Genomic DNA, 57,671 nt, shown 5'->3' on the forward strand with positions numbered 1-57,671 from the left:
GACCGACTTTTTGAACAAGCCTTAATTCAAAAAAATGGAGATGCCTATATATTCTTGACCAATGCAGAGCAGGATATCAACAGTGAAATCAAGAACATTGATGTTGATTACTCAGAGGTAATCAAGAATCTTTCGGCGCATATTTTTGATGATATCTTGAAGGCTAGAAATAGATTTACCTATACGTCTGATCACATTTTTACGTACAATCACAAATTTGATGGGGATTATTACTCCTCACCTCGAGGAGAGCTTACTTTGCAGGTCGTTAGCCCCGCTTTCAATAGTGGTGATGACCAAGATAGCCTACTGAAAATGCTGACGACGCAAGATAGTAGTGTCATCCTAAGGTTACCCGATAAAATGGGTTATTTTAGTGAGATGGAAGAAGCCATTCAAATTAAGACATATCTCCGAAGAAACGAGGCTTCATCTAAAATTCCAGAAGTCGATCGCATCAAGGCTACAAAGGGAGAAGAGATTCAAGCTCGTAAGGAACGCGTGGTGGATCTCCTTGTTACAGCTCTTTCTCGTGCAGACGTATTTGTTTATGGTCAACGCGTGGAGATCAAGGCGAAGGATCCAAATCAGCGTGTTGACGAGGCCCTAGGGTTATTGGTGGATAACAAATACACGAAGATAAAACTCCTAACACCGTTTATTCCTAGCAGTGGGACAAAAGGCAAGCTTCTAGAGATTTTTCGTGAGAATCCCCAAGACAAGATATCGGGGACAAATAGTAATCAGAAAGCTTACGACGAGATTTTATCTCATATTGAAAACATGGATAAAATGCATGTACCATTGACCGTCAAGAGTATAACGAATAAATATGGAAAGGAGCCTTATCATTGGAGAAGTGAAGACTTAAAAGGGCTATTGCTTCGCATGTTCCATATTCAGGCGATCAGCTTAATTTTTGCCAGCGAAGCTTTGGATCCTCATAGTCCTGATAAGATTGTCGATCTAATTTCTAAAGAAAGTACACTTGAAAGTATTAAGATTAAAAGAAAAATCAAGCCTTCGAAGGACTTGATTAAGGATGTTAAAAGAATTATGGAGGATGCTTTTCATCATAGTCTCATGACAAGTGATGAAAGTCAGTTGAAGGTGGATGTAGAAAAGATCTTAAAAGACGAGTTGCGACAAGGCGTCTACGATGGCCAAGACCGAAATATCCAACACTACTTAAAGCAGTATAAAGAAGGAGCTCGATATCCCTACCCTGGACGAGTCATTCTAGAAGAAGGTAAAGAAATCCTAGAGTCGATCTTGAAAATCAAAGAAGAGATTCAGTTCTTTCAAGCGACTCAAGAGGCAGAAGAAGATCTCCTCGAGTACGCCAAAGAAGTGGACGATGTGAAAGAATTCTTTATCTATAAGAGAGCGATCTTTGATCAGGCAGTAGAGCAGATTTGTTTTTATGAAGCCAGCGAAACATACGTAACTGATCAAAAGACAATCAAAACGATCCAAGAGATGAAGAATATTGTAAGTATGCCCAGTCCCTATCGTGAGATTTATCGCCTGCCGGAGCTCAGAGATCGCTTTGTCAAAGCATTTGGTGAACTGCTCGATGAAGAAATCGCTGCAGCGACAGACATCGTGAGAGACAATGAAGAATCTACTTTGAAATATCTTGATTCATCGATGATACCTGAGGAAGAAAAGTATTCGTTGAGAGCAGAGATTGATCGCAAGTTTGATAAAATGATTGTTCGGTTGAATGATGCGACAGTTATCAATGATGCGATCGTGAAGAAGGAAGAGTCCTTTAGATTGAGAAAACGCTTCATCGAGAAAATAGATAACATTGTTGAAGAACTTAGTCCGCTAACACCACCGACACAACCGCCATCGGTAAGCGATCCTGTGACACCTTTAAAGGTGAAGAGTATTGATTTGAAAAGTGTATCGCGACATTTCAAAGACATTAAGACAAATGCGGATATTGAGGAAGCGGTCTATACTTTTAAACAAATGCTACTCAATGAGAAAGAGAATTATGATGTTATCAAGTTTAACTAGGGGGACCTACTGTGAATAAAACGGCAATTAAGAATTTTTCAGTCCGAGCACGGAGAAAACTCATCGAGGAAATCTCACAAAAAGCCTACATGCTCGGTATCAAAGAGAATGGAAAGCACGAAGAGATCGAAGTCTTCGAAGGTGGTTTCAGTGTAAAAAACGTATTGTATAAGACCGTCTATCCTATATCAAAAAGAAGAGACCGTCAGCGACTTATCGATGAGATCAGCCAAAAGGGATTTGAACAAGTGATGGAGGAAGTGGCCTATACATGGTTCAATAGAATCATCGCCGTTCGGTTTATGGAGGTCAATGAGTATCTCCCTGTTAAAGTAAGAATACTTTCTTCAGGTGTAGAAGGTGACGCTATTCCTGAGATTGTTACACATATTTACGACTATGTAGAAGCTTTCAATCTTGATCCACAGAGGGTTTATGATCTGAAAGAATCTCATAAGTATGAAGAACTCTTTCGTGAGGTGTTCTTCAAGGTATGCAATCAGCTTGGGACTCTTATGCCTCAGGTATTTGAAGAAATTGCTGACTATACGGAACTTCTACTGCCCGATAGCCTCTTGGTCTCAGAGTCTGTGATTCGGGACCTTGTCGAAAGTATCGATGAAGATGACTTTAAAGAAGAAGTAGAGATTATCGGATGGATGTATCAATACTATATTTCGGAGAAAAAAGATGAAGTTTTTGCGGGGCTGAGAAAGAACAAGAAGATTACAAAAGAGAACATTCCTGCAGCCACACAACTTTTCACACCCAAATGGATTGTGCAGTATATGACTGAGAACTCCTTAGGCAGACTCTGGCAAGAATCACATCCTAATGAAGAACTGAAGAAAAAGTGGGAGTACTACATTGAACCAGCTGAACAAGAGCCAGAGGTGCAACAAAAACTCGAGGCTCTAAAGAATCCCAACCTCAATCCTGAGGAGATTACGGTTCTAGATCCAGCGATGGGCAGTGGGCATATCTTGGTTTATGCCTTTGATGTACTTTATGATATATACCTTTCTAGAGGATACATGGCGAGAGAGATTCCCTATCTCATATTAGCGAAGAATCTATTTGGTCTGGATATTGATGACCGTGCGGCACAGCTAGCTTCTTTTGCTCTCATTATGAAAGCAAGAAGTAAGAACAGGCGATTGTTTAATAAACCTGTAAATCTTAATCTATACTCAATCCAAGAGAGTAATAGTATCTCAAAAAAGGTTGTAGAAGTTCTCGTAGATGATGAAGATGATCAAGAGATGCAAAGGTTTATTCAAGAGAGTTTAGATTACATTCTAATTAAGTTCAGTGATGCCAAGGATTATGGGTCGATAATCAATCTAGAAAGCAAGGAATTTGGTTTTCTTATAAAGAGAGTGAACTATTCAATTGAAAGAAGAAAGCAGAATCCAGGCGAACTAAATGATGTTATTGAATCACTAGTCAGACTAGCAAAGTTAGTAAAACAAGCAATAATTATGAGTCAAAGTTATGAGATTGTGATTACTAATCCACCTTATAAAAAGATTTCTGATTTGAATGGTAAAATCCAATCGCTTGTTGATAATAATTATCATGATTCAAAACAAGACTTATATACTGTATTTATGAGAGTCGTAGAAAATTTTCTGAGTAATAGAGGCATTGCTGCAATGATTACGCAAATGAGTTTTGCTTTCAAGTATCAGTTTAAAAAGCATAGAAAAGAATTCTTAAATAACACATTTATCAATTTTTTAAAGTTGGGCTCAGGAACTTTCGAAGAAATCGAAGGAGAAGTTGTACAATCTGCTACTTTTGTGTTTAGACCGATATATCTTGATGAGTATTTTTATCCATTTATCGACGTGACAAAAGAAAAAACCTCAGCGGATAAGATGAACAACCTGTGGAATAATTACTCTATCAAGTCATTCAGCCGAGATGCACTGACAAAGGATTATCGTTTCATAAATGTAACTGAAATGCCATATAATACTAAATTACAACCAGTTAAAGTTAAGATTGGGGCTCAACCTGGATCAAACTTAATATTCCGATGGTGGGAAGTTGATTTTTCAAATTACAAAATTCTTTGGCACAAGTATAACAAGGGAGGAGTAAGTAGAAGATGGTATGGAAATCACTATTGGTTTATAAAGTATGGAAAGGATGGTGAGGTGGTAGTAAAGAATAATGGGAGCCTAAGCAATCATGAGTACTATTTTCGTGAACACATTAGTTTTACACGAGTCTCATCAAAGTTTTCTTTTAGATACTATTCTGACGAGTTTATTTTCGATAACACGTCCCCCGCTTTATTTGGGGATTTAGAATACTTACTCGCCTTCTATAACTCATCTGTTTCATATTATTTATGGTCGGAAATGTACGGCGGTAATAAAATTGAAGCTGGTCATATCTCAGCTATTTCACCAATATCTATGGACAATCTTAAGCCATTAAAGTCTTTGGTAAGTGATAATGTATCAATAATGAAGTATGATTGGGATCTTCAAGAATTTTCTTTTGAGTTCAATCCCAAGAGTCTGTTCTTCATAAATGAAAGAGATTCCAGAGTTCAGGATGAATTTATCAATTTTTCTAATAGACACAAATTATTAGAAGAGAGGATAAAAACAAACGAAAAAAGTATCAATAGAATGTTTTATCAACTGTATTCTATTAGTTCTGATGACCTGATTTATCATCATAGCAAATTGTTAAAAATTGATAATTATGAGTATGTTAGCAAATATATTTCGTACGCAGTAGCTTGCATTTTTGGGCGCTACTCTCTCGATGAAGAAGGGTTAATCTTCGCGGGTGGCCAGTTAGACATTTCTCGTTATTCTCAGTACATTCCTACCGTTGATAATATCTTGATTATCACAGAAGAAGATTACTTTGAAAACGACGTCCTTCATCACTTCGTGAAGTTCTTGGAAGTGACCTTTGGAAAAGAAACTTTAGAAGAAAATCTGAGATACATCGCCGATGTACTCTACCCAAAATCTAGGGATACAGCGCGAGATCGGATCCGGCGATACTTTGTCAAAGACTTCTACAAGCACCATTGTAAGATGTATAAAAATCGTCCCATCTACTGGATGATCGACAGCGGAAAGAAGAACGGCGTAAAGGCATTGTTCTATATGCATCGCTATGACAAAAATACCATAGGGTGCTTCCGTACCGATTACCTTCATGAAATCCAGCGTTACTACGAAAATGACATTGCCCTATCAGAAAGTACAGGAGATAAGAAAAGAGCTGATACACTCAAGAAAAAACTTCATGAAGTCACGGAATTTGATAAAGTGGTCGCTCACCTTGCCTATCAGCAAATTGAATTTGATCTCGATGACGGTGTGGAGCATAATTATGAACTCTTACAAAACATTGAAATTCCGCAGGCTGATGGACATAAACCGCTAAAGGGCAATCTCCTTGAAAAGAGGAAGTGATCCAATGAAGAATACCGAGCTAAATATCCAAGATATCTTGCAGGACATGTTGAGTAGAGACCCAGAGAATGGCGCTCAGCGTAATCTGATCTTTTGGTATGACGCTGAAGCGGACTTTCAACACGAGATTCAAAGTGTTTCCTTTAACAACACAAAGGTTGTCACGCTGTCCAAGAATAACGCCTTTCGTTTAAAGTATGATATTGAGATTGCACATCCAACTTCACATTTTTTACTCTATGCCCCATTTAGCAAACCACAGGATCGTGAGAACTGGCTGTTGGATATTCAAAAGTATGCAACAGAGTTCTCCTCAGATCGATCCGTCTATGAAATGAATAGGCTGGGGGTAGAAGATGAGAATCTCCGACCCTTGTTCAAGAAAAACATCCGTTTTTTCGATAATGGAAAGCGCGTGACAAAACTAAAGTCCTATGCGATAGACCATTACGACCCTATGACATTCCAAGTAGCAATTGTATCTGCTCTTGCAAAACTAAAGACGGTGGATTTTGATGAAGTCATTCGCATTCTCATTCATGAACACATTGCTGGAGAAGACACCCTTATCGAGGAGATTGAAAAATTTGGCGATCTCAAAGGATTCTATACACTATTGGGGAAACGATTTGGCTTGAATGAAGAGACCTTTGGCTTTAATCATTTCATTGCTACGCTGCTTTATACGGCCTTTAGTTATCAATACCAAGGGAAACTTCCCCAAAGACTTGAACACCTAAAGTCCAATAGAATCAGTGAGATTGTCGTCTTTGTCGATGAGTTTTATCACCATAGCCAATATCAAGACATAGCGCTTCGCCTTGCACGGATCTACGAAGAAAAGCTGGGTATCTCGAAAATTCTTAACGGTGTGGAAACGGAAGTGTTAATGAATTGCGACACATTCCCCTTGATTGACGAGATCATCATGGAGAGGATCGTGATTAGAATTCATCAAGAGGTTAAGGACTATGAGAAATCCATACGCCTTGTGAAGGAAAGACGTTCTACACATTGGTACCGCCATTATCAAAACGAGTATCAAGCATTAATCCATGGACTAGAACTCTTGAAGCACTACGATCAGCTCGCTCACCAACTTTCCTGCTCGGATCTAGAATCCTATTTTGAGCGATATTGCGAAACTTATCATAAAATGGACTTTTACTATCGTAAATTCTATTACTATTACGACCGTATCAAGGTCAATGATATGCTCTCGCATTTATCCGAACTTGTTGAGAATGTCTACGTCAATAGCTTTTTAGGAACCCTATCAATTAACTGGTCTGCGGCTATATCAGAACGTGGCGACCATTTACTCGACAAACGCAAGATCAAGCGTCAGTGGCGCTTTTATGATGAATATGTCGAGCCTTATGTGATATCTAAAGAGCGCATTTTTGTGATTATTAGTGACGCTTTACGTTATGAAGTGGCCAATGAATTGGTAACTGAATTGATGAAAGAGCGTCGGGCTGAGATTTCAATAACGGCTAGTCAGGGCGTAGTGCCAACAGAAACACAATTCGGTATGGCTGCTCTCTTACCCGGTGATACGATGACTTATGATCCAGATAGGGGAATTGAAATTGACGGCTTCAGTGCTTCAGGGAGGCAAAATCGAGAGAGAATTCTTCAAACAGCGACTCCAGAGGCAGTAGCCTATCGTTATGAATCGCTACGACATATGAAGAAATCAGACTATAAAGAGGCTTTTACAGGAAAGAAGCTCGTCTATATCTATCATGATACCTTGGACCGCTTGGGTCACCAGAGTAGTCCCTTTGATGCAGCTGAAGTGGCTATTGAAGAACTAAAAGATTTGATCCGCTCCCTTGTGAATCACGTGAGCGCTACCAAGATCTTGATTACGGCCGATCATGGATTTTTGTATCAGCGATCTCCACTTGAAGAGTACGATAAGATCTCGAAAGTAAAGAGTGAAGCCATACTTACATCGGACAGGCGATTCCTTTTGTCTCAAGAGCCCTTTGAGGATATGAATCTGCTTAATCTTCCTATGAACGAATCGATCAAGACCAAAGAAGAGCTTCATGTGATCGTACCGAAAGGGAGTCTCCGCTTCAAAACACAAGGAGGGGGAGGGAACTTCGTGCACGGTGGCGCCATGCTCCAGGAACTGGTGGTACCAGTGATTACTTACTTTGACAAACGAAGCGATGATTTTAAAGCGAAAAAAGTGGAAGTACAGCTCACAAGTATCACGCGAAAACTCACCAATCGGATCTCCTATCTGGAGTTTTTCCAAACAGAATCGGTTTCTAAGAAGAGGCTGCCTTTGAATCTGCGTTTATCCATTGTGGACGAAGAAGGAACACGTGTGAGCAATGAAGTGATCCTCATTGCTGATCGGGGATCCTCAGAACCACAGGATCGTCGATTTAAGGAGAAGTTTGTACTTAAAGACCTGCCCTATAAGAAAGAGGATACTTACTATCTTCTCTTTGAGGATGATGAAGAAACGCTGAATCCTGTCTTAAATAAGATTCCTTTCGTAATAGATCTGGCTATCGTGAATGACTTTGGATTTTAGTGGGTGATTTGTATGGGATTAAATGAAAAGCTCAATACACATTTCTCAGGACGTGTAGTCAGAAAAGATCTGACAAAAATGATCAAAGAGGGAGCCAATGTCCCTGTTTATGTTCTTGAATATCTGCTAGGACTTTACTGTGCTACGGACGATGAGGAGAGTATCCAAGAAGGTATCCGTCGGGTGAAGAATATCCTTTCTGATAATTACGTGCGCCCCGATGAAGCCGAAAAAGTCAAGAGTAAGATCAAGGAAGCGGGTCATTATACGGTCATTGACAAAATCACCGTAAAACTCAATGAAAAGAAAGATATCTATGAAGCCGAGTATTCAAATTTAGGCTTAAAAGCTGTCCCAATTTCAGGTGGGTATGTTAAACGGTTTGAAAAACTCTTAGCCGGTGGCATCTGGTGCATTCTCAAGATGTCCTACTACTATGATGAGTTTGAGAAGAATAGTCCCTTTACCATTGAGGATCTGACGCCCATACAGATTCCAAATCTAGATCTCAATGAGATTTTTGTAGGTAGGAAAGAGTTCACCAAGGAAGAATGGATCGATGTCCTGCTGAGAAGTATTGGCATGGAACCCACCCAGTTAGAGGATTCAGTTAAATGGCACATGCTATTGCGTATGGTTCCTTTGGTGGAGAATAACTTCAACATGTGTGAACTGGGGCCACGAGGGACGGGAAAATCTCATATCTACAAGGAGATTTCCCCTAACTCTATATTGGTTTCAGGAGGTCAGACAACTGTTGCCAACCTATTCTACAATATGGCTAGAAAGACCATAGGACTGGTTGGATTATGGGATACAGTGGCTTTTGATGAAGTCGCAGGGATCACCTTCAAAGATAAAGATGGCATACAGATTATGAAGGATTATATGGCTTCGGGATCTTTTGCAAGGGGGAAAGAAGAAAAACAAGCCAGTGCTTCCATGGTTTTCGTGGGGAATATTAACCAGAGCGTGGATGTGCTGTTAAAGACTTCTCACCTCTTTGAACCATTCCCTGATGCTATGGCTTATGATACGGCCTTTTTTGATCGGATGCATTTTTACTTGCCTGGCTGGGAAATTCCTAAGTTTAAGCCGGAGTTCTTTACCAATGAATATGGATTTATCACCGACTACATTGCTGAGTTCTTCCGCGAGATGCGCAAACGAACTTTTTCAGATGCTATTGACAAATACTATAGTTTTGGTAGCAATCTGAATCAACGTGATGTCATAGGTGTGAAGAAGACGGTTTCGGGATTGATTAAACTGATCTATCCGCACGGTGAGTATACCAAACAAGATGTGGAAGAAGTGCTGCGATATGCATTAGTGGGTCGACGCCGTGTAAAGGAACAGTTGAAGAAAATCGGTGGCATGGAGTTCTACGATGTGCATTTTAGCTACATTGACAAGGAAACCTTCGAAGAAGAGTTTGTCTCAGTTCCAGAGCAGGGCGGTGGTAAGCTGATTCCCGAAGGAGCAACCAAACCTGGTCATGTCTATACCGTTGGTCACGGAGATTCCTCTATGATCGGCGTCTATAAAATTGAAACAGAGGTTGTTGTGGGTAGAGGCAAAATCGAAAAGACGGGTCTTGGTAGTGGCAAAGAAGTTAAAGAAAGTATCCAGACAGCATTTAACTACTTCAAAGCCAACCGTAAGCAGATCAGTGGATCCATCAGTGTCGACAACCACGATTTTCTTATGCACGTACAGGATGTGCAGGGCGTAGGGATGACCAATCAACTGGCACTATCTGCATTTGTAGGTCTCTGCTCGGGCGCATTAAAGAAGCCTGTCCGAAGTCAGTTGGTTATTCTCGGCACCATGAGCATCGGCGGTAGCACACCGAAGGTCCCTGAACTCGCTAATATCCTTCAGGTTTGCTTTGATGCTGGCGCCAAGAGTATTTTGTTACCCATGGGATCAGCTGCTGATATCCCTACAGTGCCTATGGAACTTTTTTCTAAGTTCCAAGTTTCGTTTTATAGCAGCCCAGAAGATGCAGTGTATAAAGCTTTAGGTGTTAATTGAGTGATAACCTAGATTGATGAGTTCTCGTGCAGGATAACTGGAGATGAGGTGTTGTTGTGGCGATGAGGAAATTTGTAAAAATGAAGTGTTCAGAACTAAGAGAGATATATGAGAAGAGCAAAGATTCTTTAGAAGTGCTAAGAGATTTAGACAAAGAGTTGAAGCATCGTCATACAAAGATCTCAAGAGAACTATCTGTTGATGTGAAGAAAAGATTGCAAGAGTTGAAAAAGAACCGTAAGTCCGAAAGACATTACGAGATCATCGAGAGGATTGCGGTGATATCTGAGAATCAAGGATGGACAAAAGAGCTAAACCGTGTAAGTTGGTATGGACACGAACCTAAGCTTGACTTGAGAAACTGGTACCATAAGGATGGTCGGATGGGGAAGGGAATCACATTTACTAGTGAGGAATTAGTTTCATTGCGAAACATTCTAAATGATAATCAGATTGAATGAGCACTCGTTTGTTGCCAAAGTGTTGATACAAACTAGAGGGACGGGGACAGCCACCTTCGCAGAAGAAACTCTTAATAAGAATCTCTGAAATGCCGTGATTAGAATAGAATCGAACAATGTGATATCGAGTATCTTCCGAGAAAGAACCTGTCCCCACGGAGGAAGAAAGTGAAGAAACTCTGTGTATTTCAATTCTGTAAGGCCACCATTGCGGAAAGAAACGACTGCATTAGTGCTCATTCATGGATAGTGCTACTACCGTGTCACGGGGACAGGCACCTTCGCAGAAGAAACTCTCAATCGAAACCTCTAAAGTGCAGTCATTTGAACGGAATCGGAAGATACGATAGAGAGTTTTTTCCTTTGGAGAACCTGTCCCCACGGAGGAAGAAAGTGAAGAAACTCTGTGTATTTCGATTCTGCAAGGCCACCATTGCGGAAAGAAACGACTGGATTAGTGCTCATTCATAGTTAGTGGCACAACCGTAGAATTCCTCCTCGCGATTATTATTATGATCGGCATGTGAGGCAATCATACTGGTACTCTTACCGAGAATAGTGGTTCTGTTTCGCCGATACGGTGGTAGGCTCAGACCGAAGTATTCAACATTGATTGAGGCTATTAGATGATTGATTCTATCGGTCATGGAAGGAGATTGAACACATGTATATTGTCATGACCCTGCTGGTCATAACTGCTTGGAGCCTCCACCAAAGTTCATTGAAAGACGAGCGATCACTCAGCGCACAAATCAGGTACATGCGGTTGGTCTTCAGTCTCAGCATAGCGGTCTTCATACCGGCATTGATTCAGTATACATTCTGGGATGTGTCGGAGTATAATCTGTTCCTCTTCCATCCGGTGTTGATGCTCGGGGTAGGAACGATCTTCTCGCTAGGTTTGCAGCTTCTCGTTTACGGGAAGCTATCGACCAACACGGGAGTAGAGTAGAATAGGAAAATGAACTGCTCACATAATCGAATCGGTCTCTAGATCATCTGGAGAAACTGGGGTGGTAAAACGTGGTTGTTGTATTCTGAGGAATCTTATTTGACATTTTTCAGTGGGAAACGCATCTCGCAGAAAATGGATAGAAAAGAAATGGGTCGTAACAACCATCAACCCATACCGTAGTTACAGGCTGAAAGAGGAGGAGACGCATGTTCAAGATCAAGAATTTCGAAGACAATGACGATGTACAAGTGGTAGAAGAGCTAGGTGCATTTAAAGTGCTAGAATACAAGCGGGACCTGAGCGTCAATCGCGCCACAGCCCAGGAGGCTTACTATGCCTCCGAGATGAATGTTCGTAGGAGACAGGTCATGTGCGATGTGAGCGTTTCAAACATCACCCTTCAGGCCGGGGCCATGCAGTGGACCGTCGGCGATGTCAAAGCCACCACAGGCGTTAAAGGCATGAAAGACCTCATTGGAAAATCTATCAGGGGAAAGGTCACCAATGAATCGGCCATCAAGCCGGAGTACACAGGTAGCGGCCGACTCGTCCTAGAACCCACCTACAAACACATCCTGCTGATCGATGTGGACGACTGGAACGGATCCCTGGTCATCGAAGACGGTCTCTTCCTGGCTTGTGACTCTAATCTGAAACACAAGGCCATCTTAAGATCCAATCTCTCTTCCGCTGCCATGGGAGGGGAAGGCCTCTTCAACCTGGGGCTTCACGGGGGTGGCGTTGTGGCCCTTGAATCCTATGTGCCAAGGCAGGAACTGATTGAAATTGAGCTAGAGAATGATGAGCTCAAGATCGACGGGAACATGGCCATCGCTTGGTCCGGCAGTTTGACCTTCACCGTGGAAAGGTCTGGTAAGACCCTCCCTATGTGTTAGGATAGTTGTACCAGCTGCTTGAATAAAGTAAAGTGGTAATAACCAAGATCCCCCGAGGAGGAAATTCAATGGCTAGGTACGACAAAGAGTTCAAATACAAGGTTAAAAGAATGATGATGCCCCCGTCCAACAAGAGCGTTGCCAGCATTTCAAAAGAAACTGGAATCTCCGAGAACACCCTTTACAAGTGGAAGCGAGAAGCCAAGAAGGAAGGGTTCGTAGTCACCGATGGAGAAACCAACAGCGAGAAATGGAGTTCGGAAGATAAGTTTCAAATCGTCCTTGAAACAGCGTCGTTAAACGAATCGGAGCTCAGCGCCTACTGCCGAGAGAAAGGGCTCTATGTTGAGCAGATCGAGGCTTGGAAGAACGCCTGCATGACGGCTAACGGTGGACTAGCAGACGAGGCAGCGCGCCTGAGCAAAGAGCTGAGAGATCGGGATAAGGAATACAAGCAGGTAAAGAAAGAACTGGCTAGAAAGGAATCTGCACTGGCTGAAACAGCTGCACTACTGGTGCTCAGAAAAAAGATGCATGCGATCTGGGGGGAAAACGAGGAAGAATGATCAGCACCCCTGATCGCAGAAAAGCAATCTCGCTGATTGACGAAGCAGTTGAAGCAGGAGCTCGTTTAAAAATGGCCTGCCGCATGATGGGGGTTACGAAGAAAACCTATAAGCGATGGACTGATCAGCGGACACCTCTCGATGATCAAAGGCCGGAAGCGGATCGCCCTACACCCGCTAATAAGCTGACGGAAGAGGAAGAAGAAAAGATTATAGCAATCATGAATAGCGATGAGTTCAAGAGTTCTTCCCCTCACTACGCTATCCCGACCTTGTTAGACCGCGGTACTTACATCGCTTCGGAGTCCACATACTATAGAGTACTCAAAAAGCATAAGCAGCAGAATCACCGAGGCAGGTCCAAGAAACCCGAAAGTAAGCCGCTGGCAACGCATTCAGCCAATGGTCCCAATCAGGTATGGATGTGGGATATCAGCTGGCTCCCCGGGCCGGTGAAAGGACTGTTCTTCTACCTCTATCTGGTCACCGACTTATTCAGTCGAAAGATCGTCGCTTGGGAAGTCCACTTAGAAGAGTCTTCTGAGCATGCAGCCCGAATGATTCGTCGTGCATCGCTAAAGGAGAACTTGGCTCTAAATCGAAAGCCCCTGGTTCTTCACAGCGATAACGGAAGCCCGATGAAAGGTGCTGCTCTACTAGATACACTCCAGCGACTCGGAATCGTTCCGTCACGTAGCCGCCCTAGGGTCAGCAATGATAACGCTTATGCAGAAGCGGTTTTCAGAACGATCAAGTATCGGCCGAACTATCCGTTCAAAGGATTTGCAACACTCAGCGACGCACGCACATGGTGTAAAGATTTAGTGACCTGGTACAACCACACGCATAAGCACAGTGGCATCAAATATCTGACACCGCACCAACGCCATGAGGGCTTAGGAAAAGAGATCTTGGCAAAACGAGATGCCATTTACATAGCCGCTAAAGCTGCTCATCCCGAGAGATGGTCAGGCAGTACTAGGAACTGGTCTATTGAAGATACGGTTTATCTGAATCCGGTTAACCAGACTGAACTTGATGATAGCACGGAGAACTCGAGCGCAGGGTAGCATACTAGAACCGAATGTAAATATATTGAAAAGATGCAAGCGCACTCTTAGACTACTTGTAGTATCACAATCGATAATCTGGACAACTAACTTGACATCTACCGCCCTGATGGGTTCGGCTGTCTCGGGAGAAGGTCTCGTCAATGTCTACCGCGGAACGGGCAAAGTCCTCATGGCGCCGGTGTTAAGGTAAAAAAGGCTCGGATACAGGAATTGTATCCGAGTTGATTTTTTTTCCACACTTGTATAGAATGAAATGAGAATGTATCCAAAATTAAATGTCAAATAACCCCGAATGAAGGTGATCTGATGAAACCCGTTCTAAAAGATAAAATCGCAGAGATGCTCAGGAAAGAAATTTACCTCGGCAACATCGCCGACGGCGACTCCTTTACCCAAGAACTTATTTCCGAGAAACTCGGTGTCTCACGCATGCCCGTCCGTGAAGCCTTCCTGCAACTCGAGGCCGACGGCGTCCTGCAGCGCCTTAAGAACCGACATGTCAAAGTGATCGGGATGACCGACCACCGGATCCGCCAGTTCTTCAGCGCCTTACGGGCCCTAGAAGTCTCCTTTGCATGTGAACGACTCAGTATGGACGAAGTCACCCGTACCTTTGAAGCCTATAAAGCCGCCGTCCCACAGCAAGGCAAGACCACCTGCATGGAGCGACTGCTGGACTTCCATCTCAGTCTGAGCGACTCGCTGGACAACCCCTCGCTCTACCAGCTGCACCGACGTATGCTGATGGGTTACCCGCGCTTTCTTTACAACCACCTGGACTTCGACTGGAAAAAGCTACTGAAGCACCACGAGGCCATCTACAGGGCCGTAGACAACCGAGACAAGACCGCGATCGCTTCGACTTTCGAAGTTTACTATAACGAGCTCGCCGATAGAGCAGTGGAGGAATGTAGCCTTGGAGAACCTGAAACCGATTAAACTGCTGCCGGCCCGTGAACAAGTGGCCGCCGCCCTCAGGAAGGCCATCCTGGCCCACGAGATCTTAGAGGGCGAGGAACTGACCCTCGATAGCGTCTCCGAGATGATGGGCGTCTCCAGCACCCCCATCCGCGAGGCCTTTCAAATGCTCGCCCGAGACGGCTTCATCAAACTGCGTCCCAACAAGGGCGCCATCGTCCTGGGCGTCAACCAGAAGACCATCTGCGACCACTACGAAACCCGTGCGATTCTAGAGCGCGAGTGCGCCATGGCCGTCTGCCGCAACAAAGCCGACCTCTCCGGCATCCTGCAGGCCTACAAGCAGGGGAGGGAGGCTGTCGCGACCAACGACGCCCGTAGGTACTCCGATCTGAACCAAGCCTTCCACGTGGAAATATGGGCGGCAGGTGGCAACGACAAGATCAAATCCCTGCTGTCCACCCTTTGGAACGGACTGTCCCTGGGGCAGAACGTCACAGAAGAAGCCTACGCCAAGATCTCCATCGCAGAACACGAGGAAATCCTGGAGGCCCTTATCGCCCGTGACGAAAAGAGGGCAGGCGACCTCATGAACCGTCACATCCTCAGGAGCATGGAAAACATCCTGACCCACCTCGACCACATGGATGCCAACTACGAACTTTAAAAGTATCGAAAAGGATCCAATGACCGCTGATGATCGGAAACGATGATCGGCGGTTTTTCTTTCGGTCCACGAAATTGTCATTTATTTCTCAATCGGCAATTGACGTGAAAACGCTGTCATGGTATCATATATTTGATAATGGATACATTATCAAATATCAAACACCACGGCGCCGTGGTCTCGTCATCATCTCGTATCGTTTAGGAGGGAAATAATGAGCGCTGCAACCATCACCTTACTCTTCCTGGTCTTTGCCATCGTCATGTTCGCCTGGGAGAAAATCCCCTTGGCCCTAACCTCGACCATCGTCTGTATCGGACTCGTCCTCACGGGGGTCCTCGACAACGGGGAAGCCTTCGCAGGATTCATCAACAACAACGTCATTCTCTTCGTCGCCATGTTTGTCGTGGGCGGTGCCCTGTTTGAAACCGGCATGGCCAACAAGATCGGCGGACTCGTCACGCGCTTTGCCAAAACAGAGCGTCAGCTCATCGTAGCCATCATGGTCATCGTGGGCCTCATGTCCGGGATCCTATCGAACACCGGTACATCAGCCGTACTGATTCCCGTGGTCATCGGAATCTCCGGCAAATCCGGATTCGCACGTAGCCGGCTTCTCATGCCCCTCGTCTTTGCTGCGGCCCTGGGTGGTAACCTCTCGATCATCGGTGCCCCTGGTAACCTGATCGGTAAAGCCGCGCTTGAGGAAATCGGCCTCACCATGGGCTTTTTCGAATACGCCAAGGTCGGCCTACCCATGCTCATCGTCGGCATCATCTACTTTGCCTTCATCGGTTACAAATTTTTACCCGACGCCGCCCACATGAAGCATGAGACCATCTTTGATGAAGAGGTGGACTACAGCCACGTGCCCGCCTGGAAACAGCATCTCTCGCTGATCATTCTGGTCGGTACCATCCTAGCCATGATCTTTGAAAAGCAAATCGGCATCAAGCTCAACATCATCGGCTCCGTAGGCGCGATCTTGCTCGTCCTCACCGGTGTCATCAATGAGAAGCAGGCTTTCAAAGCCATCGATATGAAGACCATTTTCCTCTTCGGTGGTACCCTGTCCCTCGCCAAGGCACTGGATGTCACCGGAGCCGGTGCCATGGTGGCCGAGACGGTCATCAGCGCACTGGGACCGAACGCATCACCCTTCGTGCTGATGTTCACGATCTTCCTGATCGCCGCGGCGCTCACTAACTTCATGTCCAACACCGCTACCACGGCACTGATGGTTCCCATCGCCATGTCCATCGCCGCCACTATCGGCGCCGATCCACGGGCCGTCATCATGGCCACGGTCATCGGGGGCTCCTGCGCCTACGCCACGCCCATCGCCATGCCGGCCAACACCATGGTTCTTTCGGCCGGTGGCTATAAGTTCCGCGACTACGTGAAAGCAGGTCTACCGCTGATCGGGATCTCCATCCTGGTCAACATGATCATCCTGCCGATTCTATACCCCTTCTTCCCCTCATAGGAAGAGGCATCTGACAACCGACATCATCTGAAGGACAACCAAGGAGGAAATGATGAACAGGGAAGCATCCGTACAATACCTGACCGACACCATGGCCAAATTCGTCGGTCACGTCGGGATCAAACTACCCGATCTCGTCGAAGCCAAGCTGAGAGAACTCAGTGAACAAGAAACCAATCCCCTGGCCAAGACCATTTACGCCACCATGTTCAAAAACCAGGACCTCGCCTACGAACTCCACCGACCGAGCTGTCAGGACACGGGTGTCCTGCAGTTCTGGGTCAAGTGCGGATCGAACTTTCCGCTCATGGGGGAACTCGAGGCCCTGCTGAAAGAAGCCGTCATCCAGGCGACCATCGACACGCCGCTGCGTCACAACAGCGTGGAAACCTTTGACGAATACAATACCGGCAAGAACGTCGGCAACGGGACCCCCACGGTTTTCTGGGACATCCTGCCCGGGAAAGACCACGTGGAAATTGACGTGTACATGGCCGGAGGCGGCTGTTCGCTGCCAGGCAAGGCCATGGTCCTCATGCCCGGCGAAGGGTACGAGGGCATCACCCGCTTCGTCATGGACGTGATGACCAGTTACGGTCTCAATGCCTGCCCACCGCTACTCGTCGGTGTTGGTGTGGCCACCAGTGTCGAAACCGCTGCGCTCCTATCAAAGAAAGCGCTGCTCAGACCGCTGGGTTCCAAGAACGCCAACGAAAACGCCGCCAAGATGGAGACCCTCCTCGAAGAGGGGATCAACGCCATCGGCCTCGGCCCCCAGGGCATGGCCGGAGCCGCATCCGTCATGGGCGTGCACATTGAGAACACAGCCCGGCACCCCTCTACGATCGGCGTCGCCGTTAACGTGGGGTGTTGGTCCCACCGTTACGGTGAAATTATCTTTGATAAGGATCTCAACTACGAAATCACAACACACTCGGGGGTGACCTTATAATGGCAAAGAAAATCATCAAAACTCCCGTTCGAACAGAAGACCTCGTAGGGATCAAGACCGGCGATATCATCTATCTCGACGGCTACCTCGTCACCTGCCGTGACGTGGCCCACCGCCGCCTCATCGAAGCCGGACGGCCGCTTCCCGTCGATCTGAAGGGGCTTGCCATCTTTCACGCAGGGCCGATCGTCAAAGACCACGGCGACGATCGATTCGAAATGATCTCTGTCGGTCCCACCACCAGCATGCGCATGGAGAAGTTCGAAAAAGAATTCATCGAACAGACCGGCGTCAAGGTGATCATCGGCAAAGGCGGCATGGGTCCGAACACCGAGGCCGGTTGTCGCGAACAAAAGGCAATCCACTGTGTCTTCCCCGCCGGTTGCGCCGTTCTGGCCGCCACCCAGGTGGAAGAAATCGAACGTGCCGAGTGGCGCGACCTCGGTATGCCGGAAACCCTCTGGGTCTGCCGCGTCAAAGAGTTCGGTCCACTGATCGTATCGATCGATACCGAAGGCAACAACATGTTCGAAGCGAACAAGGTCCTATTCAATGAGAAGAAGGAAAAGGCCATCGCCGATGTGAGCAGCCAGGTTGGGTTTATCAAATAATTGAAGGAAGCGCCGGTTTTCACTAGATGAAAACCGGCGCTTCTTCCATTGGAGCAAGGACACAGGAGGATGTGCGGCCATTGACGAAGGTATGAATCAGACGTACAATTGTACTACAGAGAAAAAACACAACCCCCTCAAGGGGAGTTGTCTTCCTTCGATATGACACGAGATCTCTTCGCCAAGCAGGATGACCTGGATTTGTATGGCCAAGGGGAAGGCAAGGAGCCTATAGACAGGAAACCACATGGAGGTGACCAGATGACAAGTAAGCTGATCGATAGAATCCGAAGTAGTCAGTTGACAAAGAATCAAAAGATCATTGCCGACTATTTTGTCAAGAATCTGACAGATATCTGTACCATGACATCTTTAGAGATCGCACATGAGGTCGGGGTGAGTGATGCTTCGGTTATTCGTTTTGCCAGGGCCATTGGGTATGAGGGGTTTGCAGACCTAAAGGAAGATTTCTACAACATGATTTCGAGCAATTCAAGCGGTGAACTGAGCAAACTGTCCCTCAGCGAAAGAATCGATATCAGCACGACGAAGTACCAGAGCAAAGACATCAAGGACAGCTTCACTAGAATCATGTATGACAATATCGGATCAACGATTGAGATGAACAAAGCCGAGCTCTACGACCAGATCATCGATGGCCTGACCAACTCCAAGAGAAAATTCATTATCGGCTTAAGGGGAGGCAAAGGCGCAGCCGTTCAGATGTCCAGGTTACTACGCTATCTGGTCGATGATGTCATAGAAATATCGAGCGACGATAGTGACGCCATCGGTTTACTGCAGTGTGCAACACAAGAGGATATTGTGGTATTTTTCAGTTTTGCCCGTTACTATAAGATCGATGTTTCCCTCATCAGCTTGGCGAAGCAGAAGGGGGCCATGATCTGCGTCATTTCTGACCAGATCATCACACCTGTGACAGAGCATGCGGATATCGTACTGGTGACAGAAACAGAAAGCATGAGCTTTTTCAACTCGGCCCTGGGTTCGGCAGCGATCGTGGAGTACCTGCTCACTATGCTTTGCTGGAAAGAAAAGGATAAGTTTCAATCTCGCTTGGAAGAAAGAGACGCTTATCTAGCGGAGTTCAGGTTATAGACACCCCCAACCATTCGTAAAGCTTGCAAACGATTACACATGTAAATGTTTAATCGTTTTTTTCTTTGTGCGCCCATTTCATATAGAAGAAGGAAAATGTGGCCTAAATTGTGTGAATTAAAAAACAATCGTTGACTGTAGTACACACTACATTTATAATACTAAATATAGTCATCGCTACATAATTCCGATTATTTACATGTGGTGGTCTTAGGATGGAAAGTACAGTATTATTGGAGGTGTGTTTACTATGAGTAACGTTGGGTGCAGGATCCTTCGTGAGTTCGAAAGACCAAGCGAAGAGTTGATGCGATCTTTCGAGGGAGTTCCCGTGGCAAACATTGATGATTGCATGCATCGGATTTCCGCTATTGATTCTGCCATACGGCCGATGAACAAAGGGAAGCTGGTCGGGCCTGCTTTCACGATCAAGGTGCCGGAGGGTGATAACCTCATGTTTCACAAGGCCATGGACATGGCAAAACCCGGTGACATCTTTGTCATCGATGCGGGGGGAGCAACAAATCGTGCGATTTTTGGCGAGTTGATGGTCAACTACTGTCGCATAAAGGGTATCGGGGGCATTATCGTCGACGGCTCGCTGAGGGATTATCAATTTATCAACGGCTTGGATGACTTCCCGGTTTATGCGAAGGGCGTTACACCGAATGGTCCCTACAAGAACGGGCCAGGGGAAATCAACACAACGATCGTCGTTGGAGGACAATCCGTCTCGCCGGGAGATATCGTTGTTGGTGATGAAGACGGTGTTGTGTTCATCAAACCATCCGATGCAGAGTCGCTGTTGGAAAAGGTGAGAGACGTACAGAAAAAAGAAGAAATGATCATGGGTGAGATGGAAAAAAGCCAGACTTACGAGAGACCCTGGGTGGATCAAAAGCTCGAAAGTCTATCATGTGACTACATCTAGGCATAGGGTGAGTGTTTCCTACGGATACTTGTTAAATCGAAAGGGGAGGAATATTGTGAAAAGGTTAGTTGTGATCGCGATGCTCATGGTGTTGTTAGCGGGTTGCACAAATGGGGCGAACAATGAAGGCAATGTCGATGACTCAGGGGACTCGAGTGGAACCTATCCGGAGAGCGGCCGCGTTGTCAGTTTGATTGTTCCGTTTTCTGCGGGTGGTAGTTCGGATGTTGGGACTAGAATCGTATCTCCATATTTTGAAGACGCCCTTGGAACGACTGTGAATGTGGTCAACCAGCCGGGTGCCAGCGGTTGGGTGGGCTGGGAGAAGCTATTGGCAAGTCCTGCCGATGGATATACGATTTCTCTGATCAATCTACCGACGATCTACTCAGGCTATCTCGACTCGAGTTTGGATCGTGATAAGTCCATCGAGGATTTTCAAGCGGTAGCCAACTTCGTATCAGATTTTAGCGTGCTAGCGATCAACAAAGATGAAACGAGATTCACTGATATCGCGTCCTTTATCGAGTTCGCTAAGAACAATGAAGTGACCATCTCAACATCTGGTGCGGGCTCGGACGATGACTTTCTGGTCAACAAGCTTAAGAAAGCGCTGGATGTCAATATCACGGCCGTTCCGATGAGCGGAGCATCAGAAGCCTATGCCGCAGTGCTCGGGGGACACGTGGATGCCTTCGCAGGAAATGTGGGGGACGTCGTGACGCCGATGAAGAACAACGAGATCGATACGGTGGCTGTCTTTTCAAAAGAACGATCAGACTTGATCCCCAGCGTGCCCACCTGGAATGAATCGGGCTTCGAAGCTACCATCACCAACTCTTCGGACCGTGGTTTTGCAGTGCATGCAGATACCCCCGAGGAAATCGTTTCGATTATCTCAGAAGCCCTCAATGTAGCGATCAACGATCCGGAACTGGTCGAGACGATGGCCGAACTTGGTCTTGAAGTGAACTACATGAACGCCGAGGAAGCCAATACGTATGTGCGTGAAGAGGAAGCCATCATCAAAGAGATGTCCGACGTTATGGGATGGTAACAAAAAGAGTCTTAAACTGAAAAAATGATACCTTGCGCACCTTGATCACTTTGAGGTGCGTAATGCATATCAAGAATGAATTTGGAGGAACTCATGGATACTAGTAAGCGTAAAATCAATATGGATGTTTTTATAGGAATCGCCCTTGCGCTTTTTTCGCTATATCTACTCTTCGAAACCTACAGTATCAAAGTAGAATCAGCAAGATTTCCCCGTCTGATCATTCTCCTGCTGCTCGCCTTATCAGTTGTCGTGATCATCCTGGGAATCCGCAAGACAGTGCGCCCGGAGATAGTACCAGAAGATGAGTCTGTTGTCGAGTTCAAAATCATACGCATTCCACTCATTGTGTTTTTGATGATTTCCGTCTACATTGCCCTGATCAATTTCATCGGTTTCTATCTTTCAACCCTGCTGTTCATTCCGGTCTTCATGTATTACTACGGAATAAAAAGCATCAAAACGATCCTGTTGACGGATGTTCTGCTCAATGTATTTGTCTATGTTCTTTTTTCACAAATGCTCAATGTAATTCTCCCATAGTTTTCTTCGAAAGGGGACAATCATGATTACTGAACAACTCATTCAAAATTTATTCTCAATGCAATCAATCATAGGATTGTTAGTGGGTGTTGTGGGAGGCATCGTGGTCGGTGCATTACCGGGACTAGGGGCCACAATGGGTATTGCCCTGTTGATTCCTTTCACCTTCGGCATGGAGCCCGCTGCGGCGATCATCATGCTGGTAGCCTTGTACACTGCGGGTCTGTACGGGGGATCGATCACGGCCATACTTCTTCACACGCCCGGAACACCGGCTTCGGCGGCCACAGCCCTCGATGGATATGCCCTCACGAAAAATGGGAAGGGCCTAGAGGCTGTGGGCATTGCCACTGTCGCGTCGATGGTCGGTGGAACATTAAGCGGTGTGGCACTGCTCTTCTTGGCGCCACCACTGGCGACTATTTCGCTGAAATTCAATGCTCCTGAGTACTTCTTGATAGCCATATTCGGTCTGACCATCATCGGATCTCTCGCAGGAGACAATATGGTGAAGGGAATCATTTCGGGTCTCCTGGGGATGGTTGTATCCTTCATTGGTTACGATACGATCTTTGGGGTCGCGCGGTTTACGTACGGGGTGACAGCCCTGGAATCAGGGATCCAGTTGGTTCCTGCCCTGATCGGTTTGTTTTCCATCTCACAAGTACTCGTGCAAGCGGAAGGCATTCGTGAAATGAGGAAAGGTGCTCGCGTGGAGCCCATCCCAGATCTCAGCGGTAGCCCGATTCCTTCTCTAAAAGAGTTCTTCTCGCAAATACCGAATATCATTCGTTCGACGGTCATTGGCATCGCCGTGGGCATCATGCCAGGGGCAGGTGGCGATATCGGTGGATGGATTGGATACAATGAAGCGAAAAGATTCTCGAAAAAGAAAGAGCTTTTTGGAAAAGGTGCCAAAGAAGGTTTATACGCATCAGAATCGGCCAACAATGCCGTGACCGGTGGTTCGCTTGTGCCCTTGCTTACACTCGGTATACCGGGTAGCTCGGCCTCGGCCGTGATACTGGGTGCGCTCATGATTCACGGTTTGACACCCGGCTATACGCTTTTTAGTACACAAGGTGATATCACCTATGCGATCTTATTTGGCTTCATGATTGCGAATGTGCTCATGGGAATCATTGGCCTTGCCATAGCCAAGTATGTTGCGAGGGTCTCAGGGGTATCCATCGGAATCCTGGCTCCGATTATCGTGGTGCTATCGATCGTAGGAGCCTACGCCATTAACATGAGTTTTGCAGACGTGGTGACCATGGCGGTATTTGGAATAGTGGGTTACCTGATGCGGAAAACCGGATTTGCCACCGCTCCAATCACCTTGGCGATCATCCTGGGTGGTATGGCGGAAAGAAACTTCCACAGGGCAATCGTCATGTCCAAGGGATCGAGCGTCATCGAGTACTATGTGAGCCGTCCGATATCTCTCGCGCTGATCATCTTGATCGTCGTCTCCCTTTTCGCACCGCTGCTAATGAACAAACTGAACAGAAGATTCTCTGATGGAGATTCCAGTGCCACTGTTTCGGGCAGTGATGACTAGGAGGGATGAATATGGGTCAAAAAGTACTCCTACCTGAGAAGGTAGCCGAGGAAGGAATTGAACTGCTTAAAGAGCTGGGCTATGAGGTGAAGATCGGCCGTGGTCTCGATAAGGAAATTCTCATAGAAGACTTGGCCGATTGCGATGCGGTTGTGATCAGGGTAGCTGTGATTGATGAGGAAGTCATGAAATCCTGTCCAAAGCTAAAAGTCATCGCCAAACATGGCGCTGGCTACGATAGCATCGATATAAGCGCTGCAGAAAAACTCGGTATCCGGGTGGTCTTCGCACCCCTGGCAAACTCATTATCTGTGGCAGAACACGCGATGGCACTCATTCTGGCATTAGCAAAAAAGCTTCCCTACATGGAGAGCGAGTACCAGGATGACAACTATGCGATCAAGAACAGCGTACTCTTATCTGAAGTAAGTGGAAAGACACTGGGATTGATCGGGATGGGTCGCATAGCCAGCCATTTGTCGAGCATGGCTTACCGCGGTTTCGGGATGCGCGTCGTGGCATATGATCCTTACATTCCCAGCGACCAGGTCATCGAGGGTGTCACGCTAGTCGATGATCGCGATGAGCTGTTGAGAATGTCTGATTATGTCAGTATCCATATACCTTCAACAAAAGAGACGAAAAAGAGCATTGGTGCGCGCGAGTTCAAATTGATGAAGAACAGCGCCAGACTGATCAATGTCGCCAGAGGGAGTATCCTTGACGAAAGGGAATTAATCGCTGCTCTGGAGAAGGGGGAAATCGCAGGTGCCGGCTTGGACGTTACGGATCCCGAACCAGCATCGATGGATAACCCCATGTTTTCCATGGACCAAGTGATTCTGACGCCTCACTGTGCGGCTTCTACAGAAGAGGCGATGGTTCGGATGGTCTACGATTCCGTCTACGGGATCCACGACGTGCTGACGGGTAGAGATCCAGAATACCTGGTTGTCTGACGAGGCCTTGGATTCCACTGGGCTGCGAAGAATTCGCAGGGGGAATCTACTCATCCGTGTTACTTTCTCGATGGAAAGAGCGACGAGATGCGGGCCGCCGGCCCGCATTTTCAAATAAGGCAACTTCCATATTTTTGAATTTTTACCACGAGTGTTTACTCCTTCCTACAGATAGTGTTCCGGTGGTCGCAGGGTGCGCGGCAAAGGAAGAGCTTAGAGACCGTGATCGATCATCTGATCTGTGAGGATCAGGAGCGCTCTGCGTCCTTTCAATAGGTTGATGATTAAGCGCCCGCACACTCGTGACTTCAGTCGTGAGTTAGGGCGTTTTTTTCGCGCAATATGCTTAATATTCCCTGTCAAAAACCAGAACATATGTTACAATAATAGAAAGGTGATTTCATTAACAGAAGAGCTTTGAAATAGTAACGATATACATTCGAGTCGTAACTCTGGGGTTTTGCATACCAAAAGGATATGATGAGTTACAAGATCTAAGATTCGCCAAGGATGAAATGAATGCAGTTTGCTGTAGCTCACAGATGGGATCATGCACATCTACTGATGAAAATCAAATCCGAAGATACGCCAGTCTCAAAAGGAGAAGGAATACTCATGGGTAAACGAATGACAGTCAAAGAAAAAAACAAGGTACTGGCTAAGCAGGGTCTTCAGTTGAAACTCTATGGCCTTATTCTTCGTGTTTATCCTACTGAGGAACAGGCGATTCTCATCAACAAGACCATTGGATGTGCCAGGCTGATCTACAATAAATATCTCGATGCGAGGAAAACCTATTATAAGGAGAATGGAGAGAAACTTTCGGTTGGTAGGTACAAGAAGGAGACTATGGTGCCACTGAAGTCCTCTGAGGACTATGGTTTCTTGAAAGAAGTCGACAAATTTGCTCTAGAAGCGGCTTGTGAAAATGTCGAAGATGCGTACGGTCGCTTTTTCACTCGTCAAAACCGATATCCGAAGTTCAAATCAAAACGTAGCGCCAAGAAGGCTTATACAACCAAGATGACGAATAACAACATTGAAATCATCGGTTCTTCTCACATCAAATTACCGAAACTTGGGAAGGTGTCCATGGCAAAAGTAAAAACAGCAAGAAATAAAGGAATACTCAAGAAAGCGCGAGAGGGTCATGCAAGGATCTTAAAAGCGACGATCACCCTGAAGGGCTCTAAGTATTATGTTTCCCTTGCTCTCGAAGAGACGATCGAGTTGGTAAAGCCCTTGGAGATCGAGCATATTGACGCTTCAAAAGCAGTCGGTGTTGATCTTGGCCTCAAGACCTTCGCCACCATCTCCAATGGTGAAAACACCGAGTTCATCGAAAGAGCCAAGTTTATCAAGGAGTCGGAGAAGAAACTGGCCAAGCTCCAACGGAGGTTGGCAAAAAAACAGCTCGATTCACAGAATCACAAGAAGGTAGCACAAAAAATAGCAAATCTACATGGTCATATAGCAAACCAGCGAAAAGACTTCGCCCACAAACTGAGTACCCGGTTGGCCAACGAAAACCAAGTGGTTGTACTGGAAACACTGAGTATCAAGGGCATGGTCAAGAACAAGAAACTATCGAAAGCCATATCAGATGCGGGATGGTCTCAGTTCATTACCTTCCTGAAGTACAAACTGGAGTGGCAGGGAAAGCATCTTGTACAGATCGACCGTTGGTATGCCTCATCTAAGATTTGCTCTTCCTGCGGGGAGAAACACATCGCCCTTACGCTGAACGACAGAAAGTGGTGTTGTAGTCACTGCGGTGCTGAGCACGAACGGGATGAGAATGCAGCCATCAACATCAGAAAACAGGGTTTAGATACATTAGGCATCTCAGCCTAAGCATAAGCGGTACCAAGTGTACCTGCACCGTTGGGACAACGGGAAGTGCCTGTCACATTTGTGAGCAGAGCCAAGCTCTGTAGGAGGCTTTGTGAGACTTGGATTGCTCCTGCAATCTAAGCGGTAGCCGGTGAAACAGGAAAAAGTGGTCGTCGCCGAAGGCGATAACCGAATCCCTTGACTTCAGTCATGGGTAGTTCAAGCGAGATATGTCTTTCATCCCAAAAAGAACCTGTTCCCCAAAGGGAAGAAAGGGTAGAAAGCCAAGGTTACAAGGGATGAAATAGCAGAAGTGAGCGCTAGTTCCTAATGGAAGGAACCGGCGCTTTTCTTATGTGATCATGCGAGGTATTCAGTCTCGCCAAGTCTGTATATACAGGGTAACCAATAGAATCAACAGGGGTGAATGGTACCAGTCCCCAAGGGTAAGAATCAAAATGAAGAAACTTTTGAACCGAAGAAGATACCCTCACCGATCGGGTGGAGAATCCACTGCGGACTTAGGATGGGTAAGTTTTTGGAAAGAATTGCGAAAGGAGTTGTCATCGTGAGAGCCGTTCAAGTTACAGGATATGGAGGCGTCGAAAAGCTAGAGGTCGTCGATGTGCCGATACCAACACCGAATGCAGGCGAGGTGCTGATCAAGGTCAAAGCCTGCGGCATCAACAACACGGAAATCTGGATGCGAGAGGGTGCCTATGGAGCGGAGTCCAAGTCCGGCTGGAAAGAAGGTGGTGTCCAGTTCCCGCGCATCCCCGGTTCTGATATCACCGGGGTGATCGTGAGAGTCGGTAAGGACGTCGACGACCACTGGATTGGAAAAGATGTTGTCGTCTTTCCCTACACCGCATCCGGCCCCGAGGGGCTCGCGAACATGGCTGAGGACCTGGCCTTCATCGGCTCGGAGTACGACGGCGGATACGCCCAGTACGTCGCCTGGCCAGTCGACCTCTGCTTCGACATGCCCCTGGACTCCTATCTGGAGAGCGCTGTCTTTTCCGTCAGCGGCATGACGGCCTGGCACATGAACGAGCAGATTCGTCCAAAACCCGGCCAAACCATCGTTGTCACCGGTGCCAACGGTGGCGTGGGTTCCTTTAACGTCCAGATCGCCGCCAAGGTCCATGGTGCCAAGGTCATTGCTATCGTGGGCGATTTGTCGCTGACAGAGCAAATGAAAACACTCGGGGCCACCCACGTTCTCTCTTACCAGACCGACCGCTTGGAAGAAGAGGTCCTGTCGATCGCTGGGGGGCCCGTGGACGCCATCTTAGATGTGGTAGGCGACGCTTTGATCCACACCATGATCCAGGTATTGAAAAGAGGGGGTAAATTCTGCATCGCCGGATCCATCGGCGGGCAGGTCACCGAGATCGATCTCCGGGACGTTTACCTCAAGCATCTCACGATCTACGGCTCCGTCCTCGGTACAAGAGGAGAGTTCAAACAAATGCTCGCTGCCGTTTCAGAGGGAAAGCTCCTTCCGATCATCGATCGCACCTTCCCCTTGGAAGAGGCGGCCGCCGCCCAGACCTACTTCAAGGACTCTGGAAAAATGGGAAAGATCGTCCTTTTGCCTGGAGAATCGGACGAAGCGTAAGCGCATACCACTGCTCTTTGCACTCGATCTATGAAAAGAATCCTGTCTGTTGGTTCGCTCTCTTTTTTCGGGAGATGATCAAAGGGGTTGCATTCGGGGCATTCTAATATGCGGTAAAAGGGGGAAAATATCATTTTTTTAACTGACTGACGATCGGTCGTTATTCGTCGATTCTCTTTCTCATGGGAATCGACGATTCTTGCTAGGGGACCTCGAGGTGCCCAGCTGTGTCACCCTAGTCCAAAGCCCTTAGCACCCTGTGGCGTTTGGTGCCATCGACTACACTTTTAATTGTTAGAGTATTCAAAATTAATTGACATCTAAAAATCAACATGTTAGCTTTTAAGATGTGAGATATTCAACCCATGCATTAGTAAGCGCCGTGGGTACGACGGCAAACCATAGAAGGAGGCTTTCATGCACTACACTGCACTCGATACACCCTCGCTGCTCATCGATCGCGATATCATGCTGGCCAACGCCAAGAAGATGCAAGACTACGCCGACCGCAGCGGCGTCGCCCTCCGACCTCACACGAAGACACACAAGATGTCACGGGTGGCCAAGATCCAGGAGTTCCTAGGGGCCAGGGGCATCACCGTGGCCAAGGTCGGTGAGGCCGAGGTCATGGCTGCCAACGGCCTCAAAGATATTTTTATCGCCAACGAGATCGTCGGTGAAACAAAACTCCAGCGAGTGAATCAGCTCGCTAGAACCATCGACCTCTCCTTTGGTCTCGACAGTATCGAGGCCGCGAAAATGATCGAGGATGTGTTTTCGGACGGTGACCAACCCGCCCAAGTGCTCATCGAGATAGAAGTAGGGGAGAATCGCTCGGGCATCGTGGAAGAGAAAGACTTTCTGGCCCTGCTCGACCACCTGAAAACCTGCGACCACATCCAGTTGAAAGGGCTCTTCTCTCACGACGGACACGCCTATGGGGCCGCCGATCTCGACGCCTGCAGGGAGATCCACATCGAGGCCCAGCGGCGCACCCTGCATTTCGCAAAGATCGCGGCTGACCAGGGCTTCGACCTGGCCACGGTCAGCATCGGCTCCACGCCGTCGCTGCTCTTCGACTTTCCCATCCTCGAGGGGGTCACCGAGATCCGCCCGGGCACCTATATTTTCATGGACGCCTCCCAGGCGGCCGTCGTCGGCGATTTCGAGCAAAACGCCGCCACCGTGCTCACCACGGTGATCAGCCGCCCCACGGCAGAGCGTGTCATCGCCGACGTGGGTGCCAAGGGACTCACCGCCCAGCGCAGGACCGTGGGGATCACCGCCACCGAGGGCTACGGGCGCTTGAAAGAATGGCCCGGGGTCCACGTGCACGGCGTCTACGACGAGCACGCGATTTTTAATGACGCCACCTTCAGAGCGCGCGTCGCGATCGGCGACAAGCTCCGGATTATCCCCAACCATATCTGTCCCGTGGTCAATCTGTACGAGTACGCCTACTTGCTCGAGGGCGACCAGGTCGTCGAGCGTGTGACGGTAGACGGCCGTGGGAAACTCCGGTAACCAATCCACTGGACGAATAAGAACCAAAAAGGAGCTGCACAGAACATGACGTATCTCTTGTTGATCATTGGATTCGCCCTGCTCGTCAAGGGCGCTGATTTCTTTGTTGAAGGGGCCTCGCGCATCGCCAGTAGACTCAGGGTCTCACCCCTTTTGATCGGACTGACGATCGTGGCCTTCGGTACCAGTGCACCCGAGGCCTCGGTCAGCTTGCTCGCTGCCATCGAGGGTAGCGCGGATGTGGCCATCGGTAATGTCGTGGGGAGTAGTATCTTCAACATCACCTTTATCGTGGGTCTGGCCGCTCTTGTCTTTCCCATGCCCGTCCAGAGCGAGACGGTCAGAAAGGAGATTCCCTTTGCACTCCTGGCCGCCGTCTCCCTGGTGGTCGTGGTCAGCGACCTCGCCCTCCAAAACGGTCCGGCGAACCTCCTCTCCAGGACCGAGGGGATCGTACTGCTTCTCTTCTTCTCGATTTTCCTTTACTACGTCTTCGAAGTGGCGCGGAATAGTCGCGAACAGTTGGAAATCGACGAAACCTATGCCACCGCCACCTCCTGGACCAAGAACCTCCTCTTCACCATCGGGGGCCTTGGTGGGATTGTCTACGGAGGTAGCCTGGTGGTGGACAGCAGCACGGAGATTGCCCTTTCCCTGGGGATGAGCCAAACCCTCGTGGGCCTGACCATCGTGGCGATCGGCACCTCTCTACCAGAACTGGTCACCTCCGTCACCGCGGCGCTGAAAAAACAGACGGACCTGGCCCTGGGGAATGTGATCGGCAGCAATATCTTTAACCTGTTTTTTGTCCTGGGTGCCTCGGCGGTGGTCCATCCTCTTGCCGTGGACGACCGGATCTTCATGGACATCGGGTTACTGATCTTCGTGACCCTCCTGCTCCTCATCCTTTCGCGGACCCACTACAAACTAACCAGAGGGGAGGGGGCCGTCCTGGCCGGGATCTACACGGTCTATCTGGTTTTGATTATTCTACGAAACTGAGGATGCCCACATTAAAGTGTAGTCAATTTCTGTTCTCGGTCTTTAGGATTTTTCCCCACAGAAAGTAGCTCCCCCTACGTAGCCAATATAGCTACTATGGTGGAGCTACATTTTTTATGCGGCCGGTCGAGTCTGTAGAGAGGGGATATTTGCCGAATAGGCGCTAAGGTTGGCAAGGATAGCAACAAAGCTATTTTCCAGAGAGAAACTCAAGTGAGACAACAGGATCTAATCGTGAAGAGACGGTCTTATCCTTCCTGCGATAAATAGTAAACGTTGGAGTCCAGGCACTCTGATCATCACTGGGGTGCAAAAAAGCAGATTACCAATCCATCGGTGGTCTTTTCAGTTGTGATAGGGAACGTTAAAAGAATCGTGCCAGTTCCACGAATCTTAAGGTGATCACTTCTCATTATGGAGAAGACCGACCGGTCTACACAGGAACTAAGATAGGAACAGGGGAGTAGACGGACCTAGGGCAGAGGCCTTCGGTTCGTCATGCCATAAATGGAGCTATTCTGTTCTGTAGATGAGAGCCCCTATCTTTTGGAAGAAGGAAGGGAAACACCGGGTGGAGCCGTTATAAACCGGGTAAATATTATGTAAATCCAACATGGTCATGTACGATAGAGCATCCAAATACCGTTTGAATCGAAACATTGACTCGTCTTGAAGGACTCTCCTGAAGAAGTTGCTATCGGCCTTCTGAGGATATGATCAGCTGGGGAACACTTCCCGTGGGAAGGAGGAAATCTGGTGAAGAAAATAGTGCTGGCCATTTTGATCTTGCTTCTTTCTATTTTTTACGCAAATCATACTTATGGTGAAAGTCCTCCAGCTCATAGCATTCATGCGAAGTCAAGGATCCAGTCTATGGGCCATCATCCTTTGAAGGTGGCAGCTCAGAGTAACATTAATGAAAACAATAATGTGATCGTGAGTGATAGTAGCATTATCTACGAATCTCTCAAGACGGTATTGTATTACTTGGTATTCGTTCTCGTGATCTTTATCTTTTTGATGGTGAAACTGTCAAGGAAAAAGAAGGGGGGAGAGTGATGATACACGCCCGTAAAAGCGCGCAAATTCACACGACTAAGTCAACAAGATCGAGACTTTCCTTTGGTGACTCGTGCTACTCAAAGCCTTCCATGGTTAGGCATTTCTCACCGTAACCCTGCTCCTCATCTTGTGCGATAACCAGACGTCCAGTCGAATGAATCGGTGACGTCTCGTCGAAAAGCATGCTGATCACTTGATCGTTCAGAGATAACCCGTCGGGTTGACTTAAAGTATAATCGGTGGACGATGCGCAAGAGCGGCAAAGACTTCAATGATTAATCGAGGGACTTTGCCAGAAAAGATCGTCGTAGGAAAGGAGTTGGATATGTACTGTACCAAGTGTGGGGCGGAACTCACAGAAGACGCAGCTTATTGCTCCGTTTGCGGGCATGAGGTCAACAAAAACAAACCTGTGCACGGACGCGACCGTGCTTCTGCTGAAAAGCAGGCCAAGTCGAAAAAGAAAAAGACCAGTGGACTCTTGGTGGTCCTTCTGCTGATCACCCTGGGGCTCCTTTCCTTTGGTATTTTCAACCTCTTTGATCTATATGATTATTATCTCTTTCGCACAGAAGATGTAGGTGAATCGATTCAGATCGTCGATGAGCATCAGGACCTTCCTTCGGGTGAGGAAGGGATGGCACTGTCGGGGACTGTTCAAGTCCCGAGCGGGGAAGTTGCCTACGACATTTACTATGATGACGATACTACCCAGGATGGGTATGGGGACAGGCGGTCTTATTACCTAGCGGACGAGCTGGTCTTTGCTTCATGGGATGAAGACCTAGATGGACGCCATGACTTGTTCATGGAAATTTCCGAAGGGCTCTACGTAGAGGCCGAGTACGCGGATCTCGACCGCGATGGTGCCATCGATGAAATTGTCACCTTTGATCGAGAGGGGGAAGTCACCAACGTAGAAGAACCTGAAATACAGGGTATGAACAACGTGAACGCATCGCTTCGGTTCATTGATGTACTGGAGATCCAAGATTATCTCCTCGTGGTCGTCCCCGTACTCTTGCTACTCGTTTCGATCCCACTTCTGTGGAAGTCGACGAAAGGCAGGCGCGTGGCGAAAAGAGCCCTGAGTATTCTGCTGATCGTCAGCCTACTCGGCGTGCAGCTTTCAGCATCAACCTATGCCTTCGATCTCTACAATGCGGATGGTAGTATCAATCGTCAGGTATTTGATCTGGAGTGGATGAAGTACTCTGACATTGACGATCGGATCCCGCCGGAGTCTAGAAGTTTCCCTGCCCAGCAGGTCATGCAATCGCAAGAGCAGATCACAAAGATACAAGAGGAAATGGCTCGGATCATAGCTGAGAAAGAACTGCTCCGCATCGAATACGCCACACTGGCCGACACGAAGAAAGCCATCGCCAGCGGTCAGCAGGAGAACCTGATCAAGGCCATGATCCGCTTGTCCGTGCTCACATATCGCGTTGGTACGACTGCGGCTTCCCTCACGAAGATTGTGGCGAAGTATGGCAGCAAAGCAGTCGAAATCGCTACGCAAGTTGTCGAAACGGTGGATCCGGTCAACCTGTCGCTGATGCTCGCGGTGCCCACGGCTGCCGCTGGTACTGCTGCCACCGATGATGAAATCAAGGAGGCCGTGAATGAGACCATTGAGGCAAGCGTGGACCGCGTCCAAGCGACTATCGTCACCAATAATTACATCAAGCTAGATGAGGCGGAAATCGAAATCCTCCGCCAGGGCTATCTCAATAATCGCAAGGCCGACGACGATCTTCTACAGAACAGAAAAAGGTATAGAGAAAAATACGACCGCCAACGCTTCCTAGCCGGAGAAGTCGAGAGACTGCTAGAAGAACAGAGCGTCTTTGTGGCCCAAGAAAAAGAACGGGTCTTTGCACTCCTGTCCGAACATGCTCCGAACCCGGAAGAGGAGGAGCTCCCACAAGAAGAGACTGCTGAAGGAGAGGGAACCTTCGATTTTCTCGACGAGAGCCCGCTCATTGATTCGGAGATCGTAGAAGAAGACCCGGAAACGCCGACGGTTCAAGAGATGATCGTCGGTCGTTGGAAAGGGACATCAACGCTTGTGGACGCCCGATTTCTAAATAGTGACCAACACACCCAACAAGATATCGACGATTTCAATAGGGTCTTCCAAGTGGGCACTGAGACGGATGAACATTGGGTGATTGAAGAAAACGAGATGGAAAATCACTACAACATCACCTTTACCGATGGGACAGTAGACACGGTTCAGATCATTGGAAATCGCATCGTTCATTCTGAGCAAGAGAATGTGGATCGCTCGCATTACCTTCTCGGTGTTGAGGGTAGTGTTGATCCAGCGGAAGATACCCTTGAACTTGCGATGCATATGGAGATCACCCTGTACAATCCCAACGAGGGTAGACCGGATTACCTAATCAATCTATGGATTAATACGCAGATGGTGAAAGAGTAGGCTTTCGATCGCTTCTACCACTGCACCGATGAGAAATAAGGTAGTGCATCCAATGCGTAGCCTTCTGTTCTAGCCTTATACCTGTTGAAATCCTCTTAGCATGCGGAGAATCAGTGTTTGATACCCTCGAGGCGTTTCTCCTCTACTGTGAGTCCTTTTACGAGCGAATGGGTGTCGATTTCAGTGGCTATGACAAGTGGCCCTGGAGATCAAGGTGCTGGAGAATACGGATAGTCAAAGTACCAAGGAAAAGGATCAAAAACCCCAGGCCGCTTTCACCAAGACCTTTTGGCTGGACAACGTATGGATCAAGCTACGAGAAGATCTCTTAGTACCCTGTTCAATGGACGAGATGCGATCGAGCATGATCCACGAGTACTTCCACTTCGTAAAGGACTGTCTATACGATTCCAAGAGCCTTTGGTTTGATGAAGCCACGGCCGTCTGGTCGGAGGAATTCTACAAAGAAAACAGTGGAGATATCCCCAGCGTCTACGGAGTGCACGGCGAACGCGCGCTGCAGGTTTACGATGGACCGATCAATCATGCTGGTCGCGGGGATGACTTACACGGTTACGGATCCTGGCCCTTTTTCAAGTACCTGGCGCCTACAGCTGGAGAAGGGGTAAAGCTCATCGATGTCTACAAGTCAAATGACGAGAAACAGACGCCCGTTGGAATCCTCAACACCATTCGTCCCGTCGAGACATGGATCGGGGACTTTTTCGCGAAACTCTATACAGGTGACTTGTCCACCTTGACGCAGACGGGCCCCGGTAGTTTTCGCCTGAACGCGCCAAGTGTGACAATCGATCTTGACCAGGCGGACCAACAGGCGACTGAGCAGATCGTGGTGCCCGGTTTCGGTGCCCGTGTCGTCATGGTTGCCCTCACGGCGGATGATCCGAGTAAAGTGCAACCGCATGTGAAACTAAAGGTGGTCAGCAATCCACAGGAAAGCTACCTCGGACTTGTGAGGAACACACCGGTGAAGGGTCGTATCCAGTTGCTCGATGCGAGGAAGGGTACAGTTTCTAAGGAAGGGTTGAATGGGATTCTCGAGGACATGTAGACCCAACAGCTCAGTGTTCTGGTGGTGAATACCACCGAGTCCTCACAGCCCATTACATTGGAATTTTCGCTTGACGCAACGGATCTGTGGGAACACACGAACCTCAAATCCATAAGCGGAAGCGAGGTGATTAACTATGGGGCCAATGCCCAGTCCGATCTCAGAAACATGTTCGGGTATGTATCCCCGGGATTGGAGCGAGGCGTGACGCTTTTTGCCGACGGTTCATCCGCGGGCACAATGCATTTCGTTGAGTGGGAGACAAAAGAACCGGTGACCATAAAAAGCTTCCAACTCTCCGCATCACACGATAGTGGCCCCTTGGGACCGTCGGCACCCGATGAGGAAAGGGATGCGAGACATCGTGGCTTTAGCCGCGTGACGCTCCAGTATTGGGACGCGGGCGTCTGGAAAACCTTCTATGAAACGTCAACAGGTAATCCCTACGGGCAAGGGGAAAAAGGGAACTACCTGATCATTAAGCAGAACGTCCCCGAGTTCGCGACCAGCCGTTTCAGGGCTGAGTTCATCCAGTACGGCGACGATTTGAAATCGGCCACTGGTCCGCGGGTCATTGAACTCGACGGCTACGGAGTGCCGATCGAGTGAAGGTTGGAAGTTAGCGGAGGATTGGGTAGCCTTATTAGATGAACAAGAGAAGACCAACTGGTGAAAGACGATCTCGAAGGATAACAGAAATCGTAAAAACCTACGTCTAATCAAGACCAAAATCTTAGGACGGAAATAGGGTGATCGGCATGTCAAAGTTCTTTGCAGTGTATCTGCCTATTCTCGCCGTGCTCATGACCACACTGGTCATTGTGCTCTTGACTCATGAACAGTTGCAGGTGAGTAGAAAAACCATGCTCGTTTTCTTGGGTGCGGGCGTTCTGGTGTTCCTGTTGGTTTACGGGTTTCTCTTGAGTTTTTAAATACCGATCAAAAGGCCCTATGCACCAGTTCAACTTTCCTGAATCATAGCTCCGGAGTAAGATGAGAAACACTAGGCTCCCGGTATGGATATGCCGGGATCCTAGTGTTTCTCTGTACCTTGAAAGCCATAGCTGCATTCGAAGAAGTAATGCTTACATGATTACGTAAAATCTGATAAAATGTATGCTAATATGTGAAAAAAGAAGAAAAACGCACAATCGGAATCTTCAAGTGAAGAAAGGAAACATTCTATGACACAGATCATCGATTTTTCGAAACGGCTCATGGTCTACAGCCTGGGGCTGCTGATCTTGGCCCTCGGCGTGGCCTTCTCCATCAACTCCAATCTGGGGGTCTCTCCAGTGAACTCACTCCCCTATATCGTGAGTCTGATCACGGGCGTCAACCTGGGCTATACTGTAATGGCGGTCTTTGCCTTCTACCTGGTCCTCCAGGTGTTGATCGAAAAGAGGGATTTCAAGTGGATCAACCTGACCCAGCTCCTGGCCACGGTCCTTTTCGGCTACTTCGTGGATTTCACGAAAAATGTGCTTGGCACCTTCAGCCTACCGACCTATGCAGGACAATTGACCATGCTGGGGATCAGCATCGTGCTCATGGCCATCGGCCTGTCGATCTATATGGGTGCAGGCCTCGTGGTCATGCCCATCGAAGGTCTGACCCTCACCCTGCACAAACGCAGGCAGGACCGCACCTTCGGATGGGTCAAGTCCAGGCTCGACACCACGGTGGTCATCATAGGTGTGTTCTTGTCGCTGGCCCTTTTGGGAAAACTCCAGGGAATCCGGGAAGGGACGATCCTCTCGGCCCTCTTGATCGGCAAACTGATGCCGTATATTAAGATCCTCACAGACCCGATGGTCGCCCGGTTCATAAAGAAGAAAGAGCAGAGCCCGCTACCTGTCGAACTGTAATCCAAACGCCTTCGTCCGCTCATCTCATGAGCAGTCCGGTGGCTGGGGAACTACCGGTAGCTTTTACAAACCCAGAATAAAATGCCATGGTTCCTCTGTGTATAGTCGCGGGGTAGCCGTGGCTTTTCTTCATTGCTTCAGAACACACTCCATATGATATTCTTTTTCTTCACTGACCAGCAAGGTTGCGTAGCCCTAGGGCCATGAACCAGAAGTTATTGCAACAAAGGTCATGGATCTTCCCTCCCTTTGAACTACCCATGACTGAAGTCTCGGGATTCGGTTATCGCCTTTCCGCGACGACCACTTTTTCCTGTTTCACCGGCTACCGCTTAGATTGCAGGAGCAATCCAAGTCTTACAAAGCCTCCTACAGAGCTTGGCTCTGCTCACGAGTGTGACAGACACTTCCCGTTGTCCCAACGGTGCAGGTACACTTGGTACCGGTTATACTTAGGCAGAGATGCCTAGTGTATCTAAACCCTGGTTTCTGATGTTAATGGCAGCATTCTCATCTCGTTCGTGCTCAGCGCCACAGTGACTACAACACCACTTTCTGTCGCTCAGCGTAAGGGCGATGTGTTTCTCCCCACAGGATGAACAAATCTTAGACGAAGCATACCAACGATCGATTTGCACAAGATACTTTCCCTGCCACTCTAGTTTGTACTTCAGGTAGGTAATGAACTGAGACCATCCCGCATCTGATATGGCTTTCGATAGTTTCTTGTTCTTGACCATGCCCTTGATACTCAGCGTTTCCAGTACAACCACTTGGTTTTCGTTGGCCAACCGGGTACTCAGTTTTTGGGCGAAGTCTTTTTCGCTGGTTTGCTATATGACCATGTAAATTTGCTATTTTTTGTGCTACCTTCTTGTCATTTTGTGAATCGAGCTGTTTCTTTGCCAACCTCCGTTGGAGCTTGGCCAGCTTCTTCTCCGACTCCTCGATGTACTTGGCTCTTTCGATGAACTCGGTGTTTTCACCATTCGAGATATTAATTGTAGATCAACGTGGCACATCCAATGGTCTTGTTGATGAGAATCGCCTGTTCCTCAGTAGGATAAACACGAAGAACAAGGCCATAGTGTTTCAACTGAAGACCCTGCTTAGCCAATTTCTCGTTTTTTTCTTTGACCGTCATCCGTCTACCCATAAGTTTTCCTTCTCCTTTTGGACTGGCGTATCTTCGGATTTGATTTTCATCAGTAGATGTGCATGATCCCAGTCGTACTCCTCTTTCAAGAATTTTGAATCTGTATGCTGCAGCTAACTGCATTCATTTCATTCTTGGCGAATCTTAAAATATTATCACTCATCGTATCTTTTTGGTATACAAAAACCCAGAGAGTTACGACTCGAATGTAGATCGTTACCTCTTCAAAGTTCTTCTATTAATGAAATCACCTTTCTATCATTGTGACATATGTTCTATTTTTGCGACAAGGAATATTGAGCATACTGCGCGAAAAAACGCCCGCACACTCACGACTGAAGTCACGAGTGTGCGGGCGCTAAATCATCAACAAGTCCGAGCGTATTTCTGTCGAAGAGGACCTGATGCTCTACACCAACAGGGCGGCCACAGTGTGCAAGATGCCCCGATTGGCCTGATGGATGCCCGGCTGCCACACGGACTTCGTTGTTCTGACCGGCGATCTCTCCACGGTGGACCCGGAGCACATCGATGGCATCGACCTACATCGGTGGGAAACTCATTTTCGAGAAGACGGAGAACGCCACCGCCTTAAGGATACACCGAAAATCAGAGTACAGGGAAAGCCGACCACCGCCCTTTCAAGTGGGAAAGGTGGCCGGCTTTCTTGTCGTCAGCGGAGGTCTTGTTTCTTGTCTTTTTCCAATCAGGTGGGTCTCTTATCTTTTCCTTAGATAGTGGCACTGGGCCTGCAGGCAGTTCTGACACTGGAGATTGGCGTTGGAGATGGCCAAAAAGCGCTTGGGATAGAGTCCGTGCATAATCTCCCACTGGAGGAGGAGCAGGATCGACAGTCCCAGGAGGCTCCAGGTCCAGAAAGACGGGAGGAAAAGATAGGGTGAAAACATCATAAAATGGCCCCAATTATAGATGCGGCAGGTGATGCAGCACTTGTTGCCGACGATGAAGGACCGGAAAGGACACCAGAGGTGGATACAGACTTCATCGGCAAAATAGAAGAAAATGACGATCAGATGCAGGTCTGGTTTCTCGATCCAACCTAGGACCAGGGCACCGTAGATGGAGAGCAGCACCAAGGCCCAAGAGGCCGCCGCGCGCAGGGCACCTCGCTGGTCCACCCCTAGGGCGGTCTGGAAGGCCGCTTCCGAGTAGGGGCGTTCGGAGGGCCTGAAGTGTTTGGAGAAGAGTCGGCCGCAGGACACGTGCTGGTTCCAGCGGGGGAGGAAGACGCGAAGCATCTCGACCATCAAAAAAGCCCATAGGAGATGATAGCCCCTGAAAGGACCGATCATACCGTAGATCAGCCGTTGCAACAGTTCTGGCTTAAAGAAAGCTAGGAAGAAGGCCGCGATGAAAACAAAACCGCGGAAGAAGAATTTTCCCATGTGGTGGATCATCGGCTCACCCCGCTTACTGGTAAAAGTTTTTTCAATGGCCAAAGCCAGCTAGCGTTCATTCGCCCGGCAAGGCTTCCGCCAATCGTTTTAGACAATCCAGGGTGGTCTGGTACTCTTCCTCCGACAGGATCTGTCGGATGCTCTCATCAAACCCCCGGACGATTTCCCAGGCCTTTTCCTCGATCGCCCGGGACGCATCGGTCAGGCAGATTTTCCGCACGCGTGCATCGTCCGGATCGTGTTTTCGCTCGACCATGCCCTTGTCGATCAGGACGTTCAAAAGGGTCGAAAGGGAGGAGGGTTGGATCTGAGCGTACTGGTGAAGCTCCTTCTGGGTCATCTCCCCGTATCGCCACAGCCAGTTGAGCACACGGAACTGGCTGAAGGTAATACCGATTTCACTCAGGCCCTCGTTGAAGAGGCCGGTCTCGATCCGCGCAACAGTATCGATATAGTAACCGAGCTTGGTTTTGCCTAGGTCCGTACCCAGGTGTAGGTTGAATTCTCTCGCCATAGAAGCACCCCTTTTGATCATAAGTTGATACCAATATTGTACCATATTCTCATGGACAGGTCCCAACCGACCAGCATTTGCGCATCGACAAGAGGGAGGTCCATTGCGATTTTTCTGATGATTCTGTTCATTGTGATTGGCAAGCGGGTTGAGGGATGCTAATATTTAGATATCTAATAATTAGATACCTAAACAAGTGCGTTTGAGGACAAGTCAGGAGGGGGAACTGTGAAAAATCATCCGAACTGGAAGGAAATCATTGCTTATGGTGGTGCCATTATCGCCTTTATGATCGGGGCGGGCTTTGCGTCGGGTCAAGAGGTCATGCAGTTTTTTGTTCACCATGGTCTCTGGGGAAGCATAGGGGCGTCACTCGTCGCCATGGTGCTGTTCTCGTGGTTCAGCGCGACCATACTAGAAGATGGACGCAGGTTGCAGCTGGAGGATCCCAAAAAAATATTTGCTCATTATTGCGGTGCTACGATCGGAAAGTTCTTTGAGTGGTTTGTGCCCATTCTCTTGTTCCTAGTGGTCTCGATCATGATCTCGGGAGCTGGCGCTACCGTTACGGAGCACTATGGGATGGATGGAAACATCGGGCGCATCGGTATGGCCTTTTTCACGCTGATCACCGTCATGCTGGGATTAAAGAAACTCGTGCACATCATCGGATACATCGGTCCCGTCATCGTGGTATTCACCCTGGGCATGGGTATGGTCAGTATGCTTCAGAATCCCGAGGGACTACTCAAGGCCGATCAAGTGCTCATGCTGATCGATGTGCCCGGCGCATCTTCCAATTGGATTTTCTCAGGTGTTTTGTACGCGGCCTTTGCCGTCGTGGGTCTGATGCCCTTTATCGCGGGAATGGGTAAGCAGGCGAAATCGAGTACCGAAACGCTTTGGGGTGGTTTGTTCGGCGGCATTACCTTCATGTTGGGGACCATGATCTTGACGCTCGGGATCTTGGCGAATATCGGCGAGGTCTACGACAAGCAGATTCCCTCCTTGGTTGTGGCCAGTAAAATCTTCCCGCTTATCGGATCGATCTTTGCGGTTCTGCTTTTGGCAGGGATCTATACGACGGCCGTCCCTATGCTCTGGACCGCCTGCAACCGCATCACCACGGATGAGAAGAGTATGAAGTACAAGGTAGCCGCGGTTGTGATGATCCTGATCGCCTACTTCGGAGGACAGCTGCAGTTCGGGAGAATGGTCGGAATCGTCTACCCATCGACGGGTTACATGGGACTCTTACTCTTCGCAGGCATGATCTACACCAAGTACTTGAAAAGAGAGAAAGCGGCCGAGGAACTCAGGGTGGAGTCGACAAGCGAACTCCGTTGATCGGATTCTGGATCCGGAAGAAGGAGCATTTTTGCCAGTCGATCAAAGCCAATGCAGGAGTTTCTCTTGCAGGTGACGAAAGAAGAATTAGCATATGACAGGAGGCGTTATGATGACGATGCATTTTGAAGAAGGACGCGCATTTGCCAAGAAAATGGACCAACAGGATCCCTTGCGTGCATTCAAGGAGAGGTTTTATCTCAACGAAGGGGAGCTCTACATGGACGGGAACTCCTTGGGGCTCTGTTCGATAGACGCAGAACGAACGCTCTTCCGCGTTTTTGAAGAGTGGAAGACCATGGGGATCAACTGCTGGTCCAAGGCCAAGCATCCTTTGTTTCTCTACCAAGACCACCTGGGCGCCCTGATGGCCCCGATTGTGAATGCGGACCCGGATGAAGTGACGATCCATGCCAACACGACCCTCAATATCCATACGGCCATCGGCACTTTCTATGAGCCGACCGAAAAGCGGTTCAAGATCCTGGTGGACGATCTGAACTTCCCGACCGACCGCCATGCGATCGACGGACAACTGCGTCTCAAGGGCCTCGATCCGGACCGGTGCATACAGCTGGTGAAGAGCCGAGATGGGAAGACGCTCTTGGAAGAAGACATCATAGCGGCCATGACCGATGAGGTGGCCTTGGTACTGCTGCCATCGGTCCTGTACAGAAGTGGACAACTGCTCGATATGGAACGTGTCACCAGGGCGGCGCACGACCGGGGGATCATCATCGGATGGGACCTCAGTCACTCAGCCGGTGCGGTCCCCCATGATTTCAAAAAGATCAATCCTGATTTTGCCATCTGGTGCACCTACAAGTACCTCAATGGCGGGGCCGGTGCCAATGCAGCGCTCTACATCAACCGCAAGCATTTCGACCGTCCCTCGGGCCTGCCCGGCTGGCACGGAAATGTAAAGGAAACCCAGTTTGCCCTCGATCACAAGCTAGAGAAAGCCTCCTACGCCGGCGGATGGCAATCGGGCACGCAAAATGTGCTGAGCATGGCCCCCCTCGAGGGCTCTCTGGAAATGTACGCCGAGGCCGGGGTGGACAACCTGAGGGTAAAATCCCTTCAGCTCACCGCCTACCTGCGCTACCTGATCGAAAGCCGGTTGACAGTTTTTGGATTCTCCGTGGGAACGCCCCAGGAGGATGAACGGCGCGGTGGCCACCTGGCCCTGGAACACGACGAGGCGCTTCGCATCAACGAAGCCCTGAAAGCGTCCAAGGTCGTGCCGGACTTCCGCTACCCGAATGTGATACGCTTGGCGCCGGTCCCCTTGTACGTCAGTTATGAGGATGTCTACGAACTGGTCGAGCGAATCGTCAAGATTATGCAGGACAAAACCTATGAAAACTTTGAAAACAAGGCCAACGTTGTAGCCTGATCGACCGATTGAAGACAAAGAATCCTCCGGCAAAAGGACTAGTCCTTTTGCCGGAGGATTCTTTACTGGCCTGCCAGGCCTGGGAAAGAGGGCTGTACCCGGGTCATTTGGCGCTTCGGTCCCAAGGTCTGCCTATGGTATATTCTGGGTAAAGGCACTCGGGAGTGGGATCGTTGGACTCGATCTGCCCCGAAAGGACCGAATGGGGGAGCAAAATGAGACGGAAGATCACCTGGGTACTCATTTTCACGATGTTTTGGATCCTGTACTCGTAGGGGGTGTCCGAGGTTTCGGTGAAAGCAGAACTCTCTGAGCAGTCTTCAGCGGTTCCGCTCAGGGTCATAAAGTTCTCCCCATTGGCCACGACAAAGTCCTTCGCGTGGATGGCACCCATCTCACCCCTGTACATGTCCGAACCGCAGGTGGTTTTCTCCATGACCCAATCGCCACAGCTCGTGTTCTTGCCAACCACGTTGTGTTGTTTTTCGTCACCGTCACCACCGCTCGTGGTCGCGATCACGTCATCGTCTCCGCATGCGGCTAGACCTGCAACATGCACAAGTAACAATAACCAAATGCCCACTCTTTTCATCTGATCGCCCTCCTTTTGTGCGCTACTCATAGCCAGATCAGCCTGAGCTTATATCGGGTTGAGACCCGGTGGAGGAGATTTTTTCGACATTGATTTTGTTTATCGATTGGTTTCGCAGCTCTTTCTTTTCTTATCATCTCTTGGGATGAAAACCCTACGCCTGGTCACATCGGCCGCCGGAATGAAGACCAACGGAACAAAGGAGTTGAACTTTGAGGAAGAGAAGGAAGAACAAAAAACCATACACCGCGTTGCAAACGGATGAACCGGAAAGGGCGGCTGCAATCCGCGCCCTCTTGGATGAAAGAGTACAACGGCAAAAACCTGGTAAAAGTGTACGCCAAGCATTTTGCTGTGGACAAAAGCTGTGCCGTCATCGAACTCCAGATGCTGGGTGTGGAGATCGACGGTAGCTATATCGCAGAGCTCAAGCTTTCGATAAAAGCGCGAGAAGAGGCAAAGTTGAACAACTCGGCACTGAAGTGCCAAGATTCCTAGGAAGACCGCCCTAAAGGGCAGTTGTTTATTAGGCTAGCCCCGTGGTCCCCACGGTTAGAAGCTGTAAGGCTTCGGTTTGAAGATTCATGCTTGCGTTAACATCTCGGTCATGAGCGGTGCCACATTCAGGGCATGTCCATGTTCTCACGGAGAGATCTTTAACGGCTTTGTTTCTGTATCCGCATGATGAACAGAGCTGGCTTGAAGGGAAATTACGGGCAACTTTTACTACGGTCTTTCCATACTAGTCTGCTTTGTACTCGAGCATTTCGCGAAAAAGCCCCCAGCTTGCCTCGGAGATTGCCTTCGAAAGATTTTTGTTCTTCACCATACCTTTTACGTGAAGATCTTCTAGGCCGATCACATCGTGGTTTTTGACGATATCGGTGGAAAGCTTATGGAGGTAGTCTTCGCGTCTGTTCCTAATTTTCTCATGAAGGAGAGAGACTTTTCGCTTCTGCTTTTGATAGTTCTTCGCTTCGGACAGTTTCCGTCCCTCTTTTTTCGCTCGCTCTTTTCTGCGAGAAAGAATGCGCTGTTCTTTAGCTAATTTTTTCTCGAGTGAGCGAAAGAACTTAGGGTTGTCATAGACCGTTCCGTCGGAAAGAATGGCAAAATCCTTCAGCCCAAGGTCAATGCCGACAGAAGAACCCGTCTTTTTTAATGGCTCAATGTCGACTTCGCAAAGAATTGAAACAAAATGCTTGTTCGCAGCATTTCTGCGGACGGTAGCATTCATGATCCGCCCTTCAACCTCGCGGCTTTTGGCGAACTTCACCCAGCCCAGTTTCGGAAGCTTGAGGCGGTTGCCTTTGACTTCGATGTTGTTATTGGTGAATTTTGTTTTGTAAGACTGGACGGGATTTTTCTTGCTCTTGAACCGTGGATGTTTTGATTCTCCTTTGAAAAACCGTGTATAGGCATCTTGGAGGTTTTCAATTGACGCTTGAAGAGCAATGGCATCAGGTTCCTTTAGCCAGGAGAGCTCTTTCTTAAGCGAAGGAAGCTGACTCGAACAAATGCTGCGGGTTAATCCTTTGCCGGTGGTTTTGTAAGCAGTTTCCCACTCGCTCAGGAAGTGATTGAATATGTATCGACTACAGCCGATTGTCTTTGCGATCTGTTCTTTTTGAGCGTTGTCAGGATAGATTCTGAACTTGTACGCCTTATGCTTTAACAAAAAACCACCTTCTTGTAAAGAATTTATGAGAATATATGTTCATTTTTAGTTTATCAGTGACTCTAGGTCAAAGTCCACAGGTTCATCCCACGACTAAAGTCACGGGTGTTCTCGCTAATTGCATAAAGCGGAATGAAAGGAAGGCCTTGGAAGAAAGTTCTGTGGAGTCCGATGGAATCTTTGCCTTTATCGCCGGCTACACTTCGGGCGGTGTTCCCTACGGGGCCGCCTGGGAAGAGATGGAAGGTGCGCCCGATGGTAGCGACCCGGCGGAAGAGGAAGTCGACGATAAAATACCCTTCTGAACGGCCCTTTTGTCCTGAATCCCCAGAAAGGAGACGAGCATGAACAATGACAACGTGCTGCACAGCGGTGAAATGTACCTACCCACGGACGAGAAGCTAATGCGCGAGCAGGTGGCCTATCAGGAGAAGCTTTACGATTAGAACCCGACCAGGCCGGGGGAGGCGGATAGACGGCAGACGCTCCTTCGCGAGAAGTTCGGTAAGATCGGCGAGTATTGCTACATCGAACCACCACTCCACACCAACTGGGGTGGCCATCACGTGGTGATCGGGGCGGGGAGCATCGTCACCAAGGACCACCCATCAAATGTTCTGGCCGTGGGCAACCCCTGCAGTGTGATTCGATATCTGGACGGAAGAGAGACCGATTCCCCCATCGAAACATCGTCTTATTAAATCTCCCCCGGAACGGTCGGGTCTCCTGCGTGCGAATGGTATAATGGTGGAAGACCGAACCCAAAGGAGAAGGGAGTGCACATGGAAAAGAAAGAGCACAGGGCGAAAGACCAGTACGATGGCATGTCGCGCTTCTACGAAGTGCTGTACGCCGTCGCCTGTCAGGCGGATCACGAGCGGCAATTTTTCGATACATACAGTTCCTTGTTTTCTATGCTACCCGAAAACGCCAGGATTCTGGATAGCTCCTGCGGCAACGGGGTAAAGACCGCTGCGCTGGCGAAAGCCGGCTACCGGGTGGTGGGAACGGACATCAGCAGCGAGATGGTCGGCATGACCAGGGCGCATGCGGACAGGGAAGGCGTCGCCTTTCCCACCCACATCCTGTCCTGGGACGAGCTATCCGACCAGTTCTCCGAACCCTTTAATCTGGTCCTCTGCATCGGCAACTCCATCGTCCACAGTCGGGGTGCCAAGGAACGCACGGACAACCTGCGCGTCCTGGCCGAAGTGACAGTACTCGGTGGTCTGATCGCCGTCGACTCCCGCAACTGGGAAAAGATCCTGCGGGATCGCCCGCGTTTCGAAACGAGCGATCTGGTAACCTACGAGGGCAAGGAGTACCTTTTCACCTACATATGGCATCTCGACGAAATGGAGGCACCTTGTCATCTAGAGATCCTGTTCATTGAGATCCGCGATCGAAAGCACACCACCTGGGATGTTCATCGGCTGGATTTTACGCCTTTCGGCCACCAGGATCTCTTGGAAACGGGACGGGCGCTCGGGCTGAGCGTTCACGCGGATGACTACGAAAAAGAAGCGGACCGCTACACCGTTGTCTTTCGAAAGCCATAGCAGCATAGATCAACCTTTCTATACAACCGAACAAGGAGACGAGACAATGATTGAAGCAAAACTCATCTTGATCGACGGCATCACGGGCTCAGGAAAATCCTCGACCGCACAGTTTCTGGCCGATCAGATGCAAAGAAATGGCATCGAGGTCAGCTGGCATCATGAGGACGAAAAAGACCATCCGATCAAGTTCGATGAGGAACTGGAGGTCTTCGAGTCCCAGACTCAGTTAGAACGATTTCTCGACATGATGCCTCGCCTGTGGCAAGACTTTGCACAAGAGACAATGGAATCGGAATCAGTGCAGATCCTCGAGAGCTCTTTTTTCCAAGATTCCGTGCGGCTCCTTTTTCAAAGCAATGTGGATAAGCAACGGATCATCGACTTCGTTTGTGCGATAGAAAAGGTTATCGCCCCCCTTGACCCGGTACTGATCTACTTCCATCAGATAGAAGCGGAGGCTTCCATCAGAAGGATCTGGAAGCGCAGGGGACCACAGTGGAAACAGTGGTTCATTGATCTCGACATGCAGACCCCCTACGTAAAACGTAGCGGTCTGACGGGAGAGGCTGGTGTTATCGGTCTTTGGGCTGATTACCAGACCCTCACCAACCAACTCGTTGAACGCTTCCCCCACAAGAGGCTATCTATCGAAAACACCGCTGGTGACTGGCCGGAGTGCCGAAGAAGGATCTTGGATTTTCTTGCACTCGACTTTGTCGATCCGTCTAAGGTAAGAGGTGAGGAAGCATGGGAAATCTACTGCGGTCATTATCGTGAGGATGATGGCGAAATTTCATGTGAAATCAAGCATACTGAAAAGGGGTTGGTTTGCGATCTCATTTGGCCTGACATCCGTGTCTTACCCGATCACTCGAAAGGAAAGCATTGTTTTTATTTAGAGTCTTTTCCCGTTTACCTAGAGTTCGGGGTAAAGGAAAATGGTAGGGTACATACCCTGCTCCTCAGCGGGGGTAGGGCCCAGCTCGACGGCCGAACACTACATAGAACGTCATAAGCAAGGAGCCAAAGGAAAGGTGGAAGTAAGATGTTCAGAGAAGTGAGACGAAATAAGCAGCTGTTGCCTATGGAGGACACCGTAGCTGTGCTAGGTCGCGGCACCAACGGCACCCTGGCCTGCGCAGGTGATGACGGCTATCCCTATGCCGTGCCCCTCAGCTACGTCTACCACAGGGGCAAGATCTACTACCACTCAGCCAAGAGCGGTCACAAGGTCGATGCCATTCGACGGGATCCAAAGGTCTCTTTTACCGTGGTAGACGAGGACACCATCGTGAGCGCGGAGTACACCACCTACTTTCGCAGCGCCATCGCCTTTGTAAAAGCCCGGATCGTGGCAGGTGACGAGTGGTTCGATGCCTTCAGGGTCCTCGTGGAAAAGTACTCCGGCGACCAGCCCGAAGAGCACAAGATGAAAGAGATCAGGGGCTGTGGCCAGTCCGTGATCATAGCCATCGACATCGAACACCTGACCGGGAAAGAGGCCATCGAGTACGTCCGGGCCAAGGAAGGTAAGGACAAGGTCTAAGCATGGGCGCGTTAGCGATTTTCACGGAGGCCATCGCCACGGGTCGCGAGATCGAGTTTACAGCAGACGGCAGAACCTACTTCCTCAGCCGACACAGCGACACGGACTGGTACCTCTACTGCGAAGAGACGAAAGACAAGCAGAGCTTCCCATCGGGAAAGGCCCTTCTGGCGAAGGCCGAGATCGGGGAGAAGTCCTTGATCGATCGGATGGACGCCTTGGAGATCATCACCATCATTTATAGGAATCCAGAATGGGTAAGAAATAGCGAAGAGGTGATGCTATGTATTATGAAGAATCCATTGTCATCGATCGACCGCTGGAGACGGTCGTCGAACGGTTCTCCGATCTAGAGGCCCGCCAGTACTGGCAGGTGGGCCTCGTATCCTCAACGCTGATCAGCGGCGAGGGGCTCGTCCCTGGAACCCAGCGAAAGCTGGTTTTCAACACGGGCAAGCGCACCATGGAGATGACCGAGACCATCCTGGAGAACGAACTGCCCTTGAACTACCCATGACTGAAGTCACGGGATTCGGTTATCGCCTTTTTGGCGACGACCACTTTTTCCTGTTTCACAGACTACCGCTTAGATTGCAGGAGCAATCCAAGTCTTACAAAACCTCCTACAGAGCTTGGCTCTGCTCACGAGTGTGACAGGCACTTCCCGTTGTCCCAACGGTACAGGTACACTTGGTACCGCTTATGCTTAGGCAGAGATGCCTAATGTATCTAAACCCTGTTTTCTGATGTTGATGGCTGCATTCTCGTCCCGTTCATGCTCAGCGCCACAGTGACTACAACACCACTTTCTGTCGTTCAGCGTAAGGGCGATGTGTTTCTCCCCACAGGAAGAGCAAATCTTAGATGAGGCATACCAACGGTCGATCTGCACAAGATGCTTTCCCTGCCACTCCAGTTTGTACTTCAGGAAGATGATGAACTGAGACCATCCCGCATCTGATATGGCTTTCGATAGTTTCTTGTTCTTGACCATGCCCTTGATACTCAGTGTTTCCAGTACGACCACTTGGTTTTCGTTGGCCAACCGGGTACTCAGTTTGTGGGCGAAGTCTTTTCGCTGGTTTGCTATATGACCATGTAAATTTGCTATTTTTTGTGCTACCTTCTTGTGATTCTGTGAATCGAGCTGTTTCTTGGCCAACCTTCGTTGGAGCTTGGCCAGTTTCTTCTCCGACGCCTTGATGTACTTGGCTCTTTCGATGAACGCGGTGTTTTCACCATTGGAGATGGTGGCGAAGGTCTTGAGGCCAAGATCAACACCGACGGCTTTCGAAGCGTCAATACTCTGGATCTCCAAGGGCTTTACCAACTCGATTGTCTCTTCGAGAGCAAGGGAAACATAATACTTAGAGCCCTTCAGGGTGATCGTCGCTTTTAAGATCCTTGCATGACCCCTTCTCACTTTCGTGAGGATCTCCTTATTTCTTGCTGTCTTTACTTTTGCCATGGACACCTTCCCAAGTTTCGGTAACTTGATGTAAGAAGAGCCGACGATCTCGATGTTGTTGTTCGTCATCTTGGTTGTATAAGCCTTCTTGGCGCTACGTTTTGATTTGAACTTCGGATATCGGTTTTGACGAGTGAAAAAGCGACCGTACGCATCTTCGACATTTTCACAAGCCGCTTCTAAAGCAAATTTGTCGACCTCTTTCAAGAAACCATAGTCCTCAGAGGACTTCAGTGGCACCATGGTCTCCTTCTTGTACTTACCAACCGAAAGTTTCTTTCCATTCTCCCTATAATAGGTTTTCCTCGCATCGAGATACTTATTGTAGATCAGCCTGGCACATCCAATGGTCTTGTTGATGAGAATCGCCTGTTCCTCAGTAGGATAAACACGAAGAACAAGGCCATAGTGTTTTAACTGAAGACCCTGCTTAGCCAGTACCTCGTTTTTTTCTTTGACTGTCATTCGTTTACCCATGAGTATTCCTTCTCCTTTTGAGACTGGCGTATCTTCGGATTTGATTTTCATCAGTAGATGTGCATGATCCCATCTGTGAGCTACAGCAAACTGCATTCATTTCATCCTTGGCGAAACTTAGATCTTGTAACTCATCATATCCTGTTGGTATGCAAAACCCCAGAGTTACGACTCGAATGTAGATCGTTACTGTTATAGCTCTCTCTGATTGACCATGCCTTGCTCACTAGTTTTGCCGCACGGTGCTCTCTTATTTTGCCGCGGATTTTTTAAATCTTAGCAGCGAAATGTCGCTGCTAAGTGGGGGAGCGTCAAGGCATCTCCCCTTGAATGACTGTTCGAATCATGTGATCATCAATCAACTGTTTCGCTCGCTGTGATGCGAAAAGCAAAGCATGCGTACACAGTTTGTTGATTGCTCGAGGAGTGCCGGCGCTATAGAGAAATATTTCTTCTAGAGCCTTCTCCGTAAAGATCTCGGTTTTACCTCCTGCATAGCTCAGATGTGTACTCATGTACTCGGTCATTTGAGATAAGTCCATCTGTGGGATTTCACACTTGATATCAATCCGCTGTCGGATCGCAGCATATCTCTTGAGCTTCAATTTGTCCCATAGTTCATTTTGGCCAGAAAGAATCAAAGCCATTGGCTGATAAGAGTCCATCCGGTAGTTCAACAGAAATCGGATCTCTTCAAGTGTCTCCTTATCAAGTAGATGCGCTTCGTCGACCACAGTAACTACTTTTTTTCCATACACACCCCGAATGATCTCAAGCTGTTGGTGCAATTGCCGTCTGGAGTCTCCTCTGTAAAACTTGGATTCTACGCCTAACTGGTCCAAGAGGCCTTTGTAAAACCAACGAGGGGTCAGTTTGGAGTCCGATAGGTAAAGGAACTCATACTCCCGACTGGGAAGTGACTCTGAGAGTCGTCTCAGAGCTGTTGTCTTACCGCATCCCACATCAGAGGTGACGACTGCAAAGAGTTGTCTCGATGAGGCATATTCAAGCCTAGACAGAGTCTCATCAAGCATACTCGAAAGGTACAGGGACTTTGTTGGAATCTGACTTGAGAAAGGTGTATGCTTCATTTCGAAAAAGGTTTCATACATGTGCCTGGCCCTCGCGGATACTTCTGAAAACGACCGCTACATCCTTACGCGTACGACCCGTGATATTAGCCTCATTAAGTCCATCGAGAAGCCTTGAACGATTCGTATCTATCGTTTGTTTCGAGGGCTCCAACTCACGCTTAGCACCGCAGTTCGGGCCGATTTCAAGCTTCTTCACTTTAAACGGTTTGAAGTCCTTATGATGGATCTCCACCTCATCCATCCAGGTGGCATCGTAGTAGACCTCGACTGTTCTTCCAATCAGTGTAAGACCTACTTCATACTTGCCACCATTGAAACTGATGCATCCCGTCTTATCTACCTTGCGGGTTTCGGTATGTAGGAATGCACTCCTGAGATCATCAACGTCTATGAATTTGAGAGGCCTCGAATCGGTTTTGAAAGCTACCCCAGGTGATATGCCCTTTAATCCCGAGTGGGCTGATTTATGATAATGCTCATCTATCCATAGCTGGAGCATTTCATTGAGCTCTTCGAGCGACCTCGGCTTCTCTAGAGCGACTTCCGAGAGGAAGGATTCGATTCTTCGGTTGAAGGCTTCAATTTTGCCTTTCCCTTCGGGATGATACGGTTTCGATTTGATATGCTTGATTGTCAGCTTGGCACAGGCTTTTTCCAAGTGGTTGGACCGATACTGCTTGCCATTATCAACATAAATCGCATCCGGTTTTCCATAGTGAATAATCGCGGTTCTAAGGGTATCTTCAACGATCTCGGCCTTCTGGTTTTCATAGAACTTAGCAGCAACTATGTACCGGGTTGCGTCATCGATAAATGCAGACAGATATACTTGTTTCTTCTTCCCCTGATCACCAATGGGAAGAAAGGGTCCATACTTGATATCCCCTTGATACAGCATGCCACGGTGTTCTTTTGCAAACCGTCTGCTGGCAATGCCTTTTTTCGTGTACATACGCATCTGTTTGGCGCCGTAACCGGCTTCTTGCAGGTGGCGTTGTAAGGTGCTTCGTTTGATATTATCTTTTTCAATCAAACCCTCTAGCTCTAAGATGCGAATCAAATCGCCCACACTACGAGATGGGTTCTCGCGGCGAAGTACGATTGCCTCCTTCACGATTGCATCGAAGTTTGTAGGAAGGGTGTCACTTTTCTTACGGTACCCTGCCTTGGGTTTGAGCCCTTCAAAGCCATCCTTTTGGTAGGCTTCGAGGTAACGGCCAACGGTTCGGTAAGAAACAAGATGCTTTCTGGCGATCTCCTTTTTCCTGTCGACAACGTCTGCATACGGAAGGTTTTCTTCCAAGAGCGGCATGATCATTTGCATACGTTCAGCAGCAATGTCATCGCGATTTTTCTCGTTCACGAATCAGTACACTCCCTTTCATTTTTACTTAAGGAAAGTATACCGCGGTCTCGCTTGCAAGGCATGCAAACTGGGTGTGTCACACCTAACCGCCCTCGATGATCAACCGGTTCAACAGGGTTAACCATCCAGGACCATGTTGTCTGAATTTCTGGAGTAAAGAGCACCGCTCAAGTAGCGAGGGGGGTTCAAGATAATTGGAGTACCATGAACGTTGCAAAATGGCCTCTGCCATTTTACTGAAAGACCGAAAGAAAAGTAACCAGCGCTGACACGTGGTAGGTGGCGCTGGACAATGATCCTGACCACCATCGATTTCCTTCTCGATCACTTTCGATTCATAGTGTTTGAAAGGCATCATGAAGTCAGGTAGCTCTTGGTGAATGAGACCACACTCCATGCACCGAAGCCTTCTGATTCTGTACGTTCGGCGCTCTCCATTGTCCATGATGCACTTACGGTTTCTCGTCCTCGATTGCAATAGCAAATTGAAATAGTGAGCCAATATGTAACCGATGGACTAATCTAACTGCAGCTAAGTAATCCTAGTTTTTCCTCAAAGGCTTCTTCAGGGGTGCTATACCCCAGGATTTTGCGAGGCAATGTGTTACACCAGAGCTCGATCCAAGCAATATACTCAGCAGAGAAGTCATTTAGGCTTTTCCCTTTTGGGATGAACCTTCTGATCATTCCGTTATGTCGCTCGTTAGTGCCACGCTCACCTGAGGTATAGGGATGAGCGAAGTAGACGCTGGTTTTGATGTGCTCCTCTAGTGAAGCCAAACCTGAGAACTCGGTGCCATTATCGCTCGTGATGCTTTTGAAGACCTCCGGGGTGAACGCTCCAAATGTGATAGTCAACTCCTCTAGAGCCTCCATAACGGCGTGTGCCGTTTTACTGGGTATCTTGATGATCAACTCATAACGCGTCTGCCTCTCTGTGAGCGTCAAGAGCACAGGCTCTCCCGTGGTCTTCTTGCCGATGACCGTGTCAATCTCCCAATGTCCGAATTCGCTGCGGTCATTGATATGTTCTGGGCGTTCTTCGATACTTGTCCCTAGCTTGAGCTTATTCTGCCGTACGCGAGCGGGTTTACTCGAACGACGAACTTTCAGAGGGAGATCAAGGTTGATGATCTCAAGAAGGCCTAGGTCGATATAGTTGTAAAGGGTCTTCGTACAGACCATTTCTGAGGGGGCGAAAAGCCCTAGTTTTCGAGCTTGCCCAACGATGGCGTCGATCGAATGTTTGCTCTTTCTGAACTGTTTCATAACATGCTTGATGAAAGCTCTGACCTGGAGCAGCTTGTATTGTTTCTTCGAGTTTTCCCGATTACGCTCGTAAATGAGCTGGCCGGTATCTGGATAGTAAATCTTTATCTCGCGGTCGTTTTTGATCTGGGTGACAGTACCTCTTTCGAGCTCGACTCGAATCGTGTTATACGCTCGTCCTAGCTTCTTTGCGATGGCATAAGCGCTGTAGCCCTCTTTGAGCAGAGATGCAATTTCACCCCGCTCAAATGCACTTAAATGTTTATTCTTTCGGTCAACTGGTGTATCATTGATGGTATCCATAGTGATGCCCTCCTTATAATTGTTTGTGGTGAACTAATTATATTACAGGTTGGCACACTATGGACTTTTTATTGTTTCAATTTCATTTTACAATCAAGCCTCTTTACTCCTAATGAAAAATATCAATTTCAGGATTGTGCTCAACCTCATAGAGTGATATCATTATCATGGTTTTGGAACACCACTTTACGAGGGACAATCTTGCCGGAGAGTCCTTGTGAAGTGGTGTTTTCCTTTTTCACCTCATTACCAGTTAATCATTACTGATAATAGATTACTATGCCGTCTGTGGCAATACAAGAGAGCAAAAATGTCTGCTCCTGGACAATGCCACAGAGCAAGGCGAGGTCAAATCAGGAGAGCAGAAACACGTTACCACTTCAAAGCTCTTCTGTTAATGAAATCACCTTTCTATTATTGTAACATATGTTCTGTTTTTTGACAGGGAATATTAAGCATATTGCGCGAAAAAAACGCCCTAACTCACGACTGAAGTCACGAGTGTGCGGGCGCTAAATCATCAATTTCTGATCGATACCCTTTCGTACGCTTGCTACAGACCATCGACCTGGAGCAGAGCCTTCGCCCGTACCATCACGGGGTCCGTCCCCTCGATCCGGGCTTTTAGGTCGGTGAGCACCGGAATATCCGGTCGGATGCCCCGCCCCGATTCCTCTGGTCCCACGTCCAAGGCAAAAACTTTGGTGGCATAATGACAGCGTATCTGGGTGTTTTTCAGTACCACATCTCGAGAAGCATCGGTGCAGACCTGGTTGCCACCGGTTTCCGACCCGATGAGCGTCCCCAGATCGTGGGCCTGCACAAAAGCCGCCAAGTGGGCCGATGTGGAGAAGACCGCCCCATCCACCAGGAGGACCACCCGACCGTTGAAACGGTACTGGTCCTTCGGTTCGATCGGCTTACCAAAACCGAAGAGGCGGTAGATCGGCCCGAAGTCCCCCGCGAGATAGGGCTGTTCTTCCTCGATCAGGTAGGAGAGGAGGTCCTTGGCCATACCCGGGTCGCCGCCGTAGTTACCCCTGAGGTCGATGATCAGACGGTCGACCTGGTCTTCCTCTACCCTTTTGAAGAAATCCTCCAGGAAGGCATCGAAGGGTCGGCCCTTGTCTTTCATGAAGACATTCAGATCGAGCAGGGCATGGGATGCCCAGACATCGGAAGTATAGTGGGCCTTGCCGCGTGTCTCGGCGAAGTGCAGGGACCAGTCCGTCTCGTTGAGACGCGGATTGTAGACCCCGGTCAGTTGGACCTCGCGGAAGTCTCCCGCCAGATCCTTCAGATAGACCGTGAAGCGACCTGTATCGTCCATCAGATCGTGGTACTTGAGGGCGAAATGGCGGTCGAGCACGTAGCGTCTTTTCGCCGGGTTGTCCCCGTCGGAGCTGATGCCGGCGAGGAGTTTGCCCAAGATCTCCTCCGTGGAGGCCCCGTTGATCATCAGGATCTCCTCACCGGCCTCGATCCCGTGCTCCGGATCCGCCTGTCGGACGAAGAGCTTATCCTCCACCAGGGTTACGTCCAGCGGGAAGAAGCCCACGCGCCCCTTCCTGTTCTCCACCAGGGTTTCTGAGATCGACAGGTTGGTGTGGCCGCAGGAGAGGGCCGTGACCACCGGGTGGATCGTCCGGTAGAACTCTAGCTCCGTCATACCCCCGTAGATGCCGGACTCGGCGGTGGCGATGGCCTTCTCCAGCATGTCCCTGTCGGTATAGTATTTTGGATTGTTATCCACCACCACCCGAATCAGCTGGTCCAGATCGGCCCGTAGCGCTTCCTCTGAGTAGGTTTTCTCGTGTAGTATGGCGGTATCGGCCGTGCTCACGATGCCCCCGGAATGGTATAATAGGAAAAACGTGGCGATGCCCGTGAGGATCCAGGCGGTCATCAAGCGCTTGCTCTTCACGAGCCCTCTCGGTCGTAGTAAGTAGAGCACGAGCCCCAGGATGACAAAGACCGCAACCTGGAAAACGGAGATCCCCCCGTGCAGTAGTGTGGTGAGCATGTTCATTAGAATCAGTCCTCCCTCGGTTCTTTTGACAACAGTTTAACAGGCATAACTGAAGGGACCCTTAGCCCTATCTTAAATCCCTCTTAAACAGACCAGGTAAATCGAAAAGGAAGTGAGACATGATGCAGCCGATCCACGTCTTAGTCGCCGAAGATGAACAAGACATCCGTGAACTGTTGAAAATCCACCTGCAAGGAGAAGGGTACAGGGTCTTCACCGCAAAAGATGGGGTGGAGGCCTGGGAGCTGATACAAGGAGAACGCATCGATCTGGCCATCCTCGATGTCATGATGCCCCGCGAGGATGGTTTCAATCTCCTGCGGCGGATCCGCGAGACCATGACCTTTCCCGTGATTTTTTTGACCGCCCGTAACGAGGATATGGATAAGATCCTGGGGTTGGGCCTCGGGGCCGATGATTATCTGGCCAAACCCTTCAACGTCCAGGAGCTCCTCGCCCGCGTCAAAGCCCAACTAAGGCGGCAGACGGAGTACGGTACCCACCTGAGAACCCATGAAGAGAAGCTCCAGATTGGCGATCTCACCCTTGATACCGTGGGATGCACGGTCACAAGAGCAGGGAATGACCTGGTCCTCAACGCCAAAGAGTACAAATTGCTCAAGTTCTTCATGGAGAACCCCGGACGGGTCTTCACCAAACAGCAGCTCTACAGACAGGTCTGGGAAGAAGACCTCTTCCACGATGACAACACCGTCATGGTCCACATCAGTCACCTGAGGAACAAGATCGAGAAGGATCCCAAGAATCCGGTCTACATCAAAACCATCAGGGGAATCGGATACAAGATGATGGGAAGGGATGGCGAGCGCACATGAAACCCAACTTATTTCGCCAGTTCCTTCGCAACTACTTTTCCATGTTCCTCATCACGATCATGGTGGGTGTCTTCGCGCTCCTGCTCCTCGATTTTTCCGATCACATGATCTCGGAGAACCTGGTGAAGAACACCTATCCCGCCGAAGAGCTGATGCGCGACGACTTTACTGCGATTGATGCCAGCGAGGTGGTTGCCAACGGGGGTGGCCTTCAGGTAGTCGGTGAGCATCTCGAGGTCCTCCGTTCGGAAGGCTACGATCTCTTTTCGAAAAAACAACTGACCACTACTGAATTCACGGATTTCCTTGCCGGTAGCCAGCGCATCGGTCATCCCTACAACCACGACATCGCCTACAATGAAGAGG

At 48.7% G+C, this 57,671-nt stretch carries 52 protein-coding genes and 4 pseudogenes (2 of these 56 only partly in view); 42 read left to right on the forward strand and 14 right to left on the reverse strand.

All coding sequences use genetic code 11. The features are described 5' to 3' along the window. From brxC to ACULM0_RS14460, 31 genes and pseudogenes are all read left to right on the forward strand, one after another. Nucleotides 1-2,028, forward strand: partial view of a BREX system P-loop protein BrxC gene (gene brxC, locus ACULM0_RS14310; RefSeq protein ID WP_463678218.1) — the 3' portion only. It extends 1,575 nt beyond the left edge of the window; the window shows 2,028 of its 3,603 coding nt (coding positions 1,576-3,603); its start codon lies off the left edge, out of view; its stop codon occupies nt 2,026-2,028. A gap of 11 nt (nt 2,029-2,039) precedes the next feature. Further along, nucleotides 2,040-5,477: a BREX-1 system adenine-specific DNA-methyltransferase PglX gene (gene pglX / locus ACULM0_RS14315; protein WP_463678219.1), complete on the forward strand. Its 3,438-nt coding sequence runs from the start codon at nt 2,040-2,042 to the stop codon at nt 5,475-5,477. Between the two features lie 4 nt (nt 5,478-5,481). Beyond that, entirely contained in the window at nt 5,482-8,034 is a 2,553-nt protein-coding gene (gene pglZ, locus ACULM0_RS14320) for a BREX-1 system phosphatase PglZ type A (RefSeq protein ID WP_463678220.1), read from the forward strand. Between the two features lie 12 nt (nt 8,035-8,046). Beyond that, nucleotides 8,047-10,071, forward strand: a complete 2,025-nt coding sequence (gene brxL, locus ACULM0_RS14325) for a protease Lon-related BREX system protein BrxL (RefSeq protein WP_463678221.1) — start codon at nt 8,047-8,049, stop codon at nt 10,069-10,071. A 62-nt stretch (nt 10,072-10,133) separates the two neighbouring features. Beyond that, complete coding sequence (locus ACULM0_RS14330; protein WP_463679893.1) at nt 10,134-10,532, forward strand: YdbC family protein; 399 nt, start codon at nt 10,134-10,136, stop codon at nt 10,530-10,532. A 664-nt stretch (nt 10,533-11,196) separates the two neighbouring features. Next, nucleotides 11,197-11,484, forward strand: coding sequence for a hypothetical protein (locus ACULM0_RS14335; RefSeq protein ID WP_463678222.1), 288 nt, complete (start codon nt 11,197-11,199; stop codon nt 11,482-11,484). A gap of 209 nt (nt 11,485-11,693) precedes the next feature. Next, entirely contained in the window at nt 11,694-12,383 is a 690-nt protein-coding gene (locus ACULM0_RS14340; protein WP_463678223.1) for an AIM24 family protein, read from the forward strand. 68 nt (nt 12,384-12,451) lie between these two features. Next, nucleotides 12,452-12,949 (forward strand): transposase, encoded by a 498-nt coding sequence (locus tag ACULM0_RS14345; RefSeq protein ID WP_463677604.1) that lies wholly within the window; start codon nt 12,452-12,454, stop codon nt 12,947-12,949. Beyond that, complete coding sequence (locus tag ACULM0_RS14350) at nt 12,946-14,019, forward strand: IS3 family transposase (RefSeq protein WP_463678224.1); 1,074 nt, start codon at nt 12,946-12,948, stop codon at nt 14,017-14,019. The genes ACULM0_RS14345 and ACULM0_RS14350 overlap by 4 nt, the downstream gene beginning before the upstream one ends. 103 nt (nt 14,020-14,122) lie before the next feature. Then, nucleotides 14,123-14,212 (forward strand): annotated as a pseudogene (locus ACULM0_RS14355) (AIM24 family protein); the annotation flags it as partial. Between the two features lie 116 nt (nt 14,213-14,328). Then, nucleotides 14,329-14,961 (forward strand): GntR family transcriptional regulator, encoded by a 633-nt coding sequence (locus ACULM0_RS14360; protein WP_463678225.1) that lies wholly within the window; start codon nt 14,329-14,331, stop codon nt 14,959-14,961. Next, entirely contained in the window at nt 14,939-15,607 is a 669-nt protein-coding gene (locus ACULM0_RS14365) for a GntR family transcriptional regulator (RefSeq protein ID WP_463678226.1), read from the forward strand. The genes ACULM0_RS14360 and ACULM0_RS14365 overlap by 23 nt, the downstream gene beginning before the upstream one ends. Nucleotides 15,608-15,821: 214 nt before the next feature. Continuing rightward, nucleotides 15,822-17,093, forward strand: a complete 1,272-nt coding sequence (locus ACULM0_RS14370; RefSeq protein ID WP_463678227.1) for an SLC13 family permease — start codon at nt 15,822-15,824, stop codon at nt 17,091-17,093. A gap of 52 nt (nt 17,094-17,145) precedes the next feature. Continuing rightward, nucleotides 17,146-18,045, forward strand: a complete 900-nt coding sequence (gene ttdA, locus ACULM0_RS14375) for a L(+)-tartrate dehydratase subunit alpha (RefSeq protein ID WP_463678228.1) — start codon at nt 17,146-17,148, stop codon at nt 18,043-18,045. Further along, complete coding sequence (ttdB, locus tag ACULM0_RS14380) at nt 18,045-18,656, forward strand: L(+)-tartrate dehydratase subunit beta (protein WP_463678229.1); 612 nt, start codon at nt 18,045-18,047, stop codon at nt 18,654-18,656. Before ttdA ends, ttdB begins: the two co-directional genes overlap by 1 nt. Before the next feature lie 261 nt (nt 18,657-18,917). Then, nucleotides 18,918-19,775: a MurR/RpiR family transcriptional regulator gene (locus ACULM0_RS14385; RefSeq protein ID WP_463678230.1), complete on the forward strand. Its 858-nt coding sequence runs from the start codon at nt 18,918-18,920 to the stop codon at nt 19,773-19,775. Between the two features lie 250 nt (nt 19,776-20,025). Continuing rightward, a complete protein-coding gene (locus ACULM0_RS14390) occupies nt 20,026-20,706 on the forward strand; it encodes an RraA family protein (RefSeq protein WP_463678231.1) in 681 nt (226 codons plus the stop codon). Nucleotides 20,707-20,761: 55 nt separating this feature from the next. Further along, on the forward strand, nt 20,762-21,763 hold the full coding sequence (locus tag ACULM0_RS14395) for a tripartite tricarboxylate transporter substrate binding protein (RefSeq protein ID WP_463678232.1): 1,002 nt from the start codon (nt 20,762-20,764) through the stop codon (nt 21,761-21,763). A gap of 93 nt (nt 21,764-21,856) precedes the next feature. Further along, nucleotides 21,857-22,306, forward strand: coding sequence for a tripartite tricarboxylate transporter TctB family protein (locus ACULM0_RS14400; RefSeq protein WP_463678233.1), 450 nt, complete (start codon nt 21,857-21,859; stop codon nt 22,304-22,306). Between the two features lie 22 nt (nt 22,307-22,328). Further along, nucleotides 22,329-23,867, forward strand: a complete 1,539-nt coding sequence (locus ACULM0_RS14405) for a tripartite tricarboxylate transporter permease (RefSeq protein WP_463678234.1) — start codon at nt 22,329-22,331, stop codon at nt 23,865-23,867. Between the two features lie 11 nt (nt 23,868-23,878). After that, nucleotides 23,879-24,826, forward strand: a complete 948-nt coding sequence (locus ACULM0_RS14410; RefSeq protein WP_463678235.1) for a hydroxyacid dehydrogenase — start codon at nt 23,879-23,881, stop codon at nt 24,824-24,826. Nucleotides 24,827-25,441: 615 nt separating this feature from the next. Continuing rightward, nucleotides 25,442-26,680, forward strand: a complete 1,239-nt coding sequence (locus ACULM0_RS14415) for an RNA-guided endonuclease TnpB family protein (protein WP_463678236.1) — start codon at nt 25,442-25,444, stop codon at nt 26,678-26,680. Nucleotides 26,681-27,227: 547 nt separating this feature from the next. Beyond that, a complete protein-coding gene (locus ACULM0_RS14420) occupies nt 27,228-28,280 on the forward strand; it encodes a zinc-binding dehydrogenase (protein WP_463678237.1) in 1,053 nt (350 codons plus the stop codon). Between the two features lie 417 nt (nt 28,281-28,697). Beyond that, entirely contained in the window at nt 28,698-29,804 is a 1,107-nt protein-coding gene (locus ACULM0_RS14425; RefSeq protein ID WP_463678238.1) for an alanine racemase, read from the forward strand. Between the two features lie 45 nt (nt 29,805-29,849). Continuing rightward, complete coding sequence (locus ACULM0_RS14430) at nt 29,850-30,806, forward strand: calcium/sodium antiporter (RefSeq protein WP_463678239.1); 957 nt, start codon at nt 29,850-29,852, stop codon at nt 30,804-30,806. A gap of 756 nt (nt 30,807-31,562) precedes the next feature. Then, nucleotides 31,563-31,865 carry a hypothetical protein gene (locus ACULM0_RS14435; protein WP_463678240.1) on the forward strand — a complete coding sequence of 101 codons (303 nt, stop codon included), beginning with the start codon at nt 31,563-31,565 and terminating at the stop codon, nt 31,863-31,865. Between the two features lie 328 nt (nt 31,866-32,193). Next, on the forward strand, nt 32,194-34,314 hold the full coding sequence (locus tag ACULM0_RS14440) for a zinc ribbon domain-containing protein (RefSeq protein WP_463678241.1): 2,121 nt from the start codon (nt 32,194-32,196) through the stop codon (nt 34,312-34,314). A gap of 214 nt (nt 34,315-34,528) precedes the next feature. Continuing rightward, on the forward strand, nt 34,529-35,386 hold the full coding sequence (locus ACULM0_RS14445) for a hypothetical protein (RefSeq protein WP_463678242.1): 858 nt from the start codon (nt 34,529-34,531) through the stop codon (nt 35,384-35,386). Between the two features lie 126 nt (nt 35,387-35,512). Then, nucleotides 35,513-35,995, forward strand: a complete 483-nt coding sequence (locus ACULM0_RS14450; protein WP_463678243.1) for a hypothetical protein — start codon at nt 35,513-35,515, stop codon at nt 35,993-35,995. A gap of 149 nt (nt 35,996-36,144) precedes the next feature. Then, a complete protein-coding gene (locus ACULM0_RS14455; RefSeq protein WP_463678244.1) occupies nt 36,145-36,318 on the forward strand; it encodes a hypothetical protein in 174 nt (57 codons plus the stop codon). Between the two features lie 252 nt (nt 36,319-36,570). Beyond that, nucleotides 36,571-37,254, forward strand: coding sequence for a YczE/YyaS/YitT family protein (locus tag ACULM0_RS14460; protein WP_463678245.1), 684 nt, complete (start codon nt 36,571-36,573; stop codon nt 37,252-37,254). 452 nt (nt 37,255-37,706) lie between these two features. On the opposite strand, the pseudogene ACULM0_RS14465 reads toward ACULM0_RS14460, so the two are convergent. The 5 genes and pseudogenes from ACULM0_RS14465 to ACULM0_RS14485 form a co-directional block, all read right to left on the reverse strand. Next, nucleotides 37,707-38,063: pseudogene (locus ACULM0_RS14465) on the reverse strand (RNA-guided endonuclease InsQ/TnpB family protein); the annotation flags it as partial. A 19-nt stretch (nt 38,064-38,082) separates the two neighbouring features. Then, nucleotides 38,083-38,256: pseudogene (locus ACULM0_RS14470) on the reverse strand (hypothetical protein); the annotation flags it as partial. Further along, a complete protein-coding gene (locus ACULM0_RS14475; RefSeq protein ID WP_463678246.1) occupies nt 38,252-38,410 on the reverse strand; it encodes a helix-turn-helix domain-containing protein in 159 nt (52 codons plus the stop codon). The gene ACULM0_RS14475 and the pseudogene ACULM0_RS14470, both read right to left, overlap by 5 nt. A 719-nt stretch (nt 38,411-39,129) precedes the next feature. Continuing rightward, entirely contained in the window at nt 39,130-39,828 is a 699-nt protein-coding gene (locus ACULM0_RS14480) for a hypothetical protein (RefSeq protein WP_463678247.1), read from the reverse strand. Between the two features lie 55 nt (nt 39,829-39,883). Continuing rightward, nucleotides 39,884-40,342: a MarR family winged helix-turn-helix transcriptional regulator gene (locus tag ACULM0_RS14485; protein WP_463678248.1), complete on the reverse strand. Its 459-nt coding sequence runs from the start codon at nt 40,340-40,342 to the stop codon at nt 39,884-39,886. 228 nt (nt 40,343-40,570) lie between these two features. On the opposite strand from ACULM0_RS14485, the gene ACULM0_RS14490 reads away from it, so the two are divergent. After that, nucleotides 40,571-41,689, forward strand: coding sequence for a YkvI family membrane protein (locus ACULM0_RS14490; RefSeq protein ID WP_463678249.1), 1,119 nt, complete (start codon nt 40,571-40,573; stop codon nt 41,687-41,689). 109 nt (nt 41,690-41,798) lie between these two features. Beyond that, nucleotides 41,799-43,085 (forward strand): kynureninase, encoded by a 1,287-nt coding sequence (gene kynU / locus ACULM0_RS14495; RefSeq protein WP_463678250.1) that lies wholly within the window; start codon nt 41,799-41,801, stop codon nt 43,083-43,085. A 103-nt stretch (nt 43,086-43,188) separates the two neighbouring features. On the opposite strand, the gene ACULM0_RS14500 is transcribed toward kynU, so the two are convergent. Next, nucleotides 43,189-43,677, reverse strand: a complete 489-nt coding sequence (locus tag ACULM0_RS14500) for a hypothetical protein (protein ID WP_463678251.1) — start codon at nt 43,675-43,677, stop codon at nt 43,189-43,191. Nucleotides 43,678-43,938: 261 nt separating this feature from the next. On the opposite strand from ACULM0_RS14500, the gene ACULM0_RS14505 reads away from it, so the two are divergent. Then, nucleotides 43,939-44,175 carry a hypothetical protein gene (locus ACULM0_RS14505; RefSeq protein WP_463678252.1) on the forward strand — a complete coding sequence of 79 codons (237 nt, stop codon included), beginning with the start codon at nt 43,939-43,941 and terminating at the stop codon, nt 44,173-44,175. 28 nt (nt 44,176-44,203) lie between these two features. Here the strand turns inward: ACULM0_RS14505 and ACULM0_RS14510 are convergent. Both ACULM0_RS14510 and tnpB read right to left on the reverse strand, forming a co-directional pair. Continuing rightward, nucleotides 44,204-44,407, reverse strand: a pseudogene (locus tag ACULM0_RS14510) (zinc ribbon domain-containing protein); the annotation flags it as partial. Between the two features lie 12 nt (nt 44,408-44,419). Next, nucleotides 44,420-45,355 carry an IS200/IS605 family element RNA-guided endonuclease TnpB gene (gene tnpB / locus ACULM0_RS14515; protein WP_463678253.1) on the reverse strand — a complete coding sequence of 312 codons (936 nt, stop codon included), beginning with the start codon at nt 45,353-45,355 and terminating at the stop codon, nt 44,420-44,422. A gap of 146 nt (nt 45,356-45,501) precedes the next feature. On the opposite strand from tnpB, the gene ACULM0_RS14520 reads away from it, so the two are divergent. The 6 genes from ACULM0_RS14520 (at nt 45,502) to ACULM0_RS14545 (ending at nt 48,980) form a co-directional block, all read left to right on the forward strand. Continuing rightward, entirely contained in the window at nt 45,502-45,660 is a 159-nt protein-coding gene (locus ACULM0_RS14520; RefSeq protein ID WP_463678254.1) for a hypothetical protein, read from the forward strand. A gap of 477 nt (nt 45,661-46,137) precedes the next feature. After that, entirely contained in the window at nt 46,138-46,914 is a 777-nt protein-coding gene (locus ACULM0_RS14525) for a class I SAM-dependent methyltransferase (protein WP_463678255.1), read from the forward strand. A 46-nt stretch (nt 46,915-46,960) separates the two neighbouring features. After that, nucleotides 46,961-47,932: a P-loop NTPase family protein gene (locus tag ACULM0_RS14530; RefSeq protein WP_463678256.1), complete on the forward strand. Its 972-nt coding sequence runs from the start codon at nt 46,961-46,963 to the stop codon at nt 47,930-47,932. A 30-nt stretch (nt 47,933-47,962) separates the two neighbouring features. Beyond that, on the forward strand, nt 47,963-48,463 hold the full coding sequence (locus ACULM0_RS14535; protein WP_463678257.1) for a pyridoxamine 5'-phosphate oxidase family protein: 501 nt from the start codon (nt 47,963-47,965) through the stop codon (nt 48,461-48,463). 2 nt (nt 48,464-48,465) lie between these two features. Next, a complete protein-coding gene (locus ACULM0_RS14540) occupies nt 48,466-48,816 on the forward strand; it encodes a hypothetical protein (protein WP_463678258.1) in 351 nt (116 codons plus the stop codon). Further along, a complete protein-coding gene (locus ACULM0_RS14545) occupies nt 48,747-48,980 on the forward strand; it encodes an SRPBCC family protein (protein ID WP_463678259.1) in 234 nt (77 codons plus the stop codon). Before ACULM0_RS14540 ends, ACULM0_RS14545 begins: the two co-directional genes overlap by 70 nt. Before the next feature lie 189 nt (nt 48,981-49,169). Here the strand turns inward: ACULM0_RS14545 and ACULM0_RS14550 are convergent, their stop codons facing one another. The 6 genes from ACULM0_RS14550 to ACULM0_RS14575 form a co-directional block, all read right to left on the reverse strand. Then, on the reverse strand, nt 49,170-50,408 hold the full coding sequence (locus tag ACULM0_RS14550) for an RNA-guided endonuclease TnpB family protein (RefSeq protein WP_463678260.1): 1,239 nt from the start codon (nt 50,406-50,408) through the stop codon (nt 49,170-49,172). A 311-nt stretch (nt 50,409-50,719) separates the two neighbouring features. Next, complete coding sequence (locus tag ACULM0_RS14555; protein WP_463678212.1) at nt 50,720-51,520, reverse strand: ExeA family protein; 801 nt, start codon at nt 51,518-51,520, stop codon at nt 50,720-50,722. Then, the gene (locus tag ACULM0_RS14560; RefSeq protein ID WP_463678261.1) at nt 51,513-52,865 is read right to left on the reverse strand and encodes a DDE-type integrase/transposase/recombinase; all 1,353 of its coding nucleotides are present in this window, start codon (nt 52,863-52,865) and stop codon (nt 51,513-51,515) included. Before ACULM0_RS14560 ends, ACULM0_RS14555 begins: the two co-directional genes overlap by 8 nt. Before the next feature lie 85 nt (nt 52,866-52,950). After that, a complete protein-coding gene (locus tag ACULM0_RS14565; RefSeq protein WP_463678262.1) occupies nt 52,951-53,370 on the reverse strand; it encodes a DUF6431 domain-containing protein in 420 nt (139 codons plus the stop codon). A gap of 20 nt (nt 53,371-53,390) precedes the next feature. Continuing rightward, entirely contained in the window at nt 53,391-54,440 is a 1,050-nt protein-coding gene (locus tag ACULM0_RS14570; protein ID WP_463678263.1) for an IS30 family transposase, read from the reverse strand. A 553-nt stretch (nt 54,441-54,993) separates the two neighbouring features. Further along, entirely contained in the window at nt 54,994-56,469 is a 1,476-nt protein-coding gene (locus tag ACULM0_RS14575) for a S41 family peptidase (RefSeq protein ID WP_463678264.1), read from the reverse strand. Nucleotides 56,470-56,600: 131 nt separating this feature from the next. Between ACULM0_RS14575 and ACULM0_RS14580 the strand changes: the two genes are divergently transcribed. Together ACULM0_RS14580 and ACULM0_RS14585 are read left to right on the forward strand one after the other, a co-directional pair. Continuing rightward, nucleotides 56,601-57,305: a response regulator transcription factor gene (locus ACULM0_RS14580; RefSeq protein ID WP_463679894.1), complete on the forward strand. Its 705-nt coding sequence runs from the start codon at nt 56,601-56,603 to the stop codon at nt 57,303-57,305. After that, nucleotides 57,302-57,671, forward strand: partial view of a sensor histidine kinase gene (locus ACULM0_RS14585; RefSeq protein WP_463678265.1) — the 5' portion only. It continues 1,037 nt past the right edge of the window; 370 of the gene's 1,407 nt are visible here — the first part of the coding sequence; the start codon lies at nt 57,302-57,304; the stop codon falls past the right edge of the window. The genes ACULM0_RS14580 and ACULM0_RS14585 overlap by 4 nt, the downstream gene beginning before the upstream one ends.

This window comes from Halotolerantifilum yawarlongkerapense (assembly GCF_054506745.1).

Coding starts and splice junctions, on each gene's coding strand:
- pglZ (WP_463678220.1), top strand. CDS start 5,482: ATGAAGAATACCGAGCTAAATATCCAAGATATCTTGCAGGACATGTTG.
- brxL (WP_463678221.1), top strand. CDS start 8,047: ATGGGATTAAATGAAAAGCTCAATACACATTTCTCAGGACGTGTAGTC.
- ACULM0_RS14330 (WP_463679893.1), top strand. CDS start 10,134: ATGAGGAAATTTGTAAAAATGAAGTGTTCAGAACTAAGAGAGATATAT.
- ACULM0_RS14335 (WP_463678222.1), top strand. CDS start 11,197: ATGTATATTGTCATGACCCTGCTGGTCATAACTGCTTGGAGCCTCCAC.
- ACULM0_RS14340 (WP_463678223.1), top strand. CDS start 11,694: ATGTTCAAGATCAAGAATTTCGAAGACAATGACGATGTACAAGTGGTA.
- ACULM0_RS14345 (WP_463677604.1), top strand. CDS start 12,452: ATGGCTAGGTACGACAAAGAGTTCAAATACAAGGTTAAAAGAATGATG.
- ACULM0_RS14350 (WP_463678224.1), top strand. CDS start 12,946: ATGATCAGCACCCCTGATCGCAGAAAAGCAATCTCGCTGATTGACGAA.
- ACULM0_RS14360 (WP_463678225.1), top strand. CDS start 14,329: ATGAAACCCGTTCTAAAAGATAAAATCGCAGAGATGCTCAGGAAAGAA.
- ACULM0_RS14370 (WP_463678227.1), top strand. CDS start 15,822: ATGAGCGCTGCAACCATCACCTTACTCTTCCTGGTCTTTGCCATCGTC.
- ttdA (WP_463678228.1), top strand. CDS start 17,146: ATGAACAGGGAAGCATCCGTACAATACCTGACCGACACCATGGCCAAA.
- ttdB (WP_463678229.1), top strand. CDS start 18,045: ATGGCAAAGAAAATCATCAAAACTCCCGTTCGAACAGAAGACCTCGTA.
- ACULM0_RS14385 (WP_463678230.1), top strand. CDS start 18,918: ATGACAAGTAAGCTGATCGATAGAATCCGAAGTAGTCAGTTGACAAAG.
- ACULM0_RS14390 (WP_463678231.1), top strand. CDS start 20,026: ATGAGTAACGTTGGGTGCAGGATCCTTCGTGAGTTCGAAAGACCAAGC.
- ACULM0_RS14400 (WP_463678233.1), top strand. CDS start 21,857: ATGGATACTAGTAAGCGTAAAATCAATATGGATGTTTTTATAGGAATC.
- ACULM0_RS14405 (WP_463678234.1), top strand. CDS start 22,329: ATGATTACTGAACAACTCATTCAAAATTTATTCTCAATGCAATCAATC.
- ACULM0_RS14410 (WP_463678235.1), top strand. CDS start 23,879: ATGGGTCAAAAAGTACTCCTACCTGAGAAGGTAGCCGAGGAAGGAATT.
- ACULM0_RS14415 (WP_463678236.1), top strand. CDS start 25,442: ATGGGTAAACGAATGACAGTCAAAGAAAAAAACAAGGTACTGGCTAAG.
- ACULM0_RS14425 (WP_463678238.1), top strand. CDS start 28,698: ATGCACTACACTGCACTCGATACACCCTCGCTGCTCATCGATCGCGAT.
- ACULM0_RS14430 (WP_463678239.1), top strand. CDS start 29,850: ATGACGTATCTCTTGTTGATCATTGGATTCGCCCTGCTCGTCAAGGGC.
- ACULM0_RS14440 (WP_463678241.1), top strand. CDS start 32,194: ATGTACTGTACCAAGTGTGGGGCGGAACTCACAGAAGACGCAGCTTAT.
- ACULM0_RS14455 (WP_463678244.1), top strand. CDS start 36,145: ATGTCAAAGTTCTTTGCAGTGTATCTGCCTATTCTCGCCGTGCTCATG.
- ACULM0_RS14460 (WP_463678245.1), top strand. CDS start 36,571: ATGACACAGATCATCGATTTTTCGAAACGGCTCATGGTCTACAGCCTG.
- ACULM0_RS14475 (WP_463678246.1), bottom strand. CDS start 38,410: ATGGGTAGACGGATGACGGTCAAAGAAAAAAACGAGAAATTGGCTAAG.
- ACULM0_RS14480 (WP_463678247.1), bottom strand. CDS start 39,828: ATGATCCACCACATGGGAAAATTCTTCTTCCGCGGTTTTGTTTTCATC.
- ACULM0_RS14485 (WP_463678248.1), bottom strand. CDS start 40,342: ATGGCGAGAGAATTCAACCTACACCTGGGTACGGACCTAGGCAAAACC.
- kynU (WP_463678250.1), top strand. CDS start 41,799: ATGATGACGATGCATTTTGAAGAAGGACGCGCATTTGCCAAGAAAATG.
- ACULM0_RS14500 (WP_463678251.1), bottom strand. CDS start 43,677: ATGAAAAGAGTGGGCATTTGGTTATTGTTACTTGTGCATGTTGCAGGT.
- ACULM0_RS14505 (WP_463678252.1), top strand. CDS start 43,939: ATGAACCGGAAAGGGCGGCTGCAATCCGCGCCCTCTTGGATGAAAGAG.
- ACULM0_RS14525 (WP_463678255.1), top strand. CDS start 46,138: ATGGAAAAGAAAGAGCACAGGGCGAAAGACCAGTACGATGGCATGTCG.
- ACULM0_RS14530 (WP_463678256.1), top strand. CDS start 46,961: ATGATTGAAGCAAAACTCATCTTGATCGACGGCATCACGGGCTCAGGA.
- ACULM0_RS14535 (WP_463678257.1), top strand. CDS start 47,963: ATGTTCAGAGAAGTGAGACGAAATAAGCAGCTGTTGCCTATGGAGGAC.
- ACULM0_RS14540 (WP_463678258.1), top strand. CDS start 48,466: ATGGGCGCGTTAGCGATTTTCACGGAGGCCATCGCCACGGGTCGCGAG.
- ACULM0_RS14545 (WP_463678259.1), top strand. CDS start 48,747: ATGTATTATGAAGAATCCATTGTCATCGATCGACCGCTGGAGACGGTC.
- ACULM0_RS14550 (WP_463678260.1), bottom strand. CDS start 50,408: ATGGGTAAACGAATGACAGTCAAAGAAAAAAACGAGGTACTGGCTAAG.
- ACULM0_RS14555 (WP_463678212.1), bottom strand. CDS start 51,520: ATGTATGAAACCTTTTTCGAAATGAAGCATACACCTTTCTCAAGTCAG.
- ACULM0_RS14570 (WP_463678263.1), bottom strand. CDS start 54,440: ATGGATACCATCAATGATACACCAGTTGACCGAAAGAATAAACATTTA.
- ACULM0_RS14575 (WP_463678264.1), bottom strand. CDS start 56,469: ATGAACATGCTCACCACACTACTGCACGGGGGGATCTCCGTTTTCCAG.